The organism is Enterobacter cloacae complex sp. S3 (genome assembly GCF_014930495.1).
Taxonomy (GTDB): domain Bacteria; phylum Pseudomonadota; class Gammaproteobacteria; order Enterobacterales; family Enterobacteriaceae; genus Enterobacter; species Enterobacter asburiae_B.
In genome coordinates this window covers 444-47,082 of the sequence record NZ_JADBRD010000034.1, presented here as the reverse complement: position 1 = coordinate 47,082, position 46,639 = coordinate 444, and the positions used below count along the sequence as shown (strand labels likewise).

Here is a 46,639-nt window from a genome sequence, read left to right as displayed (position 1 = left end):
ATCCCGCTTAGCTCCACCAAAATTGTAAACCCTCGTCGAAAGACGAGGGTTTTTTTTATGTGTTTGTAACACTCGCCACCGTATTTTGTTATCAAAAAGAAGGTATTCACGTACCTCACCTCAATCGACATCAATAAACCAGTCTAAAAATAGACTTGAACTTGATTCGCGCAATTAATAAACCTATTATCCATCCGGTCAATAATTCTCTCGGAAAATAACGCCCAGGTTAATGAATAGAAAAACTTACAATAATGTAAAGATATTTATGATTGCTCTGGCTTTATGCCTGATTGCGGTACCTGTCTCCCGTTATCTCTCTCCCCGCGCAATTGTTAATGGTCACGACGTTTATTTAGCATGGTTACCTTTAAGCGTAATGCTGGCGGTAATTCTGCTATTTGGGCGCAGGGCTATTCTTCCCATTTTGTTAGGTTTTACTGTCACTAATTTATTCTATGTAAATTTAGCACCGCTACAATATTCAGTATTACTGTTCTGTCAGACCTTTGCGTTGTTCGCGGCGTGCGGTCTTCTTCGCATCATGCTGGGTAAGCGTTGGCGCTACTCCATCCCTAACAAGCACATCGGATTACGGATATTCTGGCTCGGTTTTATGGTGCCAATAGGGATTAAGCTGTCGATGTATTTGGCGGGCTATTTGTTTGATTTTCCGGTGACAATTTCGACCTTTTTCGGCGAAGGGACGGTAATTTATAACGTTGTGGATATACAAAGCCTGATATGTGCGGCATTGATTTTTACCATGATGTTCTATTACCCATTAAGAATGATAATTAATCCCCGTTATGCAATAAGTTTCTGGCGACGAAGCGTGAAGCCCGTGTTTTTTCACAAGAATTCATTATATATTTTTGCCTGGCTGGTGCTTTTAGGTTTCATTCTCGTCATTTTATGTGGTCCTTTTGAATCTCCCGTCATTGCGGGCTATTTGATGCCGCTGATTTTTATTCTTTTTACCTTAGCGATAAGCCGACTGACCTATGCGTTGATTTCTCTGCTGTGGGCTGTATCTGCACTCCTGCTGTTGACCTACAACTACAACTTCCTTAACGGGGTGGAATCGGGCCATTCGCTCTCTTTTATTCTGTCCGTGCTTATCTCGTTCGCGATCTGCCTGCTTTACATGTCGCGTATTTACCAGCGCAGCGAGTGGCTTAAGCGTGGCTGGCAGGGGAGGGCGCTCACCGATCCGCTGACCGGATTGCCCAATATTCGTGCGCTGGAGGATTATCTTGAGATTCACCCGGATGCAAAAGTGAGCATTCTGCGTATGGATAACCTGGAATTTTTGAGCCGCCACTATGGGATCCTGATGCGGGTCCATTGCAAACGTACGATCGCCACGTCGCTGCAGCCTCTCCTGCAAAAAGATGAGACGCTCTTCCAGCTCCCCGGAAGCGAGCTTGTGCTGGTATTACTGGGTCCGGGAACCGCTGAGCGCCTCCAGCATATGGTTGATCGGCTGAACAGCCGTAAGATTTTCTGGAACAACACCGGGCTGGATATTGAATTCGGTGCGTCCTGGGGAATGGTCGAAAACGGCGAAAAATTGCACCACACGCTGGGGCAGCTGAGCTGGCTGGCCGAGCAATCCTGCGGAACAGCAAACAACGTGCTTGCGCTCACGAATAGCCTTGAGGCGGCATCAGGGCAAACGACAGAGCGAGTCCTGATGCTGGCGCGGATTAAGCATGCCCTGGAGGCGGGTCAGTTCCATTTATACGCGCAACCGATCCAGAAGGCGGACGGGAGCGGCTACTACGAAATTCTGGCGCGTATGGAGAGCGAGGGCGAGATCTTCACTCCTGACCGCTTCATTCCGTTGATTGCCCAGTTTAACCTCAGCCACCGGTTTGATATGTGCGTCATGGAGAAATTACTGCTGTGGCTGCGCGATCACCCTTCAACGCAGGCTGGCGCTCGTTTCTCCGTTAATCTGATGCCGCTTACGCTGATGCAAAAAGAGGTGGCGTCCGAGATTTGTGCGCTCTTTGAACGCTACGGCGTTGCGCCTCAGTCCGTCGTGATTGAGATTACCGAAGAGCAGGCCTTCTCAAATTCAGGCAGCAGCATCCACAATATTCAGCAACTGCGGGATTACGGTTTCCGGATTGCTATAGATGATTTTGGTACCGGCTACGCCAACTACGAGCGCCTCAGACGCCTGCAGGCAGACATCATTAAAATTGACGGCTGCTTTATTAAAGACATTTGTACCGATGATATGGATGCGATGATCGTGCAGTCGATGTGTAATCTGGCGAAGACGAAATCGCTGTGCGTCGTAGCGGAATACGTCGAAACACCGGCGCAGCGCGAGATGCTGCTTCGCTTCGGCGTGGATTACCTGCAGGGCTACCTGATAGGCAAACCCAAACCGCTGGAAGAATTGCGGGCATAAAAAAACCGGGAGCCAGGCTCCCGGTTTTTGTTTAACGCTAAACGTTAGAGTACCAGTGCCGCGATAGAAGCAGACAGGACGCTCACCAGCGTAGAGCCGTAAACCAGCTTCAGGCCAAAGCGAGAAACCACGTTGCCCTGTTCTTCGTTCAGACCTTTAATCGCGCCCGCGATAATCCCGATGGACGAGAAGTTCGCGAAGGAGACCAGGAACACGGACAGAATGCCTTCCGCGCGCGGAGAAAGCGTGCTGGCAATTTTCTGCAGATCCATCATCGCAACGAATTCGTTAGAAACCAGTTTGGTTGCCATGATACTGCCCACCTGCAGCGCTTCGTGAGCCGGCACACCCATCACCCATGCAACCGGGTAGAAGATGTAGCCCAGAATACCCTGGAAGGAGATACCCAGCACCGCGGCGAACAGGGCGTTCAGCGCAGAAATCAGCGCAATGAAGCCGATCAGCATGGCGGCAACGATAATCGCCACTTTGAAGCCCGCCAGAATGTACTCACCCAGCATTTCGAAGAAGCTCTGGCCTTCGTGCAGGTTTGACATCTGAATGTTCTCTTCGCTTGCGTCAACGCGGTACGGGTTGATCAGCGACAGAACGATAAAGGTGCTGAACATGTTCAGAACCAGCGCCGCAACAACATACTTTGGCTCCAGCATGGTCATATACGCGCCCACGATAGACATGGACACGGTAGACATTGCGGTTGCCGCCATGGTGTACATGCGGTTGCGGGACATTTTGCCGAGAATATCTTTATACGCGATGAAGTTCTCAGACTGACCGAGGATCAGGGAACTGACGGCGTTGAAGGATTCCAGCTTGCCCATGCCGTTCACTTTGGATAACAGGAAACCAATTCCACGAATAACGAACGGCAGAACGCGGATGTGCTGCAGGATACCGATCAGCGCGGAGATGAAGACGATAGGGCAGAGAACCTTCAGGAAGAAGAACGCCAGACCTTCGTCGTTCATTTTACCGAAGACAAAGTTGGTCCCTTCATTGGCGAATCCGAGCAGTTTTTCGAACATTTCGGAGAAGCCTTTCACGAAGCCGAGGCCTACGTTGGAGTTCAGGAAGAACCACGCAAGTAAAACTTCAATGACCAGCAGCTGGACAACATAACGGATACGAATTTTTTTGCGGTCTGTGCTGACCAGCAATGCAAGTGCAGTAACGACAACAAGTGCCAGGACAAAATGAAGGACGCGGTCCATATTTGCTCCAAATATGAGGCAGGTTTAATTTTCGTGCACATTCTATGTAACAAGCGAAAAGAAAACGAGATCGAGGACACACTATAGTTACATCCTGTGACGAGTCTCAAAAATAGTGATCCACAATACATTTTTGTTATGTTAGGTAAATGAGTGAAAAGTTAAGTTTGTGTGCTAGTCTTCACAAAAGCGCGCGCGATTTTAGTTTCTGTTAGATCGCCCCACTTACCCGCCCGTCTATCGTTCAAAGCTATCAGAGAAATCACTGTAAACAGCATAAATGATCTTGATAATCATTCTCATTTTGATAGCATTAAACATAGCAAAGGCTATATTTCAGAGGCAGAAATGACAAACAGTCGCGTAGAGGGTAGCAGTGGCAGAGCCGCGCGCAAGTTGCGGTTCGCATTAATGGGACCTGCGTTCATCGCTGCCATTGGCTATATCGATCCAGGTAACTTTGCGACCAATATTCAGGCCGGGGCCAGCTTCGGCTATAAGCTGCTGTGGGTGGTCGTCTGGGCTAACCTGATGGCGATGCTGATTCAGATGCTCTCCGCAAAGCTGGGGATTGCCACGGGTAAAAACCTGGCGGAGCAAATTCGCGACCATTATCCGCGTCCGGCCGTCTGGCTCTATTGGGTCCAGGCGGAAATTATCGCCATGGCCACTGACCTCGCTGAATTTATCGGTGCAGCGATCGGCTTTAAGCTGATTCTGGGCGTGTCGCTGTTGCAGGGGGCGGTACTGACCGGGATTGCCACTTTCCTGATCCTGATGCTGCAGCGTCGGGGTCAAAAGCCGCTGGAGAAGGTTATCGGCGGTCTGCTGCTGTTTGTCGCGGCGGCCTATATCGTCGAGCTGATTTTCTCACAGCCGAATCTGGTGCAGCTCGGGAAAGGTATGGCAATCCCAAGCCTGCCAACCTCGGAAGCGGTGTTTCTGGCCGCCGGGGTATTGGGGGCGACCATCATGCCGCATGTGATTTACCTGCACTCCTCGCTGACTCAGCATCTCCACGGTGGGACGCGCAAAGAGCGTTACTCCGCCACCAAATGGGACGTGGCGATTGCCATGACCATCGCGGGGTTTGTCAATCTGGCGATGATGGCTACCGCAGCCGCCGCTTTCCACTTTAACGGCCACACCGGTATTGCCGATCTCGACCAGGCCTATCTCACGCTGGAGCCCTTACTGAGCCATGCTGCCGCCACGATATTTGGTCTCAGCCTGGTGGCTGCCGGTCTCTCTTCTACGGTAGTGGGCACGCTGGCAGGCCAGGTGGTGATGCAGGGGTTTGTCCGCTTCCATATTCCGCTGTGGGTTCGTCGCTCCGTCACCATGCTCCCGTCATTTATCGTGATTCTGATGGGGCTTGATCCTACGAGAATTCTGGTCATGAGCCAGGTGCTGCTGAGCTTTGGTATCGCGCTGGCGCTGGTGCCGCTGCTGATCTTTACCAGCAACAAAACCCTGATGGGCGAACTGGTTAACTCAACGCTGGTGAAACGGACCGGGTGGGCCATCGTGGTGGTGGTAGTGGCACTGAACCTGTGGCTGCTTATTGGCACCGCATTGGGGCTCTAAAAGAAAAAGGAGCCGGGAGGCTCCTTTTTGCATTAATGGTGACCGTGGCCATGACCGTGGCCGCGTCCTTTCCCGCCGCGATCCCAGCCGCCGCGACGGTCGTCACGATCGTTCCAGCCTTCACGGTAGCCGCGCTCATACGCGTTGTCTTTATACCAGCCGCGGTGTCTGCCGTTATCATGTTTCCACCAGCGGTCTCCGCGCCACTCATAGTGACGGTTCCAGTAGTCACGGTCGCGCCAGTAGCCACCGTCCCAGTATCTGCCGTAGTCGTCACGATCGCCAATTTGTAATTTTACTGATGGCAACAGGGTGATTTCGCCCGCATTGGCGATCAGCGGGGCTGAAGCCAGTAATACCGCTGCAAGAATCAGTGACCTGAACATACTCTTTCTCCTTCACGATCGGGGCCCTTGTGGGGCCTGTTAACGCAATATTACGAGTTGGTAAAGCCTCGTTTCATCGCCTCAACTCCGAATTCCTGAGTGAGAGCACTTTTTGCTAAAAGTGGTTTTATTTTGAGCTGTTCAGGATTGTATCAATACGGACCAGTTCTTCAGCAGAGAAATGGAGGTTTTCCAGCATCCCCACGGCGTCATCAATCTGAGCCGTTTTACTTGCTCCAATCAGCACTGACGTCACGTTCTCATGGCGTAATACCCAGGCCAGCGCCATCTGGGACAGCTTCTGACCGCGCTCTTCCGCAATGGCGTTCAGCTTTCTTACCTTCTCCAGCTTCTCTTCGGTGATCTGGTCAGGGTTCAGGAACTGACTGCCGCTTGCCGCGCGTGAGTCTGCCGGAATGCCGTTGAGATAGCGGTTGGTCAGTTGTCCACCGGCCAGCGGTGAGAAGGGAATGCAGCCGACCCCTTTTTCCTGCAGCACGTTTAGCAGTCCCTCTTCCGGCGCACGTTCAAAAAGGGAGTATTTCGGCTGGTGGATCAGGCAGGGCGTACCGAGATCGTCAAGGATATCAATCGCCTTGCGGGCCAGCTCCGCAGGGTAGTTGGATAACCCGACATACAGGGCTTTTCCCTGGCGCACCGCATGGTCAAGCGCTTTCATGGTTTCCAGCAGCGGCGTTTGTGGGTCAGGACGGTGATGATAGAAGATATCCACATACTCCAGCCCCATGCGCTTCAGGCTCTGATCCAGGCTTGCCAGCAGATATTTGCGTGACCCCCAGTCGCCGTAAGGGCCATCCCACATGGTATAACCTGCTTTGGTAGAGATGAGCAGCTCGTCGCGCCAGGGCAGGAAATCCTCCTGCAAAATACGGCCGAAATTACGTTCGGCCGATCCCGGCGGCGGGCCATAGTTGTTGGCAAGGTCGAAATGCGTAATGCCCAGATCGAACGCGCGCTGTAAAAGTTGACGGCTGTTTTCGATAAGCGTGGTGTCGCCAAAGTTATGCCACAGCCCAAGCGAGATGGCGGGCAACCTGAGTCCGCTTTGCCCGCAGGGACGATACTCCATTGTCCGATAACGATTTTTGTCCGGCTGATAACCCATTCTCATCACCTCTGGCGCTGAAGAAAAAATCAGTGTATGCGTTTACATTAACGCGAAAAAAAGCAGCATAGCGCAGCCTTTTTTGTAAAGCATTCTTTCCATGATCTTCTTATCGCCAATTCTGGACAGTCATCACGCTTATTTAATACTCAAGGTGAGGTCAACATTAGAAGGATACCTGTTCATGCGTACCCCATACTGCGTCGCCGATTACCTGCTGGACCGTCTTACAGATTGTGGAGCCGATCATCTGTTTGGCGTGCCGGGCGACTATAACCTGCAGTTTCTCGACCATGTGATAGACAGCCCGGATATCTGTTGGGTGGGCTGTGCCAACGAGTTAAACGCCTCCTATGCCGCGGACGGATACGCCCGATGTAAGGGCTTTGCCGCGCTGCTGACGACATTTGGCGTAGGAGAGTTAAGTGCGATGAACGGCATTGCGGGCAGCTACGCTGAGCACGTTCCGGTACTGCATATTGTGGGCGCGCCGGGTACGGCGTCACAGCAAAGAGGGGAGCTGCTGCACCATACGCTGGGCGACGGTGAGTTTCGTCATTTTTACCATATGAGCGAACCGATCACCGTTGCACAGGCGATCCTGACCGAACAAAACGCCTGTTATGAGATTGACCGGGTATTAACTACCATGCTCCGGGAGCGTCGCCCCGGCTATCTGATGCTGCCTGCGGATGTGGCAAAAAAAGCCGCCACGCCTCCTGTAAACGCTCTCACTCTCAAACACGCGCATGCCGATAGCGCCTGCCTGAAGGCGTTCCGGGATGCCGCTGAGAACAGGCTGGCCATGAGCAAGCGTACTGCGCTGCTGGCCGATTTCCTTGTCCTGCGCCATGGCCTGAAGCATGCCCTACAGAAATGGGTCAAGGACGTGCCGATGGCACACGCCACCATGCTGATGGGTAAAGGCATATTTGACGAGCGTCACGCCGGTTTTTACGGCACTTACAGCGGTTCGGCGAGCGCCGGTGCGGTAAAAGAGGCGATTGAAGGGGCAGACACGGTGCTGTGCATCGGGACGCGATTTACCGATACCCTGACCGCCGGCTTCACGCATCAGCTAACCCCGTCACAAACAATTGAAGTTCAGCCTCATGCGTCACGCGTCGGTGACGTCTGGTTTACCGGCATCCCCATGCTTCAGGCAATCGAAACGCTGGTAGAGCTGTGTAAACTGCACGTGCACGATGCGCCGGTACCGTCGTCTCAAAGCGCGATGGAATATCCGCAGCCGGATGGCTCGCTGACGCAGGACAATTTCTGGAAAACGTTGCAGACGTTTATCCGCCCTGGAGACATCATCCTTGCGGATCAAGGCACCTCGGCCTTCGGCGCGATCGACCTTCGTCTGCCGGCTGATGTGAATTTTATCGTCCAGCCGCTGTGGGGATCGATCGGCTACACCCTGGCCGCAGCGTTTGGCGCGCAAACCGCCTGCCCAAACCGGCGCGTGATTGTGCTGACTGGGGATGGCGCGGCGCAGCTCACCATCCAGGAGCTTGGCTCGATGCTGCGGGATAAACAACACCCGATTATTCTGGTCCTTAACAACGAAGGGTACACGGTGGAAAGAGCGATCCACGGGCCGGAACAGCGTTATAACGACATTGCGCTATGGAACTGGACGCAAATCCCGCAGGCCCTGAGCCTTGATCCTCAGGCCCAGTGCTGGCGGGTCAGTGAAGCGGAGCAGCTGGCGGATGTCCTTGAGAAAGTGGCGCACCACGAGCGGCTCTCGCTGATTGAGGTGATGCTGCCGAAGGCCGATATCCCGCCGCTGCTGGGGGCGATTACTAAAGCGCTGGAAGCGCGCAATAGCGCCTGATTACTTGTCGTTTCGCCAGGCCATCATCATCGGTTTGCCCGCCAGCAGGAGCCAGGCGGGCAACATCACGATACAGAGCAGGGGGAAAAGCGTCGAATCGGGTACCACTACCGCCGCCATAAACAGGCTGAGCCAGGCGTCGCGCGTGACCACCAGAACCAGCCCCAGAATAGAGCAGGAGACGGTAATGGCCGCAGGCACCGCATCGACGTGTTCGTGCAGCATCAGCCCCAGCGCTACGCCGACAAAGACCACCGGGAAAATGCGTCCTCCTCGGAAACCGCAGGCTGCAGCCACCACCAGCGCGGCCAGCTTAATCACGGCAAACAGCAGATAGTCGGAGACGCTAAACACCTGGCTGAAGGCCAGCTGCTGCATCTCGTCCAGACCTTTGAACAACGTCACCGTCCCGCCGATTGCCCCTAAAATACCGAGGATCAAACCACCGGCCCCGAGAACTAACACCGGGTGTTTGAGTTTATGCATCAGCCGGTGCAGGCGAGGAAGACACCATACCGCCACCATTCCCAGCGCGATGGCGATCGCGACGACGATGGCACCGCTGAAAATATCCGCTATCTGCATTTGGCCGTAGTGGGGGAGGGAGAGTGAAAAGTGGGGATGGAAAAACAGGCTGGTCGTCAGCGCGCCAGCGGCTGCGGCCATCAGCGGGGCAAACAGCTTATCCCACAGCGGGACGTCGTTATTGCCGCTGAGCGTCTGAGAAAAGATCAGTGCGGCAGCGACGGGCGTGCCGAAAAGCGCCCCGATGGTGCCTGCGGAGGCGAGGATGGTCCAGTCCAGCGCGCCGACGCGGGGCAAAATGCGTGAACCGAGGAAAACCGCCAGGCCAATATTCACCGCCATAATCGGATGCTCCGGCCCCAGGCTGACGCCGCCGGCCAGACCGATAATCAACGCAATGAGCAGCCCGGGCAGTGCCGAAGGGGGAACCGGGGCGCCAATCAGCGGTTCCTGCGCCGGATCGGGGCCGGCATGGCCGGGACTGAAACGGATCACCAGGCCTACCGCAATACCGGTCAACGTCAGCATCACAACGATCCAGGCAGGAGAATCAGCATTGACGCCCAGTTTTGTCGGAAGCGCTGTCCATAACATGGCTTGCAGCACCGACGCGACTTTCATCACGACAATGAGCACCAGACTTGAGGCCACGCCAATAATTAGCGCCGGAATTGCCAGCAACAGCATGGTTCTGGCTCGCGGGTGGAGCATGATGATTTCCTTGTACAAAACGGTATTACGTTACTTTGCACATTAAGCTTTATGGCAATAGTGCAAAAGGTGCTGAAACGGTAAAGTTATTCTGTGACGAAGATCGATAATCCATGGGCATTCACCTTATGGCCGTTGTTGTTATCACGCCTTGAATTTACAGTGTCCCAAAGATTTATTCTGACTTTAGCGGAGCAGTAGAAGAATGACAAAGTATGCTTTGGTAGGTGATGTGGGCGGCACGAACGCGCGCCTCGCATTGTGCGATGTTAGTAGCGGTGAGATTTCCCGGGCGAAAACCTATTCCGGGCTGGATTATCCAAGCCTTGAGGCCGTTGTCCGCGTCTATCTGGAAGAGCATCAGGTGAGCGTTGAAGACGGCTGCATCGCGATTGCCTGCCCGATAACCGGCGACTGGGTCGCAATGACCAACCATACCTGGGCATTCTCCATCGCCGAGATGAAAAAAAACCTCGGTTTTTCGCATCTTGAAATCATCAATGATTTCACCGCGGTGTCCATGGCGATCCCAATGCTGAAGCCAGAGCATCTGATCCAGTTTGGCGGCGCTGAACCGGTCGAAGGCAAGCCGATTGCGGTTTACGGGGCCGGTACCGGCCTCGGCGTGTCGCATCTGGTGCATGTTGCTCAGCGCTGGGTGAGCCTGCCGGGTGAAGGCGGCCACGTAGACTTTGCGCCAAACAGCGAAGAAGAGGGCATTATCCTCGAAGAGTTACGCGCTGAGATCGGCCACGTCTCCGCCGAGCGCGTTCTTTCAGGTCCGGGGCTAGTGAATCTGTATCGGGCGATTGTGAAATCAGACGGTCGTCTGCCGGAAAACCTGCAGCCGAAAGACGTCACCGAACGCGCGCTGGCGGACAGCTGCATTGACTGCCGTCGTGCCCTGTCGCTGTTCTGCGTGATCATGGGACGTTTCGGCGGCAACCTGGCGCTGACGCTGGGCACCTTCGGTGGGGTCTATATCGCGGGCGGGATCGTACCGCGCTTCCTCGACTTCTTTAAAGCCTCGGGCTTCCGCGGGGGGTTTGAAGATAAAGGGCGTTTCAGAAGCTACGTGCAGGACATTCCGGTTTATCTGATCGTGCATGATAACCCGGGACTGCTGGGTTCCGGGGCCCATCTGCGTCAGGTTCTCGGTCAAATCCTCTGATGCAGAGCCCTCTCCCGCGGGAGAGGGCGTTTTCTTTACAGGTGCATCAGCTGACGAAACTCTTTTACCTTGCTGCGGCTTACCGGCACCTGAAAATCCAGATCCTTCAGACGCAAAATGTAGGTGTTGTTAAACCACGGTTCGATCTCGCGGATCTTATTTAAATTCACGCAAAACGACCGGTGGCAGCGGAAAAAGTGGGCAGCCGGGAGCTTGCTGCAGAATTCGGTAATGTTCATCGCCATCACGTACGATTCCCGCCGCGTATAGACAAATGTCATCTTTTCGTGCGCTTCGGCGTAATAGATATCGTTGACCGGCGTCACGATGATGCGCTCGTCTTTGACCAGATTAATGGTGTCGTTTTCGCGTACCGTTGGGGTGGCGCTAGCGGGAGCGGTCTGCTGCTGCCATGCGGCCTCCAGCTTTTGCAGCATGCTGACAATCCGCGACTCCTGATAAGGCTTAAGAATATAGTCAAACGCCTCCAGCTCGAAGGCCTCTACGGCGTGCTCTTTCCAGGCGGTAACGAAAACGATAAACGGCTTATGGGCAAACTGATTGATGTTTTGCGCCAGCAATACGCCATCCAGCGACGGGATATTGATATCCAGGAAAATCGCATCGACCCGGTTATGCTGCAAAAATTTCAGCACGTCCAGACCATCATCAAACGTGCCCACAATCTCCATCTGGCTGTGGGTTTTGATAAGCCAGGTGAGCTCCTGCTGAGCCAGGAATTCATCTTCTACGATGATAACTTTCATGGGTTACTCCACCTGGGGCAACAGTGATGTCGTCGTATGCGCGCGCGAGCGCTCATTCGGGACGTAAAAAGCAATTTCGGTGCCCGGCTCAAGACGTTGAATATGCAGACCGTCGCCGTAAAGCAGCTTGACCCGGTGGTGCACGTTCAGCAGACCGATTTTATTCCCCGGCATCTCGTTAGACTCCACGCGCTCAATGACTTTTGGATCAATCCCGTGGCCGGTATCGCGCACGGCAATCCGCACCCGGTTGCCGCTTTCGGTGACGCTAATGGTGACGACGCCTTTGCCTTTACAGGGCTGAATACCGTGAACAATCGCGTTTTCGACCAGCGGCTGAATAAGCAGGCTCGGGATCACGCAGTTGACCTCTTCATCAATATCGTAAATGACCGTGAGCTTGTCGCCAAAGCGGGCCTGCTCAATCGCGATGTAGTCCTTGATCTGATACAGCTCTTTTTTGATGTCGATATGCTCGTCATCTTTCAGCTCGATGTTGTAGCGCAGATAGCGCGACAGGTTAAAAATCAGCTGGCGCGCGGTGTCCGGATTAAGGCGAATGGACGAGGAGATAGCGTTCAGCGCGTTAAACAGGAAATGGGGATTGATTTTACTCTGCAGCGCGCGCAGTTCTGCCTTATTTGCCATCTCGCGCAGCTGTTCCGCCCGCGAAACCTCAAGCTGGGTGGAGATTATCTGCGACAGGCCGATGGCCATCTCCTGCAGCGTCGAGGTGATCTGATGCGCGTGGCAGTAATAAATTTTCAGCGTGCCCGTCACGACGCCTTTCTCCCACAGCGGGATGACCAGCATCGAGTGAATTTCCGGCGTTCGGTGGGCTTCATCATTGTTTTTAATAATGATTTTACCGTAGTTAATCGCCTGTCTGGTGGTCGGGCTTATGGTGTCATCGTTGTCGCGATAGTTGTGCTCCCCGACGCCAACGTAGGCCAGCACGTGGTCAATATTGGTGATGGCGACGGCGTCAGCGTGGATGTCATGGCGAATGATCTCGCAGACCTGACGCAACGATTCCGCGTTAACGTGGCGGAAAAGCGGCAGCGTTTTGTTGGCGATATCCAGCGCCAGCTTGGCCTGACGGGCGGCGCTGGCCTCTTTTTCCCCTTCAACGCTTTGCACCAGCAGCACGATAAAACCGATGCACACGCTGCCCAGGATCATCGGAATACCGATTTTCGAGACGATATCCAGCCCCAACTCGGTGGTGGGAGCCCAGACGACGACCAGGATCATGGTCAGCGTTTCGCACACCATGCCTGCGACGATCCCGGCGCGCCAGCGCTGTTTTTTCGGGATTTTGCGGCTGATCCAGCCGGAAAGCACCCCGGCGATAATGCTTGTGATAAAGCACGGCACCGCCGTTACGCCGCCGATATCAATCAGGTAGCGGTGCGTCCCGGCAATCAGGCCGGTGATAACGCCCACCCACGGACCAAACAAAATCCCGCCGGACATGACGGCGATAATGCGCACGTTAACCAGCGAACCCTCTACCGGCACGCCGGACCAGGTGCTGAACAGGGCGAACAGCGAAAAGATGGCGGTAACGGCCAGCAGCTCTTTTGGCGAGTGGGCTGATTTGTGCAGCAGCTCGCGAAACAGGCGAATGCGAATGAGGAAGAACAGGCAAATCAGCATTAATGCCGCACGGTCAAAAACCGCCAGCAGCATAGTGAATATTTCGTGCACGAGTAGACCTGGGAAAACGGGAAAGAACCATGATAAAAAACCTGGCGCGTATTGACCAGCTATCCGTCAGGTTTATCAAATGAGGAAAAACCATAATTTTGAAAGGGGATTATCTGGCGATGACCGAGGCGTCCTGTTTTTTTCTTACCGGCGCATCGTCAGGTAACTGGTTTGATATCATCCTGTTAAATAACAGCTATCAGACAGCCGTTCCCGAAACAGGGGCTTCCGCTTTTAGGCGCAGCCGAGTTCCGGTTTTTAGTCGATCGCTTTTTTTTTATTTCCCTCTCGACAGCATGATTTTTTTCAGGTTATTTTCTAGTCATGCCACATCGGTGGCAGCGTCGCTCGGACGGTCCGGGCGCTAACGTTAATCTGAGGAATCTATGGCTGAATTCAGTCCTGAACGCCGTTTTACGCGTATCGATCGTCTCCCCCCTTATGTTTTCAATATCACTGCTGAACTGAAAATGGCTGCGCGTCGGCGCGGCGAAGATATTATCGATTTCAGCATGGGTAACCCTGACGGCCCAACGCCACCGCATATCGTTGAAAAGCTCTGCACGGTTGCCCAGCGCCCGGATACGCACGGCTACTCGACCTCTCGCGGTATTCCCAGGTTACGTCGCGCGATCTCGCGCTGGTATCAGGATCGCTATCAGGTTGATATCGATCCGGAAAGTGAAGCGATTGTCACCATCGGCTCGAAAGAGGGGCTGGCACACCTGATGCTGGCCACGCTGGATCATGGCGACACGGTGCTGGTCCCTAATCCAAGCTACCCGATTCATATCTACGGCGCGGTGATTGCCGGGGCGCAGGTCCGTTCTGTGCCGCTGGTGGAAGGTGTCGATTTCTTTAACGAACTGGAACGTGCGATTCGCGAAAGCTATCCGAAACCTAAGATGATGATCCTCGGTTTCCCGTCGAACCCAACGGCGCAGTGCGTGGAGCTTGATTTCTTCGAGAAAGTTGTCGCGCTGGCCAAGCGTTATGACGTGCTGGTGGTTCACGATTTAGCCTATGCAGATATCGTCTATGACGGCTGGAAAGCCCCGTCGATTATGCAGGTCCCGGGCGCGCGTGATGTGGCGGTAGAGTTCTTCACCCTGTCGAAAAGCTACAACATGGCGGGCTGGCGTATTGGCTTTATGGTGGGTAACAAAACGCTGGTGAGTGCCCTGGCGCGCATTAAGAGTTATCACGACTACGGTACCTTCACGCCGCTGCAGGTCGCCGCTATCGCTGCCCTGGAAGGCGACCAGCAGTGCGTCCACGAGATTGCCGCCCAGTATAAGCGCCGCCGCGACGTGCTGGTAAAAGGGTTGCATGAAGCGGGCTGGATGGTGGAAATGCCGAAGGCGTCTATGTACGTCTGGGCAAAAATTCCGGAGCCCTATGCGGCGATGGGATCGCTGGAGTTTGCTAAAAAGCTGCTTCAGGATGCAAAGGTGTGTGTCTCGCCTGGCATTGGATTCGGTGATTATGGCGACACCCATGTGCGATTTGCCCTGATTGAAAACAGCGACCGTATTCGTCAGGCGGTGAGGGGCATCAAGAGTATGTTCCGGGCCGACGGTCTTCTGACCTCAAAGAGCGTCGCTGAACATCCCGCGTCGTCATGACATAAAAAAACAGGAGCCGATGGCTCCTGTTTTTTTGACTGCATGTTCTTCACTAGATCATCAGGGCAAAGGTTCCGGCCCAGACTAAAACAATCACCGAAATGCCCATAAAGAAATATTTCACGTTTCATCGCTCCGCGTATCTTGTGGTACGCATTTAAAAACAGAGTCCACCTGATTATAGAGAACTGAAATCCGGTCAAAACGGAAATAAGAATTTTCCCGTTATGCCGTTAACTCCAGCTCAGAATTCTGTGCTTTCCTGTTGCCAGACGGCGCTAATGTACGCTTAAAAATGAGGGGTGACAAGAGGGATTTTTTTAAATAATTTCCGTCACTTACGAGTGTCGTGGAACGGCGACAGTTTGATTTCACTTCGCAATAAATTCACTTTGGGCGACGCATTAAAAGATAGTTACTCAGCGGGAAGACAGGTGATTGAAAAGGTTAGTTTCTTAGCGAAACTAACCTTCATGAAGGGCTAAATATAGAGCGAGGCTTCGCCAAGAGGGCGGGTTTTGAAACGACGATGCATCCACAGATATTGCTCTGGCGCGCGCATGATTTCAGTTTCGATGACTTTATTGATAAACGCGGCCGCTTCGCACTCGTTTTCCGGATAGTTAGCCATTTCCGGGGAGATGTGCAGGCGGTAGCCTGACTTATCTGCTTTTCTCACCATCGTCACGGTCAGCATGGAGGCACCAGACAGACGTGAAATGACAAAGGTGCCGTTAGTCGTCGCAACGTCTTTCACCGCAAAGAAAGGCGCAAAGCTGCTGCCTTTACGTCCATAATCCTGATCGGGGGCAAACCAGACGGCCTCTCCTTTCTTGAGAGCACCGACCATACCGCGCAGGTTATTACGGCTGATCATCGCCTTATTGGAACGCATACGGCCTCGCGTCTGCACCCATTCCATAAGCGCACTGTTGTGCGGTCTGTAGGTTGCCATCATTGGCTGGCAAAGCCCCATCACGCGGCCGCCCAGCTCCAGCGACATAAAGTGAACGCCGACGACCATCACACCGCGTTTTTGCATCTGCGCGCGTTTAAGGTTATCCAGGCCTTCCACGTCAAACCATTTGCGGACACGTTCATCTGGCCAGAACCATGCCATGCCGGTTTCAAGCAGCGCCATGCCGATAGACTTGAAGTTTTCAGCGATGAGTTTCTCACGCTCCTCTGCATTGTACTGCGGAAAACAAAGCTCAATATTTTTACGCGCGATGGATTCGCGACGTTTCAGGAAAACGCGGGAAGCGCTGCCCAGTTTTGACCCCAGCAAGCGCAGGACAGGGTACGGAAGTTGAACCAGCAACCAGAGTACGCCAAGGCCAAACCATGTAAACCAGTAACGCGGGTGTAAAAACGCACGTTGAAATTTGGATTGAGACAAAATAGTAGAACCTATGTGAAGCCTGTAAAGGTAGCGCAGAGTTTGCGATACGACGTGCCGATAAGACCGTTCTTCAAGGTGATGGTTGCAGGCTTTACCGAACTTTACGGCGGCGTTGCCTGGCCACTGCTGATTTGGGCGGGCGGCGTAATGTAGCACCGTTATACGATATGTGCTATTACTCGTTTTTGATTAAAAAAGCGGCGATCCGGGAGGTGTTTGATTTTACACTGTATAAACTCCAGAAGGGAGAGCAGTTCTCATGCCTGAGAGGAGAACTGAAGTCTTTGCGCAAGGAGGAGTGGGCCGACAAAAGAGCAGCAGTGTTTATTTTCGGACCCGCATCTACATTTTATTTTCCTTCGAATAATAAATAAGAATTTTCTTTGTGAAAATTCTTATTTATTATTCATGTTATCAATCAATTCGTCACTCTTCTTCATTCATTAACCTCTGTCATTTATCTGCTTGCAATAACCTGTTGCCGTTCCTTCATCTTTTTTTAATATCATGTTGTGATGCAAATCAAAACAAGATGGTTTTATTAGCATCTCTCTGGCTGCGATCCTTCTTACGGTACAAATATTCGCTTTGCGTGAAAAAAGCAGTGTCTTTCCCTGAGCTGAACGGATAATCCGTAATAATATAATAGTGGAAAATTCTTAAGAAATTTCTCATTGCGGATAAATGATCTGTGTATTTGATTTTGCATCGATCATTATTCTAATATTGCGCATCAAGAACGATACCGTGAAGTTGGCGTAGCAAAAACAAAGAGGGATGATGAGATGGCTGACAGTTTTCAGAATGAGGTGCCTAAGGCACGTATTAACCTGAAGCTTGACCTGCATACAGGCGGGGCAAGCAAGAAAATGGAATTACCGCTGAAATTACTGGTTGCGGGTGATTTCAGTAATGGACAAGAGTCTGCTCAAATATCTGAGCGTGAGAAAGTTAACATCACGAAAAATAATTTCGACAGTGTTCTTTCTGAATACTCCCCAAAACTTAATCTAACCGTTAAAAATACGCTCTCTGATGATGGTGGTGAGGAAAATGTTCAGCTGACTTTCCAGAGCATGAAAGATTTCACGCCAGAGCAGGTGGCTGCTCAGATACCGCAGCTGAAGGCGATGTTGGCGATGCGCAACTTGCTTCGCGATCTGAAGGCCAATTTGCTGGATAACCAGACTTTCCGAAAAGAGCTGGAAAAAATCCTCCTGGACCAGTCCCTTAGTGCTGAACTGCGAAACGAACTATCCGCACTGGCATCAAGAAAATCGTAACCATCACGCTGTTTTAACGGATTAAACAAGGAATGCTCATGTCTGTACAAAATAATATTGCCGGTAGTGAAAGCGTGGTGCTGGAACGTCCTGCTGCGGGTGGGGTTTACGCCTCCCTGTTTGAGAAAATCAATCTCAATCCTGTCTCCGAGTTGAGCGCGTTAGACCTCTGGCAAGATGCGCAGGCGATGTCAGATGCAACCGCTGATGAGCGTCTGACTGCAGGTATGCAGGTTTTTCTGGAATGTCTGACCAAAGCAGGCGCGAAGGTCGAAAAACTGGATAAAAGCCTTATCGATCATCACATCGCTGAGCTCGATTACCAGATCAGCCGCCAGCTGGACGCGGTTATGCACCATGACGAGTTTCAGGCGGTCGAAAGCCTGTGGCGTGGGGTGAAATCACTGATTGATAAAACAGATTTTCGCCAGAACGTGAAAATTGAGCTTCTGAGTATGTCCAAAGAAGACCTGCGGCAGGACTTTGAAGATACTCCGGAAATCATCCAGAGTGGTCTGTATAAACACACCTACATTGATGAATATGATACTCCAGGCGGCGAGCCGATTGCGGCACTGATTTCCGCTTACGAGTTTGATGCTTCAGCGCAGGATGTCGCTCTGCTTCGCAACATCTCCAAAGTATCCGCTGCTGCACATATGCCGTTTATCGGCTCAGCAGGCCCGAAATTCTTCCTTAAAGAGTCCATGGAAGACGTCGCGGCGATTAAAGATATTGGTAATTATTTTGACCGCGCAGAGTACATCAAGTGGAAATCGTTCCGCGATACTGATGACGCTCGCTACATCGGCCTGGTCATGCCGCGCGTATTGGGACGTTTGCCGTATGGCCCGGACACCGTTCCGGTTCGCAGCTTCAACTATGTCGAAGAAGTCAAAGGTCCCGATCACGACAAATACCTGTGGACCAATGCATCGTTTGCCTTCGCGTCCAACATGGTGCGCAGCTTTATCAATAATGGCTGGTGTGTACAAATCCGTGGCCCGCAGGCTGGTGGTGCGGTTCAGGACCTGCCTATCCATCTGTACGATCTCGGTACAGGTAATCAGGTAAAAATCCCGAGTGAAGTGATGATTCCTGAAACCCGTGAATTCGAATTCGCGAATCTGGGATTCATTCCTTTGTCCTACTACAAAAACCGCGACTACGCGTGCTTCTTCTCAGCCAACTCCACTCAGAAACCGGCGCTGTATGACACCGCTGATGCGACGGCTAACAGCCGCATCAACGCCCGTCTTCCGTACATCTTCCTGCTGTCGCGTATCGCCCATTACCTGAAGCTGATTCAGCGCGAGAACATCGGTACCACCAAAGACCGCCGACTGCTGGAGCTGGAGCTGAACACGTGGGTCCGCAGTCTGGTGACCGAAATGACCGATCCGGGCGACGAGTTGCAGGCTTCTCACCCGCTGCGCGACGCGAAGGTGGTAGTGGAAGACATCGAAGACAACCCGGGCTTCTTCCGCGTGAAGCTGTACGCCGTGCCGCACTTCCAGGTGGAGGGCATGGACGTCAATCTGTCGCTGGTTTCCCAGATGCCGAAAGCGAAATCGTAAGGCGAGAGGAAATCAGGGATGAAAATTTACCGCCCGCTTTGGGAGGATGGGGCCGCTCTGGCCCCGCAACAGTTCCAGCAGCAGGTTCGCTGGAATGAGCACGTTGCCGACATGGTCGCCCGGATGGGTATTTCTCATCCCTGGGGCGTGGTTGCGGCAGAATTTGATGATGCTGCACTGGCGCTCTCTCGCCTGAATGCCATCCGTCTGGTGGTACGCTTTCAGGACGGTACTCTTGTGGATACCGACCTGGCAGATACGCTTCCTCCGGTCTGTGACTTGTCTGTTGCAGCCGGCAGTGAATCTGTTGAGGTGGTTGTCGCACTACCGCTGCTGAGTGCCAGTGGTGGCAACCTGGATAACGGCCAGGACAGTGAGCGTCCGCGTCGCTGGAAAGCGGAGCGTGTGGTAGTGCAGGAACTGGCCGGGTATGAAAGCGGGGAGTTGGCCATTCTGCGTAATGCGCTAACCTTGCGTCTATCCAGTCAGGAAAACACGGCATACCTGACCTGTCCGGTGGTCCGTTTGGTGCGTAATACGCAGGGGCAGTGGAGCCGGGATCCGGCTTTCATTCCGCCAATGCTTTCCATTTCTGCAAGCCCGCCGCTGACCATCGAACTGGGTGACCTGCTGGTTCGTCTGCAGGCCCGCCGCCGTCGCCTGATGACCATGCGTCGTGAAAGCAATGAGCGGATGGCCGACTTTGCGGTCGCGGATGTGTCTCTGTTCTGGCTGCTGAATGCCCTGAACAGCGCCGAGCCGGTGCTGACGGAACTGCTGGAGACACCGGCTCGTCACCCGGAATTGCTGTACCGCGAACTGACTCGTCTCGCTGGCAGCCTGCTGACCTTCTCACTGGAGCACGACGCCGGGGACATTCCTGCTTATCAGCACGATGCACCGGAACGGGTATTCCCGCCGCTGCTGGCACTGCTCGATAAACTACTGGAAGCGAGCCTGCCGTCGAGGGTGGTGAGTATTCACCTGGATCATCAGGACCAGATCTGGAGAGGTGCCCTGCACGATGCGCGTCTGCGCGAAGGTGCTGACTTCTACCTATCCGTACGCTCCTCTATGCCGAACCATGAGCTTCAGACGAAATTCCCGCAGCTGTGTAAGGCGGGCAGCTTTGAAGATGTTTCGGATGTGGTGAATGTGGCTCTGAGCGGGATGGTTATCAAGCCGCTGACCCATGTGCCGGCCGCTATCCCGTTACGCCTTGAGAACCAGTATTTCTCGCTGGATCTGAGTAGTGAGGCAGCGCGGGCGATGCTGGAAGCGGGAAGCTGCACCTTCTATACCCCGCGCTCACTGGGGGATGTGAAACTTGAACTCTTTGCGGTGCTGCGCACATGAATACATCAGAAATAAGTCAAATTGAGCGTATTTTCTACCCCAGCTGGCTGATGGCCAGCCAGCTGCGGGGCGGACAGGAGGTTCGTGACGGGGAAGGTCTCTATCGTCGGGCCTGCCGTCTGGTGCAGGAGGCAAAAGCGGCGCTCACGGAGGCAGGTTACAGCGACATCAGCCGTGACCATATGGTGTATACCCTGTGTGCACTGCTCGATGAGAGCGTGATGAATCGGGGAACCACCGATGATGGCTACCTGACCTGGCGCCGGGACCCGCTGCAGGCACACTTCTTTGGCACCCTCAATGCCGGTGAGGAACTGTGGGAAAGGATCCGAAGCCTGCTGAAAGAAACTGCGCCTGATACCGCTGTCCTGACCTGTATGTATCGGACTTTGCAACTGGGGTTCGTCGGTCAGTATCGCGCTCAGGATGATGAGCGTCGGGAAGATATTGTTCGCGCTCTCGCAGAACGGGTGCCCACCTTCACGCTGGCACAAGACGCCCCCATCGTTTCCCGCGCATCGAGCCTGCGCAGCGGCCGTCGCTGGTACTGGCTGAGCTGGGTTGTGGCTGTCGCCGCCCTGGTTGCGCTCTGGTTCTTCCTTTCGTCTTCGCTTACCGAGCTGGTAAGCCAGATCGTCAGGCCGGAGTAAGCGATGCGGGATACGTACCGAAGTCTGTTAACTGCCCTGGGTACCGTACTGGCGCTGTGGCTCATTCTGGGATTCTGGCCCCTGTCCTCAGGTAGTCGTGTGGCAATCAGCCTGCTGGTTGTTCTGGTGTCCGGGGTGATGTTATGGCGACAGCGTCAGGCTACTCAGGCACGGGCGGCCGCTGTACGGGATATTGTGGATGAAAACCTACCGTCGGAAGATTTTCAGGGGGCGGTGATCCTCGCATGTGGCGACAACACTCCGTTGTTTGCGTCCGGCTTCCATCACCGGGAAACCCGGCAAGGTTGGTATCTGCGGGTGAAGGATGCGGAACAGCTTCCCCTCTTTGCGCAGCACCTGAGTTTGATGCGTCCAGCCCTAGTGTCGCAAATCTCCGTCATGCTGGCGGCGGTACCTGAACAGCACACTTCCGGCGATGATTTTACCCAGTTCCTGCGGGGCTGGCAGCGGGCTGTCGTGCAGTGCCGTGCGGCATTTGGCACGATCCCACCGCTGTGGACCGTGACCTGGGTATCGTCTCCTGTGGCCTGCGCGGAAGCTGAACCCGTCTGGTTTAGCACAGTCAGCCCGCGAAGCGGCATTCAGGTGTATCAGCCCGGTCAGGGCAATGTGTCACTGACAGAGTGGATCCGGGAGAGTGGATCTGACGGGCGTCTTTCGCGTCTGAGTCAGGGGCTGTGGCTGGACAGCCTACTTGCGTGGCAGAACAGCGCAGTCAATGACCTGCTGTCGGTGCGCCAGGGCGAACTGCCGGTGATGAAGCCTTGTGTACAGGGCATGTGCATAGTGCCGGTGAGCGGTATCGAGGGCAATCTCTGGCAGCAGCACATCACTACCGTGACGGCGCTGCCACCAGATACCGTTGTGACCACCGAACCACTACCGTTGCCTGAACTGCTGCTGCCGGCGCTGCCGCGCCGACGGGGCGTCAGCCGCAGAATGGTGTTCTGGCGTTACGCCGGGTTTCTGGGCGGGATTTTTCTGGCACTTGCCATGCTGGCATCTTGGATGAACAACCAGCGTCTCATCCGTAATGTGGGCGATCACCTTGAGTTGTATCACCAACTGACGGGAAAGCCTGTGGCACCGAAACTGCGCGCACAGCAGCGCCTCAGAGCCGATGGCGCATTGCTGAACGACTGGGCGCGTCGCGGGGAGCCACTGCGTTATCGCCTGGGTTTGTATCAGGGGCTGCGCCTGGTGCCGCCTGTTGAGGCCGCCGTCAGCGACTGGGCCCCACCGCCGCCGCCGCCACCGGTCATCAAGAAAATCATTCTGGGTCCGAAAACCCTTCGTCTTGACAGCATGTCACTGTTCGATTCCGGCAAGTCGGCGCTGAAAGCCGGTTCGACCAAAATGCTTGTGAATTCTCTGGTCGGCGTGAAGGCGAAGCCCGGCTGGCTGATTGTCGTGTCAGGGCATACCGATAACACCGGCAATCCGCAACTAAACCAGACGTTGTCTCTGAAACGTGCCGAAGCGGTGCGCAGCTGGATGCGTGACACCGGCGACGTGCCGGAAAGCTGTTTTGCGGTGCAGGGCTATGGCGAAAGCCGCCCTGTCGCAACCAACGACACCCCGGAAGGGCGTGCGCTTAACCGCCGTGTCGAAATCAGTCTGGTACCGCAGGCAAGTGCCTGTCTGATACCCGGCAAACACATGGCGCCATCGCAGGATGATGGCGTCTCAGAAAATAAAACGGAGTAATTAACATGGCAATTCCTGTTTATCTTTGGCTGAAGGACGACGGCGGCGCGGACATCAAAGGGTCTGTTGACGTTCAGGATCGTGAAGGCAGCATCGAAGTGGTTGCACAGGAGCATAACCTGTACATCCCGACCGACAACAATACCGGCAAGCTGACCGGCACCCGCATCCACACGCCGTTCCTGTTCACGAAGGAAATCGATTCCTCCAGCCCGTACCTGTACAAGGCGGTGACCACGGGTCAGACCCTAAAATCCGCTGAGTTCAAGTGGTACAAAATCAACGACGCGGGCCAGGAAGTGGAGTACTTCAACACCAAACTGGAAAACGTGAAGGTAGTGAAAGTGAATCCTGAAATGTATGACATCAAGGATCCTTCTAAAGAGAAGCACAACCACCTTGAACGCGTTGAACTGCGTTACGAAAAAATCACCTGGACCTACAAAGACGGCAACATCATTCATTCCGACTCCTGGAACGAACGCGCCACGGCGTAATCCTGATGCGGGCAGGTTTTCCTGTCCGCATTTTTTTTCTGAATGCCTGAGATGCGGGCACTCAGCAAAGAAAAAACAATCTGCCTGCCTGACCTTATGCGCTTTGGTGAACAGCGAGGGGCGGTAGCGTGCCCAGGAACCGACAAAGAGAGAATCTCATGGAAAATCCAGCCATCCTGTTACGTCGTCTGAACCCTTACTGTGCCCGTGCGATGGAAGGCGCGGCGTCGCTCTGCCAGACCCGCGCCCATGCGGAAATTTTGCCGGAGCACTGGCTGCTGAAGCTGCTGGAGCAGGGGGAAGGCGACCTGACGGTGCTGGCGCGTCGCTACGAGTGGGATATGGATGGCATCTGGCAGGATTTGCTTGGCTGGCTCGACAGACAACCTCGCTCCGTGCGCCATCGCCCCCAGCTGTCTGATGCCATTCAGACGCTGATGCAGGAAGCCTGGATGATTGCCTCCCTTAACAGCGAAGAGCACATTCGCAGCGTCCATCTGCTGATGGCCCTGGTGGAAAAACCAAAACTGGCACGTTGTGACGGCCTTTGGCCGTTGTTAACGCTTGCTCAAAGCCAGCTGGAGCGCCTGCGGCCTTTGCTGGATGCACAATCGGATGAACGTCTGGAAATGCAGCGTGAAGCAGAACTGGCGCAGAGCCACGGTGGTGAGGTGGCATTTGTCGGGCGTCCGGCTGGTGTGGAAATGAAAGAGGGGGAACTGAGCCCTGCGCTGCAGAACGCACTGGATAAATTCACCCTCGATGTCACTGCCAAAGCGAAGGAAGGGAAGATCGATCCTGTGTTTGGCCGCGACACAGAAATCCGCCAGATGGTGGACATCCTTTCTCGTCGCCGCAAAAACAACCCGATTATGGTCGGCGAGCCGGGCGTGGGGAAAACCGCACTGGTTGAAGGCCTGGCGCTGCGTATTGCCGAGGGTAATGTGCCTGAATCCCTGAAAACGGTCACTCTCCGTACCCTTGACCTGGGCCTGCTGCAGGCCGGTGCAGGCGTGAAAGGCGAGTTCGAACAGCGGCTGAAAAACGTTATCGATGCGGTGCAGCAATCACCGCTCCCGGTCCTGCTATTTATTGATGAAGCGCATACTATCATCGGCGCGGGCAATCAGGCGGGTGGTGCAGATGCGGCCAACCTGCTGAAACCGGCGCTGGCGCGTGGCGAGCTGCGTACTATTGCGGCCACCACATGGTCCGAATATAAACAATACTTCGAGCGCGACGCCGCTCTGGAGCGCCGTTTCCAGATGGTAAAAGTGGATGAGCCGGACGATGACACCTCCTGCCTGATGCTCCGTGGTCTGAAATCCCGCTATGCCGAGCACCATAATGTGCATATTACCGACGATGCGGTTCGTGCGGCAGTTACTCTTTCGCGTCGTTATCTGACCGGACGTCAGCTTCCTGATAAAGCGGTCGATCTGCTGGACACCGCTGCCGCTCGCGTGCGTATGAGTCTCGACACGGTACCGGAACAGCTAACCCGACTTCGCGCGAGTATCGCTGCGCTCGACATGGAGAAGCAGGCTTTACTGGAAGATATCGCCATTGGCAATCAGTGTCATGCCGAGCGTTTGAGCGAGATTGAGCAGGAAGAGGTGCGCCAGATAGTGACACTCGACGAACTGGAAACCCAGTACGGTCAGGAGATGAAACTCACCGAGCAGCTACGCGAAAGCCGTCAGGATATATCACGCCAGCGTGAGGCTCACAGGCTGCAACAGGAGCTTAACGAGATGCAGCGCAGCAACCCGCTGATCTCCCTGGATGTGAATGTCCGCACCGTTGCCAACGTTATTGCCGACTGGACAGGCGTGCCGTTGTCATCACTGATGAAGGACGAGCAGACCGAACTACTGTCTCTGGAAAATGAAATCGGTAAACGTGTGGTTGGGCAGGATGTGGCGCTTGAGGCTATCGCCCGACGCCTGCGTGCGGCAAAAACAGGCCTTACGTCCGAAAACGGTCCGTTGGGCGTATTCCTGTTGGTAGGACCGAGCGGAGTGGGGAAAACCGAAACAGCGCTTGCGCTGGCCGAGGTCATGTACGGCGGCGAGAAGTCACTCATTACGATTAACCTTTCTGAATACCAGGAACCGCACACGGTTTCCCAGCTGAAAGGCTCGCCGCCGGGCTACGTGGGTTACGGCCAGGGCGGTATCCTCACCGAAGCTGTGCGCAAGCGTCCGTACAGCGTGGTGCTGCTGGATGAAGTGGAAAAAGCGCACCGTGACGTGATGAACCTCTTCTATCAGGTCTTCGACCGCGGATTTATGCGCGACGGCGAAGGGCGCGAAATCGACTTCCGCAACACCGTCATCCTGATGACCTCTAACCTCGGAAGCGACCACCTAATGCAGTTGCTGGATGAAAAACCGGAAGCCACGGAAGCTGACCTACACGAACTGCTGCGCCCAATCCTGCGCGATCATTTCCAGCCCGCGCTGCTCGCACGCTTCCAGACGGTCATTTACCGTCCGCTGGCTGAAGCAGCCATGCGTACCATTGTGGAAATGAAACTGTCACAGGTTAGCAAGCGCCTGCATCGACACTACGGCCTGACCACGCACATTGATGAGAGCCTGTATGACGCCCTGACTGCCGCCTGCCTGCTACCGGACACCGGCGCACGCAACGTCGACAGCCTGCTGAACCAGCAAATCCTGCCGGTGCTGAGCCAGCAGCTGCTCACGCACATGGCCGCGAAGCAGAAGCCACACAGCCTGACGCTGGGCTGGGATGACGAAGAAGGGATTGTGCTGGCGTTTGATTAACTGGTTTATCTAAAGGGTAGCAATTATGGACAGCGCAAAAGAGATTGCCAAAGATATGCTTGAGGCCATTCATATCGATGGGTCTGGGTTTATCGGTGCTGTGGCGAAAGGTGTTATTTCCTTACCCATCAGCCTTGCCTATCTTGGCTATGATTTTATAGATACGGAACACCGCAGAGAGAATCAGGATGATAAATTTCGGTTAGCAGCACTGGTTAAAAAAGTAACTTTTAACGATGAGGTTATTTATAAGGTTATTAAACCATTTATAGATGATTTTGTTTCTCATGTAGACATGCATAAAATTTCAAATTTTTCAAGAAATATATCTGGAAGTGTTATAGGTAAAATGATGTTCTCGCAGTTTACGGGGGTTAACCTCGGAAGGGCGATTATATCTCAAGGAGTTGGTGCCTTTTTTTCTGGTTCTGTTGCTGGTGGTGTATTGGGAGTTGGCGCTGAAGCATCAAGATCTATTTATACATCACGGTACTTGCGTGAAAGAAACTCCATAATGTATGAGAAATTAAACAGTATGGGTGATTTTGATCTTTTTTATTATATTGTTGAGGACATTGTTAGGCCTTATGAGACGGCTTGTGAAATTGCAAAGATAAATTCTGAAGAGTTTAATAATGTCTGCGAATACTTCTTTGGAGGTTTATGAATATAAAAGATTTTATACTTATGATTGTTTCACGGATCGTAGCCAGTATCGGGATGACGCTAGGAACTATTAGTATGATTTACTCTTTGTACTGTTTCTTTTTTTCAGCCAATCCTTACCGCTTTATTCTAGGTGGGGCAAGTATAGTAGCCTTTCTCATAGCTTATGGACTTTATAAATTCGCCTTGAAATACATTTATGATGAATGGGAACATTATAGATAGTATTCATTATATTTGTTGAGTTTGGTTCTATTTAATATCATTCTAACCCAGGACAGGAATTACAGAAATGGAAAATATATTTAAAATGACAGAGGGTATCCTTAATCGCTATAAACTGGATATTCCTTCCTGCCCTTATCCATTGGATGTGGAACGTTTTGATGGTTTAGAACAAATGAGTGCTCTCTATCATTACACCATTCGTTTTACCAGTTCACATCCGGATCTTACGGCTAAAATGATGTTAAGTAAAACCGCTACGCTGAGCATGGGGGTGGGGAAACTATTAGATTCTGTTGTCGGTAAAATTGTTCATGGTGTAGTGACAAATTTCCGACGCTTGGCTGGTTCACGCGATCAGGTTACGTATGAAATTATTCTGGAACCTTTTATATCCTTACTGGATAAGCAGTTTCGTACTCACCGTTTCTTCGTCAACAAATCAGTGCCGGAAGTGGTAGAGCAAATTCTTGGCGAGCATGGTTTGAAGAGGTGGGAATATGAATTCAAGCTTAAACAAACCTACCCAAAACGGGAACAGATAAATCAGTACCAGGAAAGTGACCTCGCGTTTATCGAACGTCTGCTGGCTGAGGTGGGGATTTTTTACTTCTTCACCCTGCAGCCTGATACTCAGACCGAAGTGGTGCACTTCGCCGACAAGCAGAGTGCCTGGTCGTTTGGTAAGAAATTGCCCCTGAACAGTCCGTCAGGGGCGAATGACAATGCGGCCGACTCGGTGTGGGATGTACATGTCTGGCATAACGTGGTGGAGCGTTCAGTCACCGCCAGTGACTATAACCACCGTGAAGCCCAGAACGTCCTGACCTCGATGCCAGCGGACATGACCCGCGGCGACGGGGAGGGTAATACTTACGGCGATGTGTACCATTATCGCCCGCGTCACCTTGAGCGTGGTGACAAAATTAACCCGACAGCGGAAACCGGTAACTTCTGGGCGCGCCTCGAGCATGAACGCTTCCTTTCTGGGCAGACCACGGTGACCGGCAGCAGTACAGACTACACTCTGGGGCCGGCACAGGTACTGACCATCACGGAAACGGCTATTCCGCCAACGCTGCCCCGGGAAACGGAGAATGGTGTTGTTATTATCCGCACTGGCTACTACGGCAGCCGTAAGAATGCCTTGAAAGTGACATGGGTAGCGATGCCGTACTACGAGAACCGTTGCTGGCGTCCTGCTGCTAGAAAGCGCCCGGTGGTCAGCGGTACTATGACGGCCCGTGTCAGCAGCGCCAAAGATAACGACATCTACGCCTGGCAGGATGCATCCGGCATGTACCGGGTGAAGTTTGATGCCGACCGTGATGACAAAAAGCAAGGCATGGAAAGCATGCCAGTGCGCTTTGCCAAGCCTTATGGTGGGGACAAATACGGATTCCACTTCCCGCTGATCCAGGGTACTGAAGTCGCCATTGCCTTCCATGAAGGAGATCCGGATCGTCCCTATATTGCCCATGCTATGCACGACTCCCGCCACGTTGATCATGTGACTGAAGCTAACAGCACACGTAATGTTATCCGCACAGCTGGACTTAACAAACTGCGGATGGAAGACAAACGCGGCGAGGAACACATCAAACTTAGTACAGAGTATGGCGGCAAAACCCAACTCAATTTAGGCCACAATGTAGACGCTTCTCGCACACTTCGTGGCGAAGGTGCTGAGTTACGCACCGATAAATGGGTGGTCGTTCGTGGCGGAGCCGGTGTATTCATTAGTGCAGACAAACAACCATCCGCTAGTGACAAAATGCTTTCCATGAAAGCGGCTGTAGCACAGCTTGAAAATGCGTTAAGTATCGCGAGAAGCCTTTCAGATGCGGCAGAAAGTGCTCAGGCGTATCCGGCGGATATCCAGAGCCAGAAAATGCTGACGGATGCACTGACGGAACTGGCACAGCCGGGGATGGTATTGAATGCACCGCAAGGCGTTAGCATCAGCAGCCCGGAAGGTGTACGTGTTTCCTCGGGAAGTGCCAGCGTGGGGATCGTCGCGCAAAATAATGTAGATATCAGTGTGATGAAGCGCTTCACGGTGGCGGCAGGTGAAGCTATCAGTATGCTGGCCCGTCAGGCGGGTATGAAGCTGTTTGCGGCGAAGGGCAAAGTCGAAATCCAGGCGCAGGATGATGCGCTGGAGGCCATAGCCAAGAAAGACATTACGGTAACGAGCGCCGAAGGCAAAATTAAAATCACAGCAGCAACGGAACTGGTCGTTAACTGTGGTGGTGCCTATATCAAGTTAAGCAACGGGAATATTGAGTTAGGCTGTCCCGGTAATATCTTACTGAAATGTGCCAATGTTCAGAAAATGGGAGCAGCCTCGCTGAACACACCTGCTCCTGAATTTCCAAAAGGGTATGGTGGAATTTACTCTCTGACTGATGAAGAAGGGAAAATCATCGCTCACACTGAATATAAAGTGACGACAGCCGACGGGCAGGTATTCCATGGAATTTCAGATGATAATGGCAAAACACTGCCAATTTATACCTCAATGCCCGGCAAATTAAAAATTGAGATCCTTGGGACCGGTAATTCAGCTACAGGGAGTGAAGAAGCATGAGTGATTATCATGCATGGGAAGCCAGTGAGTGCGAACATTTTACTGATGTGAATGTCACAGAGAAAACAGTTATCTGTAAGCGTAAGCCTGTGCCAGGAATCACCCTTACTATTGGGATATTTTTTGATGGTACTGGGAATAATGCGTTTAATACCCAGAATCGCATTCTGGAGTCCTGTTCTCATCTTGATGTTGGAATGAAGCCAGAAGACGCGGAAACCTGTGCTAAAAAACTGGGAATAAAAATTGATAATGCTGGAAGTTATATTGGGTATTATTCTAACATCCACTGGCTTAATACACTTTACGCCACAAATGACGAGGTGGTTGAGGGACAAACAGCTTATCAACGAGCAGTTTATGTACAGGGGATCGGTACCGATAAAGGTAATAGCGATAGCTCGATAAGTATGGGGACAGGGGGGTGGTTTTATGGTGTAGTTGATAAATCTGATGAAGGTGTAGGTCTTATTGCTGAACAAATTTCGAAATTCCTGGCTCTTAACCAAGGGCTCAATTTTGCAATTGAGAAAATCCAGTTTGATGTTTTTGGATTTAGTCGCGGTGCGGCAGCGGCTCGCCACTTTGTTAACCGTGTAAGGAACAACGATAAAGCCATACAGCAGGCCATAACGAAAGGGCTCGGTGGACGAAATCAGCATGGGAAACCTGCAGGTGAAACCCGCTTTCTGGGGTTATTTGATACCGTGTGCGCGGTAGGTACAGTAAGTAATCTATTTGATGTTCATAGTGGTGTGAATCCCGGCGTTGAGCTGGATCTGCCTCCAGATATTGCACAGAAAGTCTTTCAGATCACGGCAATGCATGAGTGCCGCTACAACTTTAGCCTTAACAGCATTAAGGAATCGTGGCCGGAACTGGCTCTGCCGGGAGCACATTCCGATATCGGCGGTGGCTATAATCCGAAGGAAAAGGAATATCTTTTTCTGACACAGCCCCAAAATGAAACTGTCAGTGAAAGTATTCCTTCTGAAGTGACTGATATCTACCGGCGTTCAGCGGCTGAAATACCTGACTTAAAGAGTCTGCCAGCGTTAAGTGCGATCATTCCGAGTGGTGAAATAAAGACAGAAACTTGGTACGACTATCTTGTTAACGAGGATAAAAAACGTGGTGGCATCACACAAAAACGTGTTGGGGCGGCAGTCACTATTGAGAGGGTAGTGACTAATGACTGGAGCAAAGTTAGTTTACGGGTGATGCTGGATGCAGCTCAGGAAGCTGGAGGGCTATTTAATGAGATTCTCCCAAAAGATGAGAATTTCTCTTTACCGCCTGAGCTGGAAGCTTTATGTCAAAAAGCAATTGACCAAGGGAAGGCTATGAGAAATGGTGGTGTGCTGATGCCTTTTATCTCACCAGAATTACAATTAATTGGAAAATATATTCACTGCTCCGCTCACTGGAATCCTGTGGTTGTAAAAGATGTCTGGCTGGACGGGAATAAAGTAAAAACCATCTACGGGGCAGTGAAATCATCTGATTTGTTATTTTATATCAATCGTCCAAATCCGGGTTGGCTTCGAGCTGTCTGGAATATGCAGGGAGGTAAATCATGAAATCAATCGGCAGAATAATTTCGATCTTATTTCTCTTAGGCTCTGTTAATGCCTGTGCTAGTGAGAAATCTAACAGCCTCAAAACTCCCTGGGATAAGTGGTATTTCGCTTTTACTACACCAAAAGCTTTACCAGCACAGGTTACATTGTTAAAACTGTTGGATGTTGATGGTTATGCATCGACGTATTGGACAATCGATCAGCCACAAGGGATCAGTGTAGGTAAATGGAGTGAACGTAATTCTGCGGGGAACACCCAGTTTAATAAAGCCGACAGATTGCCACAGATAATGATATTTTGTTGGGACTCAATCATCGATAAAAAAACATATCAGTCAACTTTATTTTTTACGCATGATACATGGGCTAAAATGATTAGCCCTTACCCAGATGTTTTAGAGCCTGGGAAAAATGCATATCGGCAAACGATGTTAATAGGATTAGCACCGGAAGGAAAAGTACGGGTCTGGTTGAGACAATATGGTCATTCTGACATCCCATTAAATGATGCAAAAATAACGACTGTTTCAGGTAAAGACCTTGACATGTGCAAAGGTGAAACGAACTTTCCTAATGGATATGAATATAGCGAGGGTATAAAGAAATTTATAAATGGTAAACATTACCCTTATGGCTCATGGTGAACCAACATCTTTAAAAAATGGTAGTGCGCTAAATATCCGCGAATCATTCAAGCCTCGGTTGGGGGCGGGTTGTCTGAAATATGCAGTGAGGGAAATCATGGAAACTATCACCAGAATAACTTCGGTTTTAGTACTTGTGGGTTTTGCTAACGCCTGTGTCAGTGAACAACCTAGCAGTCTTAAAACCCCGTGGGACAAATGGTACTTTGCCTTTACTACACCGAAAGCTTTACCAGCACAGGTTACATTGTTAAAACTGTTGGATGTTGATGGTTATGCATCGACATATCGGACTATCGATCAGCCGCAAGGAATCAGTGTAGGTAAATGGAGTGAACGTAACTCTGCGGGGAACACCCAGTTTAATAAAGCCGACAGGTTGCCACAGATAATGATATTTTGTTGGGACTCAATCATAGATAAAAAAACATATCAGTCAACTTTATTTTTTACGCATGATACATGGGATAAAATGATTAGCCCTTACCCTGATGTTTTAGAACCTGGGAAAAATGCATATCGGCAAACGATGTTAATAGGGTTAGCACCGGAAGGAAAAGTACGGGTCTGGTTGAGACAATATGGCCATTCAGATATCCCATTAAATGATACAAAAATAACGACCGTTTCAGGTAAAGACCTTGATATGTGTAAAGGGGTAACCAAAAGCGATTTTAGTTATGGTTATGATGAAGATATCTTAGGGTTTATAAAAAACAAAAAATATCCTTATGGGTCATGGTGAAGATCATCTTTAAAAGACGGTAGTGCGCTAAATATCCGCGAATCTTTTAAACCTCAGTTGGGGGCGCGTTGCCTGAAATATGCAGTGAGGGAAATAATGAAATCAATAGCCAGACAAATTTCGTTTTTATTACTTGCGGGTTCTGTTAGTGCCTGTGCCAGTGAACAACCTAACAGTCTTAAAACGCCCTGGGACAAATGGTACTTTGCCTTTACTACCCCAAAAGCTTTACCAGCACAGGTTACATTGTTAAAACTGTTGGATGTTGATGGTTATGCATCGACATATCGGACTATCGATCAGCCACAAGGGATTAGTGTAGGTAAATGGAGTGAACGTAATTCTGCGGGGAACACCCAGTTTAATAAAGCCGACAGATTGCCACAGATAATGATATTTTGTTGGGACTCAATCATCGATAAAAAAACATATCAGTCAACTTTATTTTTCTCTCAAAATACATGGGATAAAATGATTACTCCTTATCCTGATGTATTAGAGCCTGGGAAGAATGCATATCGACAAACGATGTTAATAGGATTGGCGCCGGAAGGAAAAGTACGGGTCTGGTTGAGGCAATATGGCCATTCGGACATCTCATTGAATGATACAAAAATAACGACTGTTTCAGGCAAAAACCTTGATATGTGCAAAGGAGTGACAGGGCACCCTAATGGGTATGTTTACTATGGAGATACTCCTGATTTTATCAAAGATAAGACATACCCTTATGGTAATTGGTAATCGTTGTAAATAGTAATAGTTAATGATGTTCATCATTAACTATTAATGATCTATCATGCTTTTGTGAAGGGTGTTTTTATGAAACCATTTTACGTATTAATGTTGTTTTTTATCTCCGCTTTGTGTTTTTCTGAAACTATCACTATAGACCCAACATCAACTACTAAAGCAGACGATGCAAACTCAATGGCTAATGTTTATCGTTTGGGCATGGGTGTTCCTAAGGATATGAAAAAAGCATTTGAACTCTATCAGGTTGCTGCTGAACTCGGAAACACGGATGCTCAGGTCGATTTAGGCGATATGTATTATTCTGGCGAAGAAACCCCTCAGAGTTACGAAAAGGCCAATTACTGGTATGAGAAGGCTTCGAAAACAACAGCGCTAAAGCTCAGATGTATTTAGGTTACGCATACCTTTATGGTGAGGGCGTCGCTGTGGATTATGATAAAGCCAAAAATTTTCTCGAGCTTGCAGTTAATCAAGGCGAGCCTTCAGCCATGTATCATTTAGGTACGATGTATTTTAATGGTAAAGGAATTGCTGTAAATAGAAGTAAGGCCATCCCACTATTCCAAAAAAGCTGCTCTGCAGGTGATTCTAATGCGTGCAATAAGTTAAAAAAATTAATTTTTAGAAATAATGTTTTACCTGCTTAAAGAAATGAATATCAGGAAATGAAAAAGGGAGATTCGTATGTCTAAAGGTTTTGTATTGATTGGTGATAAAACCACTCATGGCGGCCAGGTCATTTCTGCCTCATCAACAATGGTAGTAAATGGAAAAAATGTTGCCCTCGTGGGTGATAAGGTCAGTTGCCCAATAGTGGGGCATGGCATTAATGCCATTATTGAAGGATCGCCTGAATGGACCTCTGACGGTAAAGCCGTGGTTGTGGATGGTTGCCACTGTGAGTGCGGTTGTCAGGTGATCTCCAGTGCACCGGATTGTGTAATAGGATAAGTAATGAGCTGGGAGCGTCAGAAATCAACAATATCGACTAAGCCTGAAGAACCTTCATTCATCCTGTGGATGATGTTGGGGGCTTTCGCGCTGGTCGGTTGTGTACTGCTGTTTGTCCTGCATGCCAATAAACTGGCCGGGCCACTTCAAACATTTAATCTTTGGGCTGTCACCGCAGGCCCTGCAGTTCTCTGGTTTTTCTTTCTGTGTCTGCGTGGCTGGATCTATAACAATGCTTTTGACAGACACGAATTTGAAACCAATGAGGCAGAGTATGCGCAACAACAGTGGATGGAGTGGTCTGGACGCAATATCGCAGTATTGCATAGTGGCATCATGCTGCCTGCAAATCTGACACCTCAAAATTTTATTGCAGCCCCGCCAACGCTGCAGCAGAACACATCTCTAACTCAACGAATTTGTCTGCCAGTTCATGAGACCCATTTTTCTTTTCTGCTCGCAGGGTTAGGTCCAGTTCTTGCAAAGTTGCCTTCAGATTTAATACCAGCCGTCACGCTGCTGACAGATTCTCACGATGATCTTCAGGTATTGCAGGATGCATTTGCCCATGCCTGGCAGGCAGTCATTCTGGATCGTTCTGTTCCACAGTTGACCGTTCGTACGTCAAAGACCTTCCTCTCACTTGATGAGCGAATTAAATCACCAACGCTGGATATGGACTTAATCCTGATTCACCAGACGCAGGGGCGGGACGCGTACAGTGATGCCCTGGCCGTCCTATTGTTGACCTCTGATGATGTCGCCACAAAAAATAATCTTTCGCTGAATGCACGTCTTTTGCGTCCAATGGCTCTTGATATGGCGATTTCAGAAAAATCGCTGGATACATTTTTCTCGACACAAACTCAGGCTTGTGCCACTTCCAGTATTGTCGGCGACAGAGTGGAATGGGGTAAGGCATTTTCTGATTTACTCGCAGTGACACAGGATTATGGCGGTCACTGGAAACCAGAACAACTCCACTGGCTGGAAAAATATGCCGGGCTCAGCGGCCCCTTTTCTCCATGGATAATGGCAGCCGTCGCCAGCGATATCGTGAACATACAAAAAGCAGACTGTCTGATGCTTTCTACAGATGGTGAGCAGGAATTTATTAATACAGTGCAAACAGGGAACCGAAACGATGACCACGGGTGATTCAGCATGGCGCGGAGTCTGGGGAAGACTGGGCTTCTCCGCGCTTTTAGCAGGCGGAATTGCCTGGTGTATCTGGCACTTTGGCGATCAAATGGGGCTGCATACTCCGTTACTTAAAGGGTTGGTCATTGCCGGTGCTCTGATTTTATTGATGCTGTTGCGCCATGGCAAAACCATTACACTTGCCATCAAACAGGGCTGGCATCGCTTTCAGTCAAAACGCAAAAATGTTCTGCCCGTCGATGAGGGACGTGTTGAGCAGACTGCCCCCCGTAACGTTACCGTCGACACCATCCGTGACGCCATGCGTAACCTCTACGGCCGGCGCTGGGGACGTAAAACCCGCATCCTGCTAATAACCGGTACGGCCGCAGAAGTGGAGCAACTGACTCCGGGTCTGACGGCGCAGCTCTGGCAGGAGGACCGCGGCACGCTGTTGCTGTGGGGCGGTGACCTCAATACGCCAGCGGACAGTGCCTGGCTGACCGCGCTGCGCAAACTGCGCCGTCGCCCGGTAGATGGGCTGGTGTGGGTCACCTCGGCCTTTGACCAGCTCTCAGCACCAGGGCTGGAGCCGCCATTGCCGGTGCCGTCTGAAAGCGCCATGGATGCCCTGTCTCGCGCCATCAGCGCGCGTATGGAAACGATTGGCTGGAAACTTCCTCTCTACGTCTGGTCCCTGCACCCGCGCGCCGGTAAGCCGGAAGGGCGCATTTCGCAGGCGACCGGTTGTCTGTTGCCTGCCGGGTGTCATACCGAAGGGCTGGCAGAGCAGCTCTCCGCCCTGACACCGGATTTGATATCACAGGGTTTGCAGCAGACCTGCGGTGAAGTGAAACATAACTTCCTGCTGACGCTTGCCGACCAGCTGATTCGTGAACCGGAAAGCGTGACCGCACCGCTGTCGGTGATGCTCAATCCGTACCGCCCGCTGCCGCTGGCTGGTGTGGTTTTCAGTCAGTCCTCTGCCGGTGCCGAACGTGCCGTGACGCACCACTGGGGCATGGATAAGCGCTGGGATATTCTGCCTGAATCTGTCCGGATGCTTCCTGCTGGACTGCGTCCGCGCAAGCCGGGCGTTCCCTGGCGCAAAGTGTTTGCGTCGGTTGTCGCCCTGTCGATGGTGGGCTGTGCTGCGTGGATGAGCATCGCGTATGTCACCAACCGCAGCCAGATTGACGGTGCGAATGCCCAGGCCGCTCTCGCTGCCCGTCAAAACCAGCCGCTGGAACAGCGCCTGCACGCGCTGTCTGGACTTCAGAAAATGCTGGCCCGACTGCAGTACCGTTCAGAAAACGGCGTGCCGTGGTACGAGAAGGCCGGACTGAGCCAGAATAACGCCCTGCTGGCCGCACTCTGGCCACGTTATCAGAACAGCGCACTACCGTTGTTGCGGGATGCGGCTGCGGACCATCTGCAGACTCAGCTCAGTGCCTTCAATGCGCTGCCGCCGGGCAGCCCGCTGCGTGAGCAGATGGCAAAAACCACCTGGGAGCAGCTCAAGCTCTACCTGATGCTGGCGCGTCCGGAACATATGGACGCCGCCTGGTTCAGTTCGGCGCTTCTTCGTGACTGGCCAAAACGTGATGGTGTGAAAGACGGCGTCTGGCAGGGCGTAGCACCGTCGCTGCTGTCGTTCTATGGCGCGCAGCTCGCTGTGCACCCGGAATGGAAGCTGCGTGCGGATGAGAGCATGGTCAGCCAGGCGCGTTCCCTGCTGGTACGCCTAATGGGCGTGCGTAACAGTGAATCGACCCTGTACCAGAAGATGCTCTCCAAGGTGGCTCATCTGTATGTCGATATGCGCCTTGAAGATATGACTGGCGATACTGATGCATCCCGTCTGTTCAGCACCACGGAAATTGTACCTGGCATGTTCACACGCCAGGCCTGGGAGCAGGCCGTCCAGCCCGCCATTGACAAGGTGGTGAAAGCGCGCCGGGATGAGCTCGACTGGGTGCTCACTGACAGCAAGCAGGTGAATAAACAGAATGAGACCTCACCGGAAGCGCTGAAAAAACGCCTGACGGAGCGTTATTTCGCGGACTTTGGCGGGGCCTGGCTGGAGTTTCTGAACAGCCTGCGCTGGAACCAGGCGCCCACGCTGTCGGATTCTATTGACCAGTTGACCCTAATGGCCGACGTGCGTCAGTCACCGCTGGTGGCGCTGATGAATACCCTGAATGTACAGGGTCGTACCGGGCAGACAGGCGAAGCCATTTCGGATTCGCTGGTTAAATCAGCGAAAAACCTGCTCGGTGGTGACAACAAAGATGCCATTGACCAGAGCGTCGGTGTTCACGGCCCGCTGGATGCGACCTTTGGTCCTGTGCTGGCGCTGATGGACAAGAACCGCACGGGGGCACAGGAGCTAAGTTTGCAGTCGTTCCTGACCCGTATCACACAGGTGCGTCTGCGTTTGCAGCAGGTAACGAATGCTGCGGACCCACAGGCTATGACCCAGACCATCGCCCAGACAGTATTCCAGGGCAAAGCGGTAGACCTGACTGAAACTCGTGACTACGGCAGCCTGATTGCCGCCGGTCTGGGTCAGGAGTGGAGCGGATTTGGGCGGACAGTTTTTGTGAGTCCGATGGAGCAGGCCTGGCAGCAGGTGCTTACCCCAGCGGCCAATAGCCTCAACGCCCAGTGGCAGCAGGCGGTGGTTGCTGAGTGGAACAGTGCCTTCGGCGGACGCTATCCGTTTAACAATTCTAGCAGTGATGTATCCCTGCCGCTGCTGGCTAAATACCTCAATGCAGATTCCGGGCGTATTGCCCAGTTCCTGCAGAACCGCCTCAAAGGCGTGCTGCACAAAGAAGGCAATCACTGGGTGCCAGACAGCATCAACTCGCAGGGGCTGGCCTTTAACCCTGCATTCATGAATGCCATTAACACCCTGAGTTATATCTCCGATATCGCCTTCACTGAAGGCAATGCAGGGATGAACTTCGAACTTCGTCCGGGGACTGCCGATGGGGTGATGCAGACCAACATGATCATCGACAGCCAGAAGCTGACTTATGTTAACCAGCTCCCGGCATGGAAGCGCTTCACCTGGCCTGCTGATACTGAAGCTCCGGGGGCGAACCTGAGTTGGATAAGCACGCAGGCGGGCACCCGCCAGTACGCTGATATCCCAGGTGCATGGGGCTGGATCCGCCTGCTCGATAAAGCCGTCGTCAGTGCTTACCCGGGCGTCGGCAGCAGCTACAGCTTGAGCTGGAAAGCACAGGATGGTCGCACCCTCAATTATACCCTTCGTACCGAAGCTGGAGAGGGGCCGCTGGCACTGCTGAAGCTGCGCAATTTCCGTCTACCGGAAACCATCTTCAGTACCTCCGGTGCAACACTATCAGACCAGGTTATCAGTGCAGGAAATGCTACAGAGGACGTATATTGATGAGCACGCTCTATGCCTTACTTAATGCCTGCCAGGCTGATCAGGGGCCACTGCTTGCCGCCACCCGTGAGCGTGTGGCGCAGTGGGACAGCTGGCTGCAGCCGCTGTCTGGGGCGTCACCCGCTGGCGAAGACCCAGGTTATGACGACGATTTCCAGCAGATTCGCGAGGAAATTAATAAGCTCTCTGGCGCCAACATCGAGCTTATTTGCCTGCATGCAGAAAAGATTTTAACCACCGTTGCGAAAGATATCCGTGTCGCAACCTGGTACTGCTGGGCGAAGCTGCACCGCGAAGGTGAGCAGGGGCTGGGTGAAGGACTTGAACTGCTGGCCGGTCTGCTGGAGCGCTTTGGTACACAACTGCACCCGCAACGTGATCGCAGCCGTAAGGCGGCGCTGGAATGGCTGGCAGGATCGCGCATGACTGACTCTCTTTCCCTGTACCCGGAAGTTGTTAGGGAAGAAGCGATGCGTACCACCGGAGCGCTGCTGCTGATAGCCGGGCTTACTGAAAACGAACCAGATGTAATCCGTCCGGAACTCAATGCGCTGTACGGTGCCCTGGAAAGTCGTTTGCAGAAAGCCGGGGGGATGGATGCGGTGGTACCGCAGAACGCCAGAACCAGCGAAACCCCTTCATCTGTCAGCCATAGCGATGCCCCGGCCATCGGGCGAATCACTTCAGGCCAGGATTTGCTGTCCCAAGCCCGCATACTCACCGAATACTTGCGCGAGCAGCCTGACGGCTGGTTGTCAGCGCATCATCTGATGAAAAGCCTGCGCCATGACACCCTCCGGGCCATCCCGGCTCCGGATGCGCAGGGGCGTACACGCATCGAGCCGCCAAGAGCGGATCAGCGCGCGTTACTCAAACGCCTCTACTTGCAACAGAACTGGGCTGAAATGCTGGAAACGGCCGACAGCACCTTTTCCCGCGGTGCCAATCACCTGTGGCTTGATTTGCAGTGGTATATCCACCAGGCGCTGACGAAATCAGGGCAGGACACCCTGGCTGACATTATTGCTGCCGATCTGAAAGGGCTGTTGTCGCGCCTGTCCGGGCTGGAGACGCTGGCTTTCAGTGACGGCACGCCGTTTGCGGACGAAGTGACTCTGAACTGGATCCAGCAGAGTGTGCTGGACACCGTCGGCGGGTGGGGCAATGAGACCCCAGCCGCTCCGAGCACCGCCGGTAACGATGACATTCTGGCGCTGGAGCCGGAAGCCGTGGCGCTGGCCGACAGTGAAGGCCCGGATGTCGCGCTGGGCTGGTTACAGACCCGGCCGGGTATGACCACCGATCGTCAGAAGTGGCTGTTGCGTCTGCTGATGGGGCGCATTGCTGAACAGTACGGCAAAAATGACCTGGCGGTGCACCTGTTTGCAGAGCTGGGTGATCGTGCCAGAGAAGTGACCCTCAGCAACTGGGAACCTGAGCTGTTGTTCGAGGTACAGGCCCGCCATCTGAAACTCCTGCGCCTGAAAGCCGGTCGCAGTGAGGCTGATAAGGCCCGCCTTACGCCGGTAATGGACCAGTTACTTGCCGGACTGATCGCCGTCGATCCTGCTCGTGCCGCCGTGCTTTGCGGTTAAATCCACAGGAACAGAAATAAATGGAAGATTTGACCCTGCGCTATTTCGATGCAGAAATGCGCTACCTCCGTGAAGCGGCCAAAGAATTTGCCCGAACCCACCCGGACCGGGCCGCGATGCTTGACCTGGATAAGGCCGGCACACCCGATCCGTATGTTGAACGCCTGTTTGAAGGCTTTGCTTTCTCGATGGGGCGGCTGCGTGAAAAGATTGACGACGATCTGCCGGAACTTACCGAAGGTCTGGTCAGTATGCTCTGGCCTCACTACCTGCGTACCATTCCGTCGCTCTCGGTGGTGGCGTTCACGCCTGTGCTTCAGGCCGTGAAGATGGCGGAAGTCATGCCCGCGGGTCTGGAAGTGTACTCCCGCCCGGTAGGGCCGAAGAACACGGTCTGCCGTTACCGCACCACCCGCGATGTGATGCTCAATCCGCTGAACATCTCAGGGGTAACCATGATCACTGAGCCTGACGGGCGTTCGCTGCTGCGGATGCGTTTTGCCTGTAGCACACAGGCGGACTGGTCCCATGCGGACCTCAGCCACCTGAGCCTCTATCTCGGCGCAGATGCGCCAGTCAGCAGCCAGCTACACCTGATGCTGACCAGGCGGCAAGCCGCCCTGTATATGCGTCTGCCAGGGCAGACTGACCGTATTCGCCTGGACGGGTACTTTTCGCCGGGAGGATTTGCGGAGGAAGACGGGCTGTGGCCGAAGGGGGATACTGCCTTCAGCGGCTACCAGCTGCTGCTGGAGTATTTCACCTTCCGCGACAATTTTATGTTCGTCCACCTCAACGGTCTGGACGGGATTACGCCGCCTGCGGGAGTAGAGTACTTCGACATCGAAGTCGTGTTCAGTACGCTGTGGCCATCAGACCTGCCGGTCACCGATGACGCGGTTCGTCTGCACTGCGTGCCGGTGATTAACCTGTTCACGCTGGAAGCTGACCCGCTCACCATTACGGGGCTTGAAAGTGAGTACCTGCTGCGCCCTAAACGGCTGCAGGACGGACATACCGAGATTTATGCTGTGGATTCGGTCATAGGCTCAAACCGGACCGGTGACGCGGAGTATGTACCGTTCAGCAGCTTCCGTCACAAGGGCGGTATGATGCGTCGTCACGCCCCGCCACGCTATTACCACACCCGCGTTAAGCGGGGCGTTACCGGGCTGTATGACACCTGGCTGATTCTCGGTGGTCACCAGTGGGAGGATGACAGGCTGTTTGAGCGTGAAGCCGTTTCGCTGCAAATTACCGGCACCAACGGTCAGTTACCGCGCCGGGCGCTGCAGAGCACGCTGCTTGACCGCTGTGAGCAGGTGGTGCAGACGCCACTGACGGTGAAAAACCTCTGCAAACCCACGCTGCCGGTTTACCCGCCAGCAGAAGACCGTTTTCACTGGCGGGTACTGAGCCACCTCGGCTCTGGGTTCCTGAACATGATGAGCACCGCCGAAGTGCTGCGCGGCACGCTGGCACTCTATAACTGGCAGGAGGATGAACTGAACACCCGCCGTCTGGAGGCGATTCAGCATGTGGAGCACCACCGCCTGCAGCGTTTTGAGCAGGGCTACCTGTTGCGGGGGCTGGATATCGAAGTGACCATCGACAGCAACGGCTTCACCGGTGAGGGCGATATTCACCTGTTCGGTGAAATGCTCAACCGGTTCTTTGCGCTGTATGCCGATATGAACCTGTTTAACCAGCTCACCCTCATTGTTCAGCCAGAAGGAAAATGCATCCGGTGGAAAGAGAATCACAGTCCGCGTCTGCCCGGCTGATAGCGCAACTGGGGGACCGGCTACCATATATCAACTTTTACCGCTTCTGCCAGCTGCTGGAGCAAAGCCAGCCGGATAAACCGGTCACTGGCAGCACCTGGCAGGTACGACATGAACCGGTACGCTTCCGGCCCCATCCAGGCATGGGATTTCCGGCATCTGAAATCAAAGGAATTGAGCAGTCTGAACATTCCCATCTGCCGCCGAATGTGCGCATCACTTTTATGGGGCTCTACGGCGTGGAGTCCCCTCTGCCGACGCACTATATCGATGACATTACCCAGCGGCGGGAAGGGTATGAGGCCACCGCGGATTTCCTCGATATTTTCAACCACCGGTTGATTGCTCAGTACTATCGCATATGGCGTAAATACTCGTACCCGGCGACCTTTGAAGAGGGTGGGAAGGATAAAATCTCGCAGTACCTGTTGGGGCTGGCGGGACTCGGCATTGACGGCTGTGCACAAAACATTGCCACCCCGGCCTCACGCTTTCTGGCGCTGCTGCCGGTCATGTTGCTGCCCGGACGTACCGCAGAGGGTATGACCTCACTGGTGCGCCTGCTGGCACCCAATACACTGGCGAAAATCTGGCACCATGACAAACGCCGCGTGCCTGTGAAGAAACCTTTGGTTATGAGCGTCAGCCAGCCAGTCACCCTGACAAACCGTCCGGTGATGGGTAACTATGCCACCGACGTAAACAGCCAGGTGCTGATGCGCCTGACAACCACTGACTCAACTGAAGTGCTGGGCTGGTTACCGGGCGGGGAGCTTCACTCGGACCTTATGACGCTGCTGTATGTGTATCTTGGAACTCGCCTGGATGTCCGCCTGCAGCTATCCGTCGACCGTAGCCTGCTGCCGGACGTGACAATGAACATTAAGCCCGATGCCGGAGCCGGGCAGCTGGGCCGCACCGCCGTGATGCGGCCGCTGAATGCAGCGAACACCGTCACGCACTCCAAAACCATAACCATCAATCTTGGCCGCTATGAGCGGGTACAGGAAAATATTCACCGCAGGGAGACCGATGAAGATGGCGATTATCGCTGGTAAATTTCCTCTGGCAGCTCTGGCCGTAGGTATCACACTGATACTTGCTGGCTGTGGGCTGACTCAAAAAGTCACAGATGGCACCGTTGCTGTGACCAAATCGATTTTTTATAAGCAAATAAAGACCCTGCATCTGGATATTCGTGCCCGTGAGGCCGTTAACAGCAATGCTGGCGGCGTGGCACTGTCGACGGTGGTGCGCATCTACCAGCTTAAGGATCGCAAAACGTTCGACAGTACTGACTATCCGTCACTGTTTAAAGAGGACAGTCAGGTCATCAAAGCAGACCTGCTGGTGGAGAAAGATATCCTCCTGCAGCCGGGCGGGGCGGTCACGGTCGATATACCAATGGAGGAAAATGCGCAGTACGTGGCGGTGGCAGGGATGTTTATGTCACCGGACCAGGACAACAATACCTGGCGTGTGGTAATGAGCCGCGATGACCTCGATCCGGATAAGGCACGCGTCATTGAGGCGGGGAACAACCGCCTGACCCTGAAGGCGCTGAAAGATGAATGAGACGCCCCGTTCCTCGCTTTACGAGACGCTATTTGGCAATTTTACCGGTGGGTTCGATCTGCATCAGGTCAGCGAAGAAAATCAGGTCATCCTTTCGGTTCTGGACAACATGCAGCGCGTTCTCAACTGTCGCGCCGGCACGTTGGCGCACCTGCCTGATTACGGGCTGCCCGATATGACAAAAATCCTGCAGGGCATGCCGGGAACGGCCCATGAGTTCATGGGCACATTGTCTGCCGTCCTGCTCAAGTATGAACCGCGCCTGAAAAAGATAGACGTTGTTCTGCTGGAGCAGAACATTCCCGGCGAGCTGCGCTATGCCATTGACGCTGAACTTAAAGGGATTGGCCTGGTGCGCTATGGGACTGAGTTTATGCCCGAAGGACGGGTCCTGTTGCGGCATCTCAGGCAACAGCAGTATCTCGACACAACACCTCGTATATAAGGTCAGTTAACACCATGTCAGTAAAATCACAGTTCCTGAAGAAGTTGCAGGCGCGACAACCTTCACCTGTTCCCGCAGTTAGCAAGAGTCAAGCCGATATTGCAGAGTTTCGCATGCGAATGGCTCAGCTTCAGGAGCAAATGGACGCGTGGCTGACAGATACCGGACTGAATGCAGAGCCACTGACGGTATACGTTCCTGACCTGCTGGTGGAGGGCGGGGCTTTTGATATTTCCGGTATTGTCCTGCGTTATGGTAACCGGGCGGTTAAGTTTATGCCGATATTTCTGTATGGACAGGGAGTTGCAGGCTGTGTCGAGGTGACTTTTTTTTCCGGGTACAGCGCGATTTCTCAAGGACGCCTGTTCATGCGGGTGGGGAGTGTATATGACTGGATCTTTATTCCCCCTGATACATCACCTCAGTCAGGACAACTATTTGATGAAGGTGTTTTTTTCGGCCTGATTTTAGCGCTGCTGCCCTAGCAATAACATTCATTCCTTTATTAGTCATTGCGTTTCTACACGCAAAATTGCTTTACACATCAACTGACGATATTAACCGACACGGATATGCAGGCCCTGCAGAATGACCAAACATATAACGTTAAAAACCGGCGGCGACCCGCGTACGCTGCCAGATTATGCCGCCCTCCGCGATGAACTCAGTAAGCTTACACATCCTGCTCGCCCTGATGTGAACTGGCAATATGTCCAAAGACTCTGTCTCTCAATGTTTGAACAGAACGGTGTGGAGTTGCAGACAGCAGCCTGGTACACCCTTGCTCGTACTCACCTGTCTGGATTAGCTGGCCTGAATGAAGGGCTTGCGATTCTGGAGGCCCTGATTAGCCACCAGTGGGACACCTTATGGCCGAAGACGCAACACGCTCGTTTGGAAATCCTTAGCGGCCTGAGCCAGCGCCTGCAGCAGCGCATGCGTATGCTTCCATTCAACAGCAGCCATCTTAGTGAGCTTTATCGTGCGGAAGCGTTACTTACCAGCCTGAGCGCGGTGCTCCAGCGCCTTGAGCTTAAACACCTTAGCCAGTTCGATACGTTACGAACGTTGATACGTTCAAGTGCTGAACGGCTGGAAAGCAGTAATGACAAGTCCGATTTGAATGTGAACATGAAGCCCGATAGCGAATCGACTCTGGAGAAAGCCGAACCGATCGAAGAAGTGAAATGGGTATATGTTGTGCATCAGGAAAATCAGCCGAATGGGGAGGATCGTACGACAGCCCCCGTGCCTGTCAGACAGTGGAAGCCCTTTATTACCGGGATGTGTTCCACACTGGTGGTGTGCTTCGCTGTGGCGTGGGGATGGGCTTCTTTGTCCAGACCCGACCCCCTGGCGACTCAGGCTTTTGCCTCTCTGGCTCCGTTACCTGAAGTGCTCACGCCTGTGCAGCAAGACGCGTTAACACTGCGAGGTACTTTACCGTCCACGTTTATCACAGACACGCAGCAGCAGCTTGCCCGCCTGGATAAACTGCCTCCTGACTGGAATCTTTCCTACAGCCTTCAGCTGTTAAAGCAGCTCCAGACATTATGGCCGGAGGAGGCGAAACCGCTCACAATGCAGTGGCAGCAAAAATTTAACGCGGCAGCGTTACCTGTCGACGCAATGAACAGCTGGTATCAGGGAATGATGACGCTTCAGCAACTGAGTCATCGGCTGAGTAGTCTGGACGAGCAAAAAGGAAAATACATCACGGTAAGCGAGCTTAAATCGGTAGTTTTTTCGACTATACAGTCATTTAACCAGACGATACCGGCTGAAGAACAACTCAGGCGCCTGTCACAGCATCCAGCAGGAGATGCGCTTCCTGAAGCAGAAAAGACTCAACTGGAGTTGCGTCTTAAACAGCTGGCAACGCGTTACGCTCAAATAAAACAGGATTCTTCTGCTCAGTGAATTCTGGCGGTAGACAGACGAATGTGCTGGAAAAAGCGGGAGGGTAAAGTGTCCCTGCATGAATGAAACCTGCTAATTTATTCCATGAAATATAAGGATATTTTTTCTGTTTAAATATTGAGTTATACATGTAAATATACACATGTATTAAAGCTTGTGCTCTAACAGGTCTGGACTCATTCTATAACGCCTCCATCATACAGCCTCCA

Annotated in this window: 39 protein-coding genes; 31 read left to right on the top strand and 8 right to left on the bottom strand. The window is 52.7% G+C overall.

The features are described 5' to 3' along the window. The first annotated feature begins 232 nt into the window (after positions 1-232). Positions 233-2,425, top strand: a complete 2,193-nt coding sequence (locus IM317_RS19125; protein ID WP_033146142.1) for an EAL domain-containing protein — start codon at positions 233-235, stop codon at positions 2,423-2,425. 44 nt (positions 2,426-2,469) lie between these two features. Here IM317_RS19125 and IM317_RS19120 read toward each other — a convergent pair whose 3' ends face one another. After that, positions 2,470-3,657, bottom strand: coding sequence for a NupC/NupG family nucleoside CNT transporter (locus IM317_RS19120; protein ID WP_008501591.1), 1,188 nt, complete (start codon positions 3,655-3,657; stop codon positions 2,470-2,472). Between the two features lie 348 nt (positions 3,658-4,005). Here IM317_RS19120 and IM317_RS19115 point away from each other — a divergent pair, with 348 nt between their 5' ends. Next, entirely contained in the window at positions 4,006-5,244 is a 1,239-nt protein-coding gene (locus IM317_RS19115) for an Nramp family divalent metal transporter (RefSeq protein WP_033146141.1), read from the top strand. 32 nt (positions 5,245-5,276) lie between these two features. On the opposite strand, the gene IM317_RS19110 is transcribed toward IM317_RS19115, so the two are convergent. After that, positions 5,277-5,630 carry a DUF2502 domain-containing protein gene (locus IM317_RS19110; protein ID WP_023308717.1) on the bottom strand — a complete coding sequence of 118 codons (354 nt, stop codon included), beginning with the start codon at positions 5,628-5,630 and terminating at the stop codon, positions 5,277-5,279. Between the two features lie 127 nt (positions 5,631-5,757). Beyond that, complete coding sequence (gene mgrA, locus IM317_RS19105; protein ID WP_033146140.1) at positions 5,758-6,756, bottom strand: L-glyceraldehyde 3-phosphate reductase; 999 nt, start codon at positions 6,754-6,756, stop codon at positions 5,758-5,760. Positions 6,757-6,940: 184 nt separating this feature from the next. On the opposite strand from mgrA, the gene ipdC reads away from it, so the two are divergent. Then, on the top strand, positions 6,941-8,599 hold the full coding sequence (gene ipdC, locus IM317_RS19100) for an indolepyruvate decarboxylase (RefSeq protein WP_033146139.1): 1,659 nt from the start codon (positions 6,941-6,943) through the stop codon (positions 8,597-8,599). On the opposite strand, the gene IM317_RS19095 is transcribed toward ipdC, so the two are convergent. Next, positions 8,600-9,835 carry an ion channel protein gene (locus IM317_RS19095; protein WP_033146138.1) on the bottom strand — a complete coding sequence of 412 codons (1,236 nt, stop codon included), beginning with the start codon at positions 9,833-9,835 and terminating at the stop codon, positions 8,600-8,602. Positions 9,836-10,040: 205 nt separating this feature from the next. Between IM317_RS19095 and glk the strand changes: the two genes are divergently transcribed. Then, complete coding sequence (gene glk, locus IM317_RS19090) at positions 10,041-11,006, top strand: glucokinase (protein ID WP_023308713.1); 966 nt, start codon at positions 10,041-10,043, stop codon at positions 11,004-11,006. Between the two features lie 35 nt (positions 11,007-11,041). Here glk and IM317_RS19085 read toward each other — a convergent pair whose 3' ends face one another. Beyond that, positions 11,042-11,773, bottom strand: a complete 732-nt coding sequence (locus tag IM317_RS19085; protein WP_033146137.1) for a LytTR family DNA-binding domain-containing protein — start codon at positions 11,771-11,773, stop codon at positions 11,042-11,044. A gap of 3 nt (positions 11,774-11,776) precedes the next feature. After that, positions 11,777-13,483 (bottom strand): sensor histidine kinase, encoded by a 1,707-nt coding sequence (locus tag IM317_RS19080; protein WP_033146136.1) that lies wholly within the window; start codon positions 13,481-13,483, stop codon positions 11,777-11,779. Between the two features lie 386 nt (positions 13,484-13,869). On the opposite strand from IM317_RS19080, the gene alaC reads away from it, so the two are divergent. After that, positions 13,870-15,108, top strand: a complete 1,239-nt coding sequence (gene alaC, locus IM317_RS19075) for an alanine transaminase (protein WP_023308710.1) — start codon at positions 13,870-13,872, stop codon at positions 15,106-15,108. Between the two features lie 52 nt (positions 15,109-15,160). On the opposite strand, the gene ypdK is transcribed toward alaC, so the two are convergent. Both ypdK and lpxP read right to left on the bottom strand, forming a co-directional pair. Beyond that, entirely contained in the window at positions 15,161-15,232 is a 72-nt protein-coding gene (gene ypdK, locus IM317_RS24225) for a membrane protein YpdK (RefSeq protein WP_099458937.1), read from the bottom strand. A gap of 357 nt (positions 15,233-15,589) precedes the next feature. Continuing rightward, on the bottom strand, positions 15,590-16,510 hold the full coding sequence (gene lpxP, locus IM317_RS19065) for a kdo(2)-lipid IV(A) palmitoleoyltransferase (protein ID WP_024907634.1): 921 nt from the start codon (positions 16,508-16,510) through the stop codon (positions 15,590-15,592). 12 nt (positions 16,511-16,522) lie between these two features. Between lpxP and IM317_RS19060 the strand changes: the two genes are divergently transcribed. The 26 genes from IM317_RS19060 (at position 16,523) to IM317_RS18935 (ending at position 46,430) form a co-directional block, all read left to right on the top strand. Then, the gene (locus IM317_RS19060; RefSeq protein WP_162531704.1) at positions 16,523-16,663 is read left to right on the top strand and encodes a hypothetical protein; all 141 of its coding nucleotides are present in this window, start codon (positions 16,523-16,525) and stop codon (positions 16,661-16,663) included. A gap of 632 nt (positions 16,664-17,295) precedes the next feature. Next, the gene (gene tssB, locus IM317_RS19055) at positions 17,296-17,793 is read left to right on the top strand and encodes a type VI secretion system contractile sheath small subunit (protein ID WP_033146135.1); all 498 of its coding nucleotides are present in this window, start codon (positions 17,296-17,298) and stop codon (positions 17,791-17,793) included. A 32-nt stretch (positions 17,794-17,825) separates the two neighbouring features. Beyond that, the gene (gene tssC / locus IM317_RS19050) at positions 17,826-19,370 is read left to right on the top strand and encodes a type VI secretion system contractile sheath large subunit (protein WP_033146134.1); all 1,545 of its coding nucleotides are present in this window, start codon (positions 17,826-17,828) and stop codon (positions 19,368-19,370) included. Between the two features lie 18 nt (positions 19,371-19,388). Further along, positions 19,389-20,726 carry a type VI secretion system baseplate subunit TssK gene (gene tssK / locus IM317_RS19045; protein WP_033146133.1) on the top strand — a complete coding sequence of 446 codons (1,338 nt, stop codon included), beginning with the start codon at positions 19,389-19,391 and terminating at the stop codon, positions 20,724-20,726. Beyond that, entirely contained in the window at positions 20,723-21,376 is a 654-nt protein-coding gene (gene tssL, locus IM317_RS19040; protein ID WP_033146132.1) for a type VI secretion system protein TssL, short form, read from the top strand. The genes tssK and tssL overlap by 4 nt, the downstream gene beginning before the upstream one ends. Positions 21,377-21,379: 3 nt before the next feature. Continuing rightward, positions 21,380-23,104, top strand: a complete 1,725-nt coding sequence (locus IM317_RS19035) for an OmpA family protein (protein ID WP_172421378.1) — start codon at positions 21,380-21,382, stop codon at positions 23,102-23,104. 5 nt (positions 23,105-23,109) lie between these two features. Further along, a complete protein-coding gene (hcp, locus tag IM317_RS19030) occupies positions 23,110-23,601 on the top strand; it encodes a type VI secretion system effector Hcp (protein ID WP_023325816.1) in 492 nt (163 codons plus the stop codon). Positions 23,602-23,759: 158 nt separating this feature from the next. Then, positions 23,760-26,393, top strand: coding sequence for a type VI secretion system ATPase TssH (gene tssH, locus IM317_RS19025; protein ID WP_033146131.1), 2,634 nt, complete (start codon positions 23,760-23,762; stop codon positions 26,391-26,393). Between the two features lie 25 nt (positions 26,394-26,418). Next, complete coding sequence (locus tag IM317_RS19020; protein WP_033146130.1) at positions 26,419-27,060, top strand: hypothetical protein; 642 nt, start codon at positions 26,419-26,421, stop codon at positions 27,058-27,060. A 291-nt stretch (positions 27,061-27,351) separates the two neighbouring features. Then, on the top strand, positions 27,352-29,874 hold the full coding sequence (locus IM317_RS19015; RefSeq protein ID WP_033146129.1) for a type VI secretion system tip protein VgrG: 2,523 nt from the start codon (positions 27,352-27,354) through the stop codon (positions 29,872-29,874). Further along, on the top strand, positions 29,871-31,454 hold the full coding sequence (locus tag IM317_RS19010) for a DUF2235 domain-containing protein (RefSeq protein WP_033146128.1): 1,584 nt from the start codon (positions 29,871-29,873) through the stop codon (positions 31,452-31,454). Before IM317_RS19015 ends, IM317_RS19010 begins: the two co-directional genes overlap by 4 nt. Next, entirely contained in the window at positions 31,451-32,098 is a 648-nt protein-coding gene (locus tag IM317_RS19005; protein WP_033146127.1) for a DUF2931 family protein, read from the top strand. The genes IM317_RS19010 and IM317_RS19005 overlap by 4 nt, the downstream gene beginning before the upstream one ends. After that, the gene (locus IM317_RS19000) at positions 32,067-32,843 is read left to right on the top strand and encodes a DUF2931 family protein (protein ID WP_223998005.1); all 777 of its coding nucleotides are present in this window, start codon (positions 32,067-32,069) and stop codon (positions 32,841-32,843) included. Before IM317_RS19005 ends, IM317_RS19000 begins: the two co-directional genes overlap by 32 nt. Before the next feature lie 96 nt (positions 32,844-32,939). Continuing rightward, positions 32,940-33,587, top strand: coding sequence for a DUF2931 family protein (locus tag IM317_RS18995; protein WP_071993588.1), 648 nt, complete (start codon positions 32,940-32,942; stop codon positions 33,585-33,587). A 78-nt stretch (positions 33,588-33,665) separates the two neighbouring features. Continuing rightward, entirely contained in the window at positions 33,666-33,992 is a 327-nt protein-coding gene (locus IM317_RS18990) for a tetratricopeptide repeat protein (RefSeq protein ID WP_065420447.1), read from the top strand. Then, positions 33,983-34,246, top strand: a complete 264-nt coding sequence (locus IM317_RS18985) for a tetratricopeptide repeat protein (protein WP_071993587.1) — start codon at positions 33,983-33,985, stop codon at positions 34,244-34,246. The genes IM317_RS18990 and IM317_RS18985 overlap by 10 nt, the downstream gene beginning before the upstream one ends. 37 nt (positions 34,247-34,283) lie before the next feature. Continuing rightward, a complete protein-coding gene (locus IM317_RS18980) occupies positions 34,284-34,550 on the top strand; it encodes a PAAR domain-containing protein (RefSeq protein ID WP_071993586.1) in 267 nt (88 codons plus the stop codon). Between the two features lie 3 nt (positions 34,551-34,553). Next, positions 34,554-35,708, top strand: coding sequence for a hypothetical protein (locus IM317_RS18975; protein ID WP_033146126.1), 1,155 nt, complete (start codon positions 34,554-34,556; stop codon positions 35,706-35,708). Next, entirely contained in the window at positions 35,695-39,111 is a 3,417-nt protein-coding gene (locus IM317_RS18970; RefSeq protein ID WP_033146125.1) for an ImcF-related family protein, read from the top strand. The genes IM317_RS18975 and IM317_RS18970 overlap by 14 nt, the downstream gene beginning before the upstream one ends. After that, complete coding sequence (gene tssA / locus IM317_RS18965) at positions 39,111-40,706, top strand: type VI secretion system protein TssA (protein WP_033146124.1); 1,596 nt, start codon at positions 39,111-39,113, stop codon at positions 40,704-40,706. The genes IM317_RS18970 and tssA overlap by 1 nt, the downstream gene beginning before the upstream one ends. Before the next feature lie 20 nt (positions 40,707-40,726). Beyond that, positions 40,727-42,490 carry a type VI secretion system baseplate subunit TssF gene (gene tssF / locus IM317_RS18960; protein ID WP_033146123.1) on the top strand — a complete coding sequence of 588 codons (1,764 nt, stop codon included), beginning with the start codon at positions 40,727-40,729 and terminating at the stop codon, positions 42,488-42,490. Then, positions 42,445-43,548: a type VI secretion system baseplate subunit TssG gene (gene tssG, locus IM317_RS18955; protein WP_033146122.1), complete on the top strand. Its 1,104-nt coding sequence runs from the start codon at positions 42,445-42,447 to the stop codon at positions 43,546-43,548. The genes tssF and tssG overlap by 46 nt, the downstream gene beginning before the upstream one ends. Continuing rightward, positions 43,529-44,065 (top strand): type VI secretion system lipoprotein TssJ, encoded by a 537-nt coding sequence (tssJ, locus tag IM317_RS18950; RefSeq protein WP_072196542.1) that lies wholly within the window; start codon positions 43,529-43,531, stop codon positions 44,063-44,065. Before tssG ends, tssJ begins: the two co-directional genes overlap by 20 nt. Beyond that, positions 44,058-44,510, top strand: a complete 453-nt coding sequence (tssE, locus tag IM317_RS18945; protein ID WP_033146120.1) for a type VI secretion system baseplate subunit TssE — start codon at positions 44,058-44,060, stop codon at positions 44,508-44,510. The genes tssJ and tssE overlap by 8 nt, the downstream gene beginning before the upstream one ends. Positions 44,511-44,524: 14 nt before the next feature. Next, entirely contained in the window at positions 44,525-44,995 is a 471-nt protein-coding gene (locus IM317_RS18940; RefSeq protein ID WP_033146119.1) for a hypothetical protein, read from the top strand. 103 nt (positions 44,996-45,098) lie between these two features. Then, complete coding sequence (locus IM317_RS18935) at positions 45,099-46,430, top strand: VasL domain-containing protein (RefSeq protein ID WP_033146118.1); 1,332 nt, start codon at positions 45,099-45,101, stop codon at positions 46,428-46,430. Positions 46,431-46,639: the final 209 nt, after the last annotated feature.

What these genes read in the sequence shown, in the direction of transcription:
- IM317_RS19125 (WP_033146142.1), top strand. Translation starts at nt 233, where the DNA reads ATGAATAGAAAAACTTACAATAATGTAAAGATATTTATGATTGCTCTG.
- IM317_RS19120 (WP_008501591.1), bottom strand. Translation starts at nt 3,657, where the DNA reads ATGGACCGCGTCCTTCATTTTGTCCTGGCACTTGTTGTCGTTACTGCA.
- IM317_RS19115 (WP_033146141.1), top strand. Translation starts at nt 4,006, where the DNA reads ATGACAAACAGTCGCGTAGAGGGTAGCAGTGGCAGAGCCGCGCGCAAG.
- IM317_RS19110 (WP_023308717.1), bottom strand. Translation starts at nt 5,630, where the DNA reads ATGTTCAGGTCACTGATTCTTGCAGCGGTATTACTGGCTTCAGCCCCG.
- mgrA (WP_033146140.1), bottom strand. Translation starts at nt 6,756, where the DNA reads ATGGGTTATCAGCCGGACAAAAATCGTTATCGGACAATGGAGTATCGT.
- ipdC (WP_033146139.1), top strand. Translation starts at nt 6,941, where the DNA reads ATGCGTACCCCATACTGCGTCGCCGATTACCTGCTGGACCGTCTTACA.
- IM317_RS19095 (WP_033146138.1), bottom strand. Translation starts at nt 9,835, where the DNA reads ATGCTCCACCCGCGAGCCAGAACCATGCTGTTGCTGGCAATTCCGGCG.
- glk (WP_023308713.1), top strand. Translation starts at nt 10,041, where the DNA reads ATGACAAAGTATGCTTTGGTAGGTGATGTGGGCGGCACGAACGCGCGC.
- IM317_RS19085 (WP_033146137.1), bottom strand. Translation starts at nt 11,773, where the DNA reads ATGAAAGTTATCATCGTAGAAGATGAATTCCTGGCTCAGCAGGAGCTC.
- alaC (WP_023308710.1), top strand. Translation starts at nt 13,870, where the DNA reads ATGGCTGAATTCAGTCCTGAACGCCGTTTTACGCGTATCGATCGTCTC.
- tssB (WP_033146135.1), top strand. Translation starts at nt 17,296, where the DNA reads ATGGCTGACAGTTTTCAGAATGAGGTGCCTAAGGCACGTATTAACCTG.
- tssC (WP_033146134.1), top strand. Translation starts at nt 17,826, where the DNA reads ATGCTCATGTCTGTACAAAATAATATTGCCGGTAGTGAAAGCGTGGTG.
- tssK (WP_033146133.1), top strand. Translation starts at nt 19,389, where the DNA reads ATGAAAATTTACCGCCCGCTTTGGGAGGATGGGGCCGCTCTGGCCCCG.
- tssL (WP_033146132.1), top strand. Translation starts at nt 20,723, where the DNA reads ATGAATACATCAGAAATAAGTCAAATTGAGCGTATTTTCTACCCCAGC.
- IM317_RS19035 (WP_172421378.1), top strand. Translation starts at nt 21,380, where the DNA reads ATGCGGGATACGTACCGAAGTCTGTTAACTGCCCTGGGTACCGTACTG.
- hcp (WP_023325816.1), top strand. Translation starts at nt 23,110, where the DNA reads ATGGCAATTCCTGTTTATCTTTGGCTGAAGGACGACGGCGGCGCGGAC.
- tssH (WP_033146131.1), top strand. Translation starts at nt 23,760, where the DNA reads ATGGAAAATCCAGCCATCCTGTTACGTCGTCTGAACCCTTACTGTGCC.
- IM317_RS19020 (WP_033146130.1), top strand. Translation starts at nt 26,419, where the DNA reads ATGGACAGCGCAAAAGAGATTGCCAAAGATATGCTTGAGGCCATTCAT.
- IM317_RS19015 (WP_033146129.1), top strand. Translation starts at nt 27,352, where the DNA reads ATGGAAAATATATTTAAAATGACAGAGGGTATCCTTAATCGCTATAAA.
- IM317_RS19010 (WP_033146128.1), top strand. Translation starts at nt 29,871, where the DNA reads ATGAGTGATTATCATGCATGGGAAGCCAGTGAGTGCGAACATTTTACT.
- IM317_RS19005 (WP_033146127.1), top strand. Translation starts at nt 31,451, where the DNA reads ATGAAATCAATCGGCAGAATAATTTCGATCTTATTTCTCTTAGGCTCT.
- IM317_RS19000 (WP_223998005.1), top strand. Translation starts at nt 32,067, where the DNA reads ATGGTAAACATTACCCTTATGGCTCATGGTGAACCAACATCTTTAAAA.
- IM317_RS18995 (WP_071993588.1), top strand. Translation starts at nt 32,940, where the DNA reads ATGAAATCAATAGCCAGACAAATTTCGTTTTTATTACTTGCGGGTTCT.
- IM317_RS18990 (WP_065420447.1), top strand. Translation starts at nt 33,666, where the DNA reads ATGAAACCATTTTACGTATTAATGTTGTTTTTTATCTCCGCTTTGTGT.
- IM317_RS18985 (WP_071993587.1), top strand. Translation starts at nt 33,983, where the DNA reads ATGTATTTAGGTTACGCATACCTTTATGGTGAGGGCGTCGCTGTGGAT.
- IM317_RS18980 (WP_071993586.1), top strand. Translation starts at nt 34,284, where the DNA reads ATGTCTAAAGGTTTTGTATTGATTGGTGATAAAACCACTCATGGCGGC.
- IM317_RS18975 (WP_033146126.1), top strand. Translation starts at nt 34,554, where the DNA reads ATGAGCTGGGAGCGTCAGAAATCAACAATATCGACTAAGCCTGAAGAA.
- IM317_RS18970 (WP_033146125.1), top strand. Translation starts at nt 35,695, where the DNA reads ATGACCACGGGTGATTCAGCATGGCGCGGAGTCTGGGGAAGACTGGGC.
- tssA (WP_033146124.1), top strand. Translation starts at nt 39,111, where the DNA reads ATGAGCACGCTCTATGCCTTACTTAATGCCTGCCAGGCTGATCAGGGG.
- tssF (WP_033146123.1), top strand. Translation starts at nt 40,727, where the DNA reads ATGGAAGATTTGACCCTGCGCTATTTCGATGCAGAAATGCGCTACCTC.
- tssG (WP_033146122.1), top strand. Translation starts at nt 42,445, where the DNA reads ATGCATCCGGTGGAAAGAGAATCACAGTCCGCGTCTGCCCGGCTGATA.
- tssJ (WP_072196542.1), top strand. Translation starts at nt 43,529, where the DNA reads ATGGCGATTATCGCTGGTAAATTTCCTCTGGCAGCTCTGGCCGTAGGT.
- tssE (WP_033146120.1), top strand. Translation starts at nt 44,058, where the DNA reads ATGAATGAGACGCCCCGTTCCTCGCTTTACGAGACGCTATTTGGCAAT.
- IM317_RS18940 (WP_033146119.1), top strand. Translation starts at nt 44,525, where the DNA reads ATGTCAGTAAAATCACAGTTCCTGAAGAAGTTGCAGGCGCGACAACCT.
- IM317_RS18935 (WP_033146118.1), top strand. Translation starts at nt 45,099, where the DNA reads ATGACCAAACATATAACGTTAAAAACCGGCGGCGACCCGCGTACGCTG.